Genomic DNA, 56,682 nt, shown 5'->3' with positions numbered 1-56,682 from the left:
CGGCTCGTCGGCATCGCGCCGCGCCAGGACGCAGTAGAAGCGGCCCGCTTCGCCAGCGAAATCGGACAGTGGCGCGACCGCGAGCTGAAACTCGTCATCCTGGCCGGGAGCGACCGCTGGGGTCGTTTGCCGGCGCGGCTGTTTGTGCCCGCCGAGGCCCCCGGTTCAGAACCGACAAACCTTGCCGCCACCCTGTTGCGCAGCGGCGCCGTGCAGCGATTGCCGGAGGCGGCCTTTCCCGATTGCGGCGCAGCACCCGCTGCGCGCCCCTCAGCCGCGCGCAGCCCGGCGCAAGCGGCGCCCGATCTGGTTGGGGATGCCATCGATGGTCACGATATTGCCGCCTTGAAGGCGCAAGCGGGGCGCTTCGTGGTGGTAGAGGGACGGGTGGCTTCCGTGGGCGAGCGGGCGCAACGCACCTATCTGAATTTTTCAAGGCGACGCGCCGAGGCCGGCGCGGTCATGCTGTCGCGCACGCAATGGCGCGAACTCCAGGCTTCCGGCTGGACCGCGAGCGGTCTGACCGGTAAACGCGTGCGGGCACGCGGTGTGCTATCGGGACAGGACGGCACCCTGCTCGAGGCGTCTTCGGCCGCCGCCCTGGAGCTGATCGACTGACGGCATGCTGGCGTTCTGGCGACACGGATACCGCGCTCTTCCCAAGCGGCTCATTGCGCTGGCCTTGCCGGCCGCCCTGCTCGTGGCGGCCTTTCTCGTGGCTTGCACCAACGACCAGAGCGCCCTGCTGCCGCAGCAGACGACCGGCGGCGAGCTGGCGCCGCGCGTCAACGCCATCCAGCGCGCCTCGGACAGCGAGCATCAGCGGCTGCTGACGGCCTTCGGCGGCGAGTACCGCTCGCCCAACGCCCGCGCCGCGCTCGACGAGGTGGTCCAGCGGCTGGCCAAGGCGAGCGAGGGCCAGATCGGGGCTTATGAGATCACCATCCTGAATTCGCCGGTGGTCAACGCCTTCGCGCTGCCCAATGGCCGGCTCTATGTCACGCGCGGCTTGCTGGCGCTTGCCAACGACACCGCCGAGATCGCCTCGGTGCTCGCCCATGAAATCGCCCATGTCACGGCGCAGCACGCGGTCGAGCGCGCCGAGAAGGAGCTTGAATCCGCCCTGGTCAGCCAGGTCGTCTCGCAGGTGCTGAAGGATCCCGCCGCGGGCGCGGCGGTGCAGGCGGGCTCGAAGCTCTCGCTCGCGCGCTTCTCGCGCCAGCAGGAGCTGACCGCCGACCAGATCAGCGTGCGCAACATCTCGCGCGCCGGCTACGACCCCTATGGCGCCGGCCGCTTCCTCCAAGCGCTCGGCCGCAACACCGCCTTCCGCAATGCCGGCCAGGGCCAGAGCGCCGAGGATAAGCGGCTCGACATTCTCTCCAGCCATCCCTCGACGCCCGAGCGCGTGGCCGCCGTTACCGCCGGCGCCCGCCAGATCGGCGCACCGGGCATCGGCGAGCGCGACGCCGGCCGCTGGCTCGCCGCGATCGACGGCATCGCCTATGGCGACGACCCGCGCGACGGCGTGGTGCGCGGCAAGCGCTATCTCAACAGCGCATTGCGCATCGCCTTCACCGCCCCGGACGGCTTCAGCCTGGAGTCGGCGCGCGACATGGTGATCGGCGTCAGCGCCAACGGCAACCAGGCGCTGCGCTTCGATTCCGTCACCCTGAAAGCGGGCCAGACGCTGGAGGCCTATGTCGCCTCCGGCTGGATCGACGGCGTCGAGACCGGTGCTGTCGAGCATCTTGACGTCGCAGGCCAGCCGGCCGTCATCGCCACCGGCAGGGGCACCGACTGGACGTTCAGGCTCGCGGCGATCCAGGCCGGCGGGCGGGTCTATCGCTTCATCCTGGCGGCAAAGGGCGCAAACGACCCGGAGAGGCCGATGCGCGCCGTGATCGAAAGCTTCCGCGCCCTGACGGCGCCGGAAGCGCAGGCCGCCAGGCCGATGCAGATCCGCATCGTCACCGCCTCGGCCGGCGACACCGCTGCCACCATGGCAGAGCGCATGCCCAGCCTGGACCGCGCGCAGGAACTCTTCCTGGTCCTGAACGGGCTGGATCGCAGCGGCCCGCTGACACCCGGGCAGCGCTACAAGATCGTCGCGGAATAGCGACCGGCCGCCGCGCCCTTGGATACAATCCGAAACGAAAAAACCCGCCAAAACGAAAAAACCCGGCGGTCGCCCGCCGGGTTTCTCTTGATCTCACTGGGAAAGGAGCCTCAGGCGGCTTCTTCCTGGATGTCGTCATTGTCGCCTTCGATCTCGGCTTCAGCCTCGGCCGCCTCGCCCTTGGTGGCGCGGCGCGGCGATTTGGCAAGCTGGCCCTCGATCTTCTTCAGGGCCTCGGTCTCGGTGATGTCGTCGACGACGGCGATCTCGCGGGTCATGCGATCGACGGCCGCCTCATAGAGCTGGCGCTCGGAGTAGGACTGCTCGGGCTGCGCCTCGGAGCGATAGAGATCGCGCACGACCTCGGCGATCGCGACGAGGTCGCCCGAATTGATCTTGGCCTCGTATTCCTGCGCCCGGCGCGACCACATGGTGCGCTTGATGCGCGCGCGGCCGGTCAGCGTGGTCAGGGCCTTGGTGACGCTCTCCGCATCGGCGAGCTTGCGCAGGCCGACGCTGGCGGCCTTGGCGGTGGGAACGCGCAGGGTCATCTTGTCCTTGGCGAAGCTGACGACGAAGAGCTCGAGCTTGAAACCCGCGACTTCCTGCTCCTCGATCGCCGTGATCTGGCCGACGCCATGAGACGGGTAGACGACGAACTCGCCCGTCTTGAAACCTAGGCGCACAACAGCTTTCTTCACCATGGACATGCCGTTACGACTCCTGACCGGACCGCTTGACGCGGGCTTGACGTTGTCCGCCTCCGGACGGGATGACCGGAGGCGCTTTGCCTGATGCGAACGGACCGATCATCAGGATCGGACCAAATGCTTCACGCGTCCCTCAGCCGACCGTTTCATACGCACCCAAAGACAACGGACGACTTCGCTCCGGCAACGCACCGGGAGCTGGGATCGTTCGTATCGAAGGGAGCGCCCCGTTCGTGAAACCTCGCAGGGGCATGCGGAACGAATTCGACTATGCTGATATGCATAGCACAAAAAACACGCCGAATCAAAGGTAAACGCGTTTTGGCCTCGGCTCGGCGCGCAATGCAGCCAAGCAAGTCAGCCCTCAGCCCTGTTCACGTAGCGGCAGATTCAGTCGCCCTCGCCGGGTTCCGGCGAGAAATGCTCATCGAGCTTGCCGGCCACCCCGTCGAAGGCTTTCGCATCCGGCGGCGCGTCCTTCTTCTGGGTGATATTGGGCCAGGACGAGGCATATTTCGAGTTGAGCTGCAGCCAGCTTTCGAGGCCCGGCTCGGTGTCGGGCTTGATCGCCTCGGCCGGGCATTCCGGCTCGCAGACACCGCAATCGATGCACTCGTCGGGATGAATGACGAGCATGTTCTCGCCTTCATAGAAGCAGTCGACCGGACAGACCTCGACGCAATCCATGTACTTGCACTTGATGCAGTTCTCGGTGACCACATAGGTCATGTCGTCCGTCCTTCTTCGTCCGCGCGCGGCCGCCTCATAAAGCGCCGAAGGGCGCGGGTTTCAAGGCCGTTTTCAGCCCATTCGGCAGCAGGAACTTCTTTCCGAAGCACCATCCGGAGATGGAAATTCCCAATGCCGGCTCAACCGCATTCATATGTACACAAATGAATATTCAGCTTAACCGTCCGACTTCCCCTCGGCAAGCGACGGATCGTCGCGCGCCGCGCCGTTCAACGGCTCGTAGAGCAGCCGCGCCTCCTCGTAAGGACCGCGCCGCATGCCCAGCTCCAGCACCCGCACGACGAGCGTGGCATGCGGCAGGGCCAGGGTCAGCACGTCGCCAAGCTTGAGCCCATGCGCGGCGTTCTCGATCCTGCGCCCCTCGACCCTGACATGCCCATCCTCGACCAGACGCACCGCGACGGGGCGCGTCCTGGCGAAACGCGCGAACCAGAGCCATTTGTCGAGGCGTTGCCGATCCTGCCGCAAGGGCCGCCTTTCCGTTCAGCGTCGTGATCTCAGAGTATGTCCGCGTTTCTCCGAACCGCGGACATACTCTACCTCCTTGTTTTATCGCATTGTCTCCGCGCAAACGCTTCGCATTTGTCGCGAGGGAACCGGTGTCCACTTCGCGCGAAAATGCTCAGCATCGCCCGCTCAGGTCTTGCGCCCCTCGAGCTGGGCCTTGAGCGCGGCAAGCTTGGCGAAGGGCGAATCCGGATCCGGCTCGCGCTCGGCCGGCCGCGGGCGCTGCGGCTGCTGGAAACGCTCGCCACCGCGATCCTCGCGGCGCGGCCCGCCCGGCCGCTGATCGCGCTTGAACTCGGGCCGCGGACCGCGCCCCTGCTCGGGACGCCCGCCGCGTGGCGGCTGCCCCTGGCGCGGCGCATCGTCGCGCCGTGGTCCCCGCTCCGGGCGCGGCGCAGCAGGTGCGGCTTCCGCACCTGCGGCCGTTGCCGCTGCCGGGCGATCCTGCCCACCCTCGCGCCGCCTGTCGTCGGGCCGCCCGCCGCGGTTGGGCCTGTCGCCGCGACGACCGCCCGGCTGGCGTTCGCCGGGGGCGCCGTCGCGCGGGGCGCCACGGCCAGCCTGCTCGGGCCTGCGCCCGCCCTGATGACGATGCGGCCGCCAGACCTCGATCAGTTCCGGCTCGGCTGGCGCGGGCGTTGCAGTCGCAGCCACCTCGGTCGCCTCGACAGCCTCGCTGGCCTCGGCAGCAGCGTCCACCAGGGCCGGCGCAGCCGTCTCCTCGGCAGTAGCGTCCACCGGTGCCGGCGCGGCCGGCTCCTCGGCGGCAGCCGGCAAGGCCGACATCAGATCGGCGGGAACGGCGACGGGCTCCGGCTCGGGAGCGACAGCCGCCTCGAGTTCCGCCGGGACCGGCGCAACGGCCTCCGTCACCTCGGATACGGACGCCACCTTTCCGGCGACAGAAGCGGGCTCGTCGGAGACCACGCCCTCCGCCGGTTGCTCGGCGGCCTCAGTGGCAACGACAGCCTCATCGACCTTGACCGGCTCCACTTTCGCCGGGGGCGCAGCCAACGGCACGGTGATGGCTGGGCCTGGACGCTTGACCGAGACATAGCCAAGCGAGCGCAGGATCGAGGCGAAATCCTCGCCGGCGCAGCCGACGAGCGAGGTCATCGCGCCGGTGGCGACGAAACCGTCCTGATCGGCGGCGCCAGTCGGCGGCGTGCCTTGGGTAAGGCCCGGACGATAGGCGATCGCCGGCCGGATCAGATCGGCCAGGCGCTCCAGGATATCGACGCGCACGGCGCGCTCGCCGCAGACGCGATAGCCGGCAGCGCGATAGAGCCCCTTGGGAACCGCCTTGTCGACCGCAAACGAGGTCCGGCCCGAGGCCGCCAGATGAGCGATGTCGTCGAGCCCGCTCATCTCCGGCGAGCCGTGCTTCAGGGCCCAGAGCTGGGCCGCGAGCGCCCGCGGTGCCGGCTTCAGCAGCGCCGGCACATAGAGATGGAACGCGCCGAAACGGATGCCGAGCTGGCGCAGGGCGGCACGGCCCTCCTGGTCGAGCGCCTTCATCTCCTCGCCGACCTTGGTGCGCTCGAGCACGCCGAGCGATTCGGCGACCTGGTAAGCGATGCCGCGCGCGATGCCGGTCAGCGTCGTCGCCTCCTCCAGCAGCAGCAGCGCACCGAGCAGGCGGGTGACGTGATTCTTCAGCCAGAGCGTCAGGCGCGTCTCGACCTGCTGGCGCGCCGGCCCCGTCAGATGTTCCTCGACCAACAGGCGCAGGCGCGGCTCGATCGCCTTCTCGCCCGCGACCAGGCGCGCCACCGGCTCACCGACCCAGCGCAGCAAACCGTCATGCGACAACACGAAAGCATCGTCGCCGGCCAGAACGACGCGCGCGGCGCGCGCTTCGATCTCGCTGGCAAGCGCCTTCATCGCAGCCATATTCAGGGCTTTCGCCTCCGGCCCGCCGGCCTTCGGGTCCGCCGTGAAGCGAAACCCCTGCAGCATTCCGACGTGCTGGCCCTCGACGAGCACATCGCCCGCCGTGGTGACCTCAGCCTCCAACATGGTATTCTCCCGCAAACGACGCATCAGCACACTCGTGCGCCGATCCACAAAACGGCTGGCAAGCCTCTCGTGCAAAGCGTCCGACAGCTTGTCCTCTACAAGACGCGCCACCCCCTGCCAATGCTCAGGATCAGGCAACCAGTCGGGACGGTTGGCGACGAAGGTCCAGGTTCGCACCTGCGCGATGCGGGCCGACAGCGTGTCGATCTCGCCATCCGTGCGATCAAGCGCCGAAAGCTGGGCGTGATACCAGTCGATATCAAGCCGGCCATGGCGCATCAGGCGCAGATAAAGCGTCGTCGCGAGGTCCGCGTGCTGCATCGGCGCGATCTTGCGATAATCGGGCAGGCCGCAAACCTCCCAGAGCCGCTCGACCGCAGGACGCCCCTGCGCCAGCGCCTTGACGTCGGGGTCTTTCGCCAGGATTTCCAGCGTCGTCATGTCCTCCGCGATCAGCGCCCGCGTCAGCCCCGGCTCGGAAGGCTGCATGTTGAGGCTGTCGAGCAAACTCTCGATCGAACGCTGGTCGAGATCGGTGTTGCGCCATTGCAACTGCCGAACCGGTTCGAAGCGATGGTTCTCGATCGCATCGACGAGATCGGCCTCGAAGGGCGGGCAACGTCCGCTGGTGCCGAAGGTGCCGTCGCGCAGATGCCGCCCCGCCCGCCCCGCGATCTGGCCGAACTCGGCCGGGTTGAGCTTGCGGAAATGATGGCCGTCGAACTTCTTGTCCGCCGCGAAGGCGATATGGTCGACATCGAGATTGAGCCCCATGCCGATCGCGTCGGTCGCGACGAGATAGTCGACATCGCCGGACTGGTAGATCTCGACCTGCGCATTGCGTGTCCGCGGCGACAAGGCGCCCAGCACCACCGCCGCCCCGCCCTTCTGCCGGCGGATCAGCTCGGCGATGGCGTAGACCTCCTCGACCGAGAAGGCGACGATGGCCGAGCGCGGCGGCAGCCTTGTGATCTTGCGATCGCCGGCGAAGAGCAATTGCGACAGGCGCGGGCGCGTGACGACGTTGACGCCGGGGATGAGCTGCTCGATCAGCGGCTTCATCGTGCCGGCCCCGATCAGCATGGTCTCGGCCCGGCCGCGCCGGTTCATCAGCCGGTCGGTGAAGACATGGCCGCGATCGAGATCGGCGGCGAGCTGGATCTCGTCGATCGCGACGAAATCGACCGCGAGATCGCGCGGCATCGCTTCAACCGTGCAGACCCAGAAGCGCGGCCGCTCCGGCTTGATCTTCTCCTCGCCGGTGACGAGCGCGACAGCGTCAGCGCCGACCTTCTCGACCACGCGGCTATAGACCTCGCGCGCCAACAGCCGGAGCGGCAGGCCGATCATGCCTGTCGGATGCGCCACCATCCGCTCGATCGCGAGATGCGTCTTGCCGGTGTTGGTGGGGCCGAGAACCGCCGTGACGCCGTTTGCACGGACGGAGCGAGGCAAGGGACGAGCTGAAATCAAAACGCGACCGATCGTGACCGCCCGCCCTAGCCGCCCGGCACGCGACTGCGCCGGGTAGCCTCAGGGCGACGACGAGGCATCAGGGGATAGAACAAGTCCTGAACGAAGCAAGCCCGAATCGCTGACTCGGCCTGAATCCGGTTTCGTTCCCGGCAAGATATCGCGGCTCTGGTAAACGCGACCACCCAATCTGGAATCGAACCACCGGCATCATCCATCCTCTCGCGCGCCCGATGCGGCCCAGGGCCGCATCGCGCCTTCGCCTATTTAAGGCTTTCCCGCGCCGAAACGAGAGGGCGCCTCCACGATGGTCTAGATCGCCGGCGCATTCAGCATGTCGTGATCAGCCGAAGACGTCGACGAACACCTGCGCCGCCTCGTCGGGCGCCTCGACATGCACGAAATGCCCGGCGCTCTCGCAGAAGGTGACCTTGGCCTCGTCGAAATGCTCCGGCACGAAAGCCGCCCATTCCGATTTCAGGATCGGGTCATGCCGGCCCCAATGCACCCGCGTCGGCTGGTGGATCCGCACGGATGGCGGCGCGTGGCCGTCGATCGCCGCCAGCCGCAGCGCGTTCTGGCTGCGATACCAGTCGAACCCGCCGCGCAGATTGCCGGGCTTCATGAAATTATCGACCCAGAGCTCGAAGGCCGGCTCGAAGGCATCCTTGCGATGGCACCAATGCGTCAGGAAATGCCCGAGATAGAGCGAGCAGGCCTTGCGGCTCGAACCCACCAGCGCCTCGGCCAGGTTGAGCTGCTGGAACGCCTGGTACCAGACCTCGTTGACGTGCCCGTCATGGACCCAGCGCCCACCGACGCTCGCTGTCGGGCAATTGAAGAACAGCAGCCGCTCGACCGCCTGTGGATGCCGGCGCGCCAGCGCCTGCGCTGCATAGGCCCCGACATCATGGCCGACGACGCCGACCGAATCGAGATCCAGCGCATGCAGCAGCGCAGCCATGTCGTCGGCATGGCAGTTGGCGCCGACATCGCTACGCGGCCCCACCGTCTTAGCGCTATCGCCAAAACCGCGCAGGTCGGGCGCGATCAATCGAAATTCGCCATGCAGGCGATTGATCAGCGGCAACCAGGTCGCCCAGAACTCCGGCCAACCATGCAGCAGCAGGACAGGCGGGCCATCGCCGATCTCGGCGATATGCAGCATGGTATCGCGAACGGCGAGCTGGCGATGGCGCAGGCCCGGCGGAGCGGTGAAGTCGCTGGTCATGGCGTCTTTCTGGCGCAGGCAGTGGCGTCAGGGTAATGCCGGCTCCGTCGCCGCCGCAATCGGCTGCGGAGCATGACGCCCTTGCGGCGGCGGTTCTCCACAGGCGGCTGGAGCGCGTTCGCCCGAACGCAGCGCGCCTCGATCCGTATTCAAAAAGTTACAGCAGGATCGACGCGAAAAACCGGTTCCCGCTTTTTCGCATCCCGCTCTGGCGTCAATTTCCGGCAGTGCTTGCCGTCACGCCCGGATCGACCCTGAAGCTCGAGGCTTCGACCACGGCGGTGCCGATCATCGTCTTCACCGAAATGCGCACCGGGACCATCACATTCGTCCCCGCCACCGGCGCAAGCCAGACGCTGATGTCCTTGTTCTCGGCCATGAACTTGGTGCTGGGCCGCAGCGCCCTATGGCCGGCGATCGGCACATAGCGCACCTGGCAGACCGCGACCGGGCCGCCATAACCGTCCAGCTTGACCTCCCGGGAGCCGGCATAGCTCATCTTGATGTCATAGCGGGCCGCACCGTCGAAGATCGGCAGCGTGCGATTGCAGGCACTCGCGCTGCCGCCCTTGCCGTCGACAGGCATCAGGAAAGCGCTGAGCGGATCCAGGATATTGCGCTTGTGGCTGTCCGCCAGGGGTACGCGGTCCGGCTTGAAGTCGATCGGCGGAACGATCTCGATCGCCTGGACATTGCCACCCCCGAGCGCCATGCGCACAGTCCGGCTCTCGCTGGAGCTGGCGGAGCTGATCGCGAAGGTCGCTGCCATCGGCTTGCCGGCGCTCATATTGCCGGTCGCCGCGCCCGAGCCGCGCCCGCCGGTGAAGCCGCCGACCAATCCGGTCAGCTTCGCCACGATGTCGAGCTTGTAGCCGCCGGAATCGACGCCGCCGCTGAGATTCGCCGTACCGAGCGTCAGCCCCAGCAGCGAGACCTGGTATTTCGCGTCGAGTGAAGCGGCCTGCGCCGGCAGGCTGGTCGCCGCCAGCATCGCGACAAAAGACAACCTGGCGACGAAGGATAACCCGGCCAGGGACGGCGCGATGGCGGGTTTCATCCGTTTCCTCCGAAGCTTGGGGTATGATTTGCAATGCACTGCGAATCGGTCTGAATCGTGACCTGTTTCGCGGCATTTGGCGAGCCGCGCGCCAGTCCGGTGTCTCGCTAGCGCTGATATCGGCAACAGCGCACTGACGCCGACGAGTTCTCCTTGACGCCGCCGCCCACCTTGGCTATGGAACCGCGACTTCAATTTGACTTCCGGTGCTCATGTCCGGCACGTCGCGTGTCGGCATTTTTATTTGAGCGAACCGGTTGCAGCAAGGAACGATGACATGGCCCGCCGTTGCGAACTGACCGGGAAAGGTACCCTGACCGGGCACCTCGTCAGCCACTCGAACCGCAAGACCAAGACGGTTTTCCGTCCCAACCTCGTGCAGGTCACGCTGCAGTCGGATGCGCTGGGCCGTTCGGTTCGCCTGCGCGTCTCGGCCAATGCCCTGCGCACGGTCGACCATCGCGGCGGCCTCGACGCCTTCCTGGTCAAGGCTCCGGCCGCCGACCTTTCGGCTGGCGCCCTGACCCTGAAGCGCGACATCGAGAAGAAGCTCGCCACCGCCTGAGCGATCGAGTTCTTCACGATTGAATGAAGCGGCCGCGAGGCCGCTTTTTTCGTTTGGGCCGGGCCCCACCGTCATGGTCGACCTTGTGTCGACCATCCACGTCTTCGCTGTTCGAGGGCCGTGTCCAAGACGTGGATGCTCGCCACAAGGGCGAGCATGACGGCCTGTGCATCCCCCCTCAAACCAACTCGAATTCCAGCAGGATCGTCCGCTGCAGGAACGAGAAATTATCGTCCGAGATCAGGGTCAGGATCGTCCGCCCTTGCTCCAGATGGACGGACAATCCCTCCATATTATCGATCTCCTGGCCGAGATCGGCCTCGATCAGATAGGGTCCATCGAGCAGCGCACCTGGCTTGATGCCTGCCCCCGCGATCCGGCGGATGCGCATGCCGACGCCGCGCAGCGGCCGATACCAGCGCTCCAGCACCAGCATGTCGCCGCCGGGCAGGAAGGCGAGATCGGTAATGTCGAAACCGTCATGGCGCGCGAGCTGGAACAGGCCCGGCTGCCGGCCACTGAGGATGATGCCGAGCGTCGGGTCGTTCTCGCCGCCCGAGCGCTCGGCGATGGCGACGAGCGCGCCCGCGAGCGGATGGCCGGCTGGCGCGACGCCGATCGCCTCCAGCCCACGATTGCTCGACAGGCGCTTGACCTCGCGCGGCACCGGCACGATACGGGCGCGCGCCGCGACGCCTTCTTTCGCCCAGTCGAAGCGCAGGATGTCATGCGTCCGCTCGACGCCGATATAGGCGACGCCGTCCGCGATCGTCAGGCTCTCCGTATCATAATAGCGCGAGCGGTGCAGCGGCTTGCCGGACGCCCCCAGGATGGGCGCAAGCTCCGCCCCGTCGAGCGCGACGATACGGCCGCCTTGCGAGCGCGGCTTCGCCGTCAGCCAGAAGCCGTTATCTGTGATGGAAACGAGCTCGGCCCCGTCGGGAGAGCGCCACAATCCGGAAAAACCGCCGAAGCGCGGATGGTTTGCGGTCAGGACAAGCCCGCCACGAAAGCTCAACTGGCCGAAGCGCGTCTTCTCGGGGCTGCGAGGCTCGAACGCCTTGATCGGACGCGCCGAGATCGTGATCGGTATGCGGGTCTGTTCGAGACCCTGCGCCCGCGCAATTGGCGCGATGGCCGCCGAAGCCAGCCCGGCCAACGCGCCCCGCCGCGTCAGCCTCACTGCAGGCGCCGCGATCCGCGCGATTTCGTCGCCAGCCCGGCATCCTCCTCGAAGAGCTCCGCCAGCTTCTCGGTCATGACGCCGCCAAGCTCCTCGGCATCGACGATGGTGACGGCGCGGCGGTAATAGCGTGTGACGTCATGGCCAATGCCGATGGCGATCAGCTCGACCGGCGAACGCGTCTCGACCTCGGCGATGACATGGCGCAGATGCCGCTCGAGATAATTGCCGGCATTGACCGAAAGCGTGGAGTCGTCGACCGGCGCGCCGTCAGAGATCACCATCAGGATCTTGCGCTGCTCCGGGCGCGCCAGCAGGCGCTTATGCGCCCAATCCAGCGCCTCGCCGTCGATATTCTCCTTCAGCAAACCCTCGCGCATCATCAGCCCGAGATTCTTGCGCGCCCGACGCCAGGGCGCGTCCGCGGCCTTGTAGATGATGTGGCGCAGGTCGTTGAGACGGCCGGGAGCCGCCGGCTTGCCCGATTGCAGCCAGGCTTCGCGCGAAAGCCCGCCCTTCCAGGCTCGCGTGGTGAAACCCAAAAGCTCGACCTTGACGCCACAGCGCTCCAGCGTGCGCGCCAGGATATCGGCGCAGGTCGCCGCGACCGTGATCGGCCGGCCGCGCATCGAGCCGGAATTGTCGATCAGCAGCGTCACCACCGTATCGCGGAAATTCACGTCCGATTCCTGCCGGAAAGAGAGCGGCTGGTAGGGATCGATGATGATGCGTGGCAGACGGGCGGGGTCGAGCGCGCCCTCCTCCAGGTCGAACTGCCAGGAGCGGTTCTGCTGCGCCATCAGCCGGCGCTGCAAGCGGTTGGCAAGCCGAGCCACCACGCCCTGGAGATGGGCGAGCTGCTTGTCGAGATAAGCCCGCAGCCGCGTCAGCTCTTCGGCGTCGCAGAGCTCCTCGGCCGTGACGACCTCGTCGAATTTCTGCGTATAGGCCTTGTAGTCCGTCACCGGGCGGTCGTTCTGCTTGCCCTCGCGCGGACGCGGCGCTTCGCCGGCTTCCTCGGACTCGGAATTCTCGTCCTCGTCCTCCCAGTCACCGGCCGGCGCGTCGGTCGCCTCCGAGGCGCCCTCCTGCAATTCCTCAGTCGCGTCGTCGCTGACCTCGACCTCGGAACGCTCGCCCTGGCTCTCCTGCTCGGCCTCGCCGTCCTGCTGCTGCTGATCGTCGGAGGATTGGTCCTGGTTGTCCTCGTCCTGCTCGTCGTCCTGGCCCTGGCTGGTTTGCTCGGCCATGTCGAGCGAGGCCAGCATGTCGCGCACGGTCCGGGCGAAGGCGCGCTGATCCTCGACGGATTTCGCCAGACGGTCGAGATCGGCCCCGGCCTTAGCCTCGATCTGCTCGCGCCAGAGATCGACCAGCTTCTCGGCAGCCTTGGGCGGCCTCAGCCCCGTCAGGCGCTCACGCACCATCAAGGCGAGCGCATCCTCCAGCGGCGCGTCGGCGCGGTCAGTGATCTCCTCATAGCGCCCGCCGCGATGGTAGCGGTCCTCCAGCATGGCGGTGATGTTGCCGGCCATGCCGCTCATCCGGCGCGAACCGACGCATTCGACGCGCGACTGCTCGACGGCGTCGAACACGGCGCGCGCCGCATCGCCCTCGGGCGCGGCGCGGCGATGCACGGTCGCGTCATGGCAGGCGAGCCTGAGCGCCATCGAATCGGCATGACCGCGCAGGATCGCGACATCCTGGACAGTGAGCTTGCGCGGCGGCTCGGGCAGGCGGGCGCGCTCGCCGACGAGCGAGGGTTTGTCGGCCGCGAAGACGATCTCCATCTCGGGCTTGCGCGCGATCGCCTTCATCGCGCCCGAAATCGCGCGCTTCAGCGGCTCCGCTGGCGCTTCCTTGGTCTGGCCGGGCTTGCGATTGGAGATGCTCATAGCGCCTTCGTGAAGTGATGAATGCGATGACCGGCTACGGGATAGTCCTCCATCCGGCCGCATTCGCGATAGCCCAGCCGAGGATAGAAATCCGGCGCCTGCAGACTCATCGTGCTCAGATAGACGCCGCGCGCACCATGATCCCGCGCGGCCTGTTCGGCTTGCACCACCAGTGCCTCGCCAAAGCCAGCACCGCGATGACCTCCGTCGACCCAGAGCAGGTCGACATGGAGCCACTCCCATTTCAGCTCGCCGACGAGGCCGCCGACGATCGCACCGCTCTCGTCGCGCAAGCTGATCGCGAGCGGTTTCGTATTGCGCGAACCGATCTGCGCCTCGTTATAAGCGGCCAGGCCGCGCAGAACCGCAGCGCGCGTCTCGTCCTGGTTCGGTTCGACGACGATCGCGACCATCTCCACTCCTAGCGCGAACGCCCATCATACGGTGCCGACTGCAACTCGGCCGGCTCGACGCCGCTCAGGCAGCGCGCATTAATCGCGACCATCGGCGTGCCATCCGGCAAACTGGCGCGCGCAAAGGATTCGATGCCGCAACTCTCGCAGAACAGATGCTGGATCTTCTGCGTGTTGAAGCGGTACTCGGTCAGCGCATCCTCGCCCTTCAGCAGGGTGAAGTTCTGCGCCGGACTGAAGGCCAGCACCGAGCCGCGGCGCTGGCAATAGGAGCAGTTGCAGGTGATCGTCTGGTCGAGATCGACTTCGACCTCATAGGCGACGCGGCCGCAATGGCAGCTTCCCTCGTAGCGCGCGCTCGCCATGACCGGCCGCTCCTGTCAGCTGAGGACCACGTTCACCGCGCTCTCCGGCAGCTCCTTGCCGAAGGAGCGCTGGAAGAACTCGGCCACCAGCGCGCGCTCCATCTCGTCGCATTTGTTCAGGAACGTCACCCGGAAGGCGAAGCCGACATCGCCGAAGATCGCGGCATTTTCGGCCCAGGTGATCACGGTACGCGGGCTCATCACGGTCGAGAGATCGCCGTTCATGAAGGCGTTGCGGGTGAGATCGGCGACACGGACCATCTTGTTGACGATGTCCTTGCCCTCCGGCGAGGCCTGATAGTGCTTCGACTTGGCGAGCACGATCGCGACTTCGTTGTCGTGGGGCAGGTAGTTCAGCGTGGTCACGATCGACCAGCGGTCCATCTGGCCCTGGTTGATCTGCTGCGTGCCGTGATAGAGGCCCGACGTGTCGCCCAGGCCGACCGTATTGGCGGTGGCGAAGAGGCGGAAGCAAGGGTGCGGGCGGATGACGCGCTTCTGATCGAGCAGCGTCAGCTTGCCGGACTGCTCGAGCACGCGCTGGATCACGAACATCACATCGGGACGGCCGGCGTCATATTCGTCGAAGACCAGCGCGATGTTGTTCTGCAAGGCCCAGGGCAGGATGCCGTCCTGGAACTCGGTGATCTGCTTGCCTTCCTTCAGCACGATCGCGTCCTTGCCGACGAGATCAAGCCGGGAGACGTGGCTGTCGAGGTTGACGCGCACGCAGGGCCAGTTCAGGCGAGCAGCAACCTGCTCGATATGGGTCGATTTGCCGGTGCCATGATAGCCCGAGATCATCACACGGCGGTTATGCGCAAAACCGGCCAGGATCGCGATCGTGGTGTCGCGGTCGAAGCGGTAATCCGGATCGAAATCGGGAACATGCGCCTCCGCCTTGGAATAGGCCGGCACTTCGAGGTCTGAATCAATCCCGAAGGTCTGACGCACCGACAACTTCATGTCGGGAAGGCCTTGGGCGGTCGTCGTCGTCATCTGGCTTGTCTCCGGGCATGGGACAGGTCCGGGAGAGGACCGGTTGTCCCAAGAGCCGACCGAAAAAGGGAGGCGTACGTTGTCTAACTAAAGCGAAAGACCGGCAGCGGCAATTCGCAAACCGCCGGGACGGGAATTCCCGGCAGACATGCCGGCTTCGCAACAGACATGCCAGCAGGCCTGCTTATGCGAAGAAAACGCCGAGAGCATTGCGCGAAAAAGTGGGTACCAGTTTTTCGCGAGAGCAAAGCTCTCAACTTTTAGTATCGATCACCGCTGCTCGAGCAGCCGCGCCACGATGCCGCAAACCGCTTCCCCACCACTGCGGTCGATCGTCACGCCCCGCTCGGGAGCGTCGTTCAGCATCGATTCGACGGCCTGCGTCAGCAGCATTGGCGTGAGCAGAGTTTCACCATCGAGGCGCAGGCAACGCGCCAACCCCGCCCGTTCCATCGCCTCCGCTCGTATCGCCTGCTCGGTCTCGTTGCCGGCATCGAACGGCACGACGATCGCCGACCGGCCGGCCGCCACCAGATCAAGCACCGTATTGTAGCCAGCCTGGCTGATCGACAGCGCGCAGCCCGCGAGCAGCGCCGGAAAATCCGGCCGCGCCCATTCCACGGTCACATGGGCGGGTGCTGAATCCCGCAGACCCGCGAACGCCGCCTCGGATACGCCTCGCCCGACGAGGATGCGCCAGCCTCGCGCCGGGCCAAGCAAGCCGGCGGCAGCCACGCAAAGCTCAAACAGCGGCAGCGCGGCCGCCGAGCCGCCGCCGGAGACGATGATTTCGCCACTCTCGATCGGGGCCGCTTTCGCCACCGCATCCGCCAGATAACCCGTGTAGTGCAGCCGCCCGGTCAATTCCGGCGACGCCGGCCAGGATGCCTCCAGCGGCAGGAAGGCGGCATCGCCATGCACCAGCACGCCGTCGAAATGGTTCGCGATGCGCTGCTCCGCCTCCGCAACCCGGTCGGTACGCGGGGCGACCAGCACGTCACGGATCGAGGACAGCACCAGAACCTGCGGATTCGCCGCCTTCGCGGCGGCAATCAGCCCCATGAACTCGCCGGCGAGTTGCCGCCGCCCGAATGGGAAATGCTCGGTGACGACGACATCAGGCAGCAAGGACATCGCAAGATCGCTCAGCATCGCCTGCCGCATCGCGCGGCGTTCTGAATCGATCGGCTGCCCGGCCTCGTCGAGCAAATTGCGGAAATCGACGCCCTCGACCTTGACCGGAGGAAGCTGCACGAAAGCGAAGGGTTCGTCCTGCCGCGCAGCCGCAGGCATGCCGCCGCTCGCCAGCGTCACCTCATGTCCCGCCCCGGACAGCGCCCGCGCCAGATGCCGCGCCCGCACGAGATGGCCACTGCCCAGGAGATGCGTCACGGCGATCAGGATGCGTGGCATCAATCACGCCCGCCTGATCGAACCGCACTCACGAGCTTCCGATGAATGCGGTCGAGCCCGGCTGCAGCCGAAAAATCCTGCGTCAGCCTTGCATGCGCCGCAGCGCCCAACGCCGCTCGCCGTTCCGGTGCCATCGCAAGCTCAGCCACGGCCTGTGCCAGCGCAGCGACGTCGCCGGGTGCAACCAGCAGACCCTCGACACCATCGCGGACGAATTCGGGAATGCCGGCGAAATCCGTCGCGACGATCGGCAGCGCCTGGCTTGCTGCTTCCATCACCACATTGGGCAGGCCGTCGCGGTCACCATTATCGGCCTGCTTCGAAGGCAGCACGAAAAGATCGGCCTCGCGCAAGGCGGTGACGACCGCAGCCTGCGCCTGCGGCCCGGCCCAGATGACGCGCTCCGACAACCCGAGCACTTCGGCCAGTATCTTCAGCGTCTTCAGTTTCTCGCCGCCGCCGATATGGGTCAAACGCCAATGCAGCGTGGCTGGCAAACGCGCCAGCGCCGCCAGCAGATCGTCGAAGCCCTTCTTCTCGACCGCACGGCCAATGGTGACGAAGCGCACCGGATCGGCCGGATCGCTGCCATCGCGCAGCGGGCGTAAAGGCGGGCTCGGAAAGCGGGCGAGGTCGAGCCCATGATAGACCAGCGCGACCTTGTCGGCCCGGTCGCCGAGGCGCGCCAGCTCGGCATGGCCATCGCGCGTGCAGGTCACGCCCCAGGCCGCAGCCGCGATCTTCTCGCGCTTCTCCCAGTCCGGCGTCGTCCAGATATCTTTGGCATGGGCCGAGAACGACCAGCTCAGCCGGCGCAGCAACGCCACATAACGGATCACCGAGGCCGGCGTGTGCAGATAATGGACATGCAGATGCACGATGCCCGCCGGCAGTTCATGCGCCATCACACAGGCCTGGCCGAGCCGGCGCAAGCGGTTGCGCGTCGGATCGCGAACGAGGTCGCGCAGGAAGACGGCGGCGAGCCTGAACGCTCCCAGCCGTCGCAGCGCGCTCAAGGCGCCGCGCAGAACGCGGCGGGGATCGTCATGCAGATATTCCGGCAGATAGGTCACCGGCGCAGTGATCTGCTTGTGCATCAGATGGCGATCGGCGTCGGTGGGATGACGCAGCGACCAGATCGCGAAGGGCAGGCCGCGCTGCTGCAGCCCGAGCAGCTCCTGGGCGATGAAGGTCTCCGACAGGCGCGGATAGCCCTTCATCGCAATCGCGACGAGCGGCTCGGGCCCGGCGCTCATCGCGCGCCGATCAGCATGAAGCGCGTATAGTTCTTCGTCGGCAGCGCTCCAGCGAACCAGGTCTCGGACAGGTTCGCCTGCTCCTGGAACGCACCGAGCGAGGCGACGCAGCTGCGGTGATCGGGCTCGCGGAAATAATCGTTCGATTGCAGCAGCAGGGGCAGGCCTGCCGGCAGGGTCGCAAGCCAGCCCGGCACATCGTCGAGATGCTCGCAGCTCGTATTGATGACGAGGCCGGGTCGCCTGTCTTGCGCCGCGAAATCGAGGCCTGTCATGTCGGCGGTGATTGCGCGAAAACGCTTGGCCGCGACATGGCGATGGTTCAGCGTCTCGGCGACAATGGCGCAACCCGGATCGATATCGAGGCTCACGACCTCGCTGATCGCCAAGCGCGGCTCTTCCAGCAGCAGCGCGCCGAGCACGCCATACCAGGCGCCAAGCACCCAGACGGGGCCGTCAGGACGCGGCAAGGTCGCAGCCAACGTCTCGACCAGCCATTGCTTCGAGGCGATCTGCTTGTGGTTGACGGCGATCGAGAGATCGACTGGGGCGCCCTTGCCGTAGAGCCGCGCGATGTCGGCGGCCACGGGATTGCGCGTCAGCGCCGCGACACCGCGCAGGATGTCGTGAAAGGCCTCCGAGGGCTCCTGGGTCATGCCGTCTCTGTCAAAGCGGGACAAAATCGGCGGGACCATAGGCAAGCCCGAGCGCAAAGGCCAGCCACCCGCCGCGGGCTCAGATCGGTGTCTTCCTGGTGTTTTCCGCTGCGCTCGACTTGCCGGCCCTGGACCTGCGGCCTCGCTTCGCGGGAGGCTGCGGCGCGGGCGCGGCTTCCTCCTGCAGTGTACCCGCCCCGGACAAGGGCTCGTGCTCGTGCTCGCTGGTGGCCTCCATGGCCGATGCATCGGGGGCAGCGGCCGGCTCCGGCAATCCTGTCGAATCTGTCTCGCTGGCAGGAGCGAGCTCCTGATCATCGCCGTCGCGTTCGGCCAGTTCCGGCGCGCTGGCGAAACCATAGGCGGTCAGCGGCTTCTCGCGCCCCTTGATCGAGATCTTCAACGGCGTCGTGCCGCGATAGCCCCGGCCGGTAACGCGTATCGTCTCTTCCGACACGACGAGATCCGACAGCACGCGCCGCGTCGCCGATTCAAGTTGGCTTGCGATCATCACCGTCTCTCCGACCGTGATCTCGCGCCGGCCGAGGCTCTCGCTCTCGACGGAGCCGACGATCGCCTGACCGGTATGGATGCCGATGCCGATCCGCAGCGGCAAGGGCAATGCCGCTCCGAATTCGCGGTTCAGCGCCTCGACGGCGCGCACGATGTCTCCGGCCGCGCTGATCGCAGCCTGGGCGGCGCGCGCCGGCGTGCCCTCCAACCCGAATACCGCCATGAAGCCATCGCCATAGAAGGCATCGATCCGCCCGCCATGCGCGGCGATGGCCTGCGCCATCTCGTCGAAGAAGCGGTTGAGCAGGCCGATCAGCTCCTGCGGCAATTGCCGCTCAGACAGGGCCGAGAATGCGCGCAGATCCGCAACGATCACGGTCAGCCCGCGCTTGCCGGCCGTCGCCTCGGGTTCGGTCGCGCGCGTGGCGGCGCCCAGTCGCGAGGCCAGGAGGATCTGGACCTGCAAATCGTCGCGCGGCCTGATCTGGCAGGCGAGGCGAACGCGGTCCGGCGCCGAGATCCGGCGCAGCAGCCTGGCCTCGTTCGGTCCGGGTGCCGGCAGCTTGTCGCCACCGTCGAGCACCAGCACGCGGCAGGTCGCGCAGCGGGCCCTGCCGCCGCAGAGCGCCGCATGCGGGATGCCGAAGCGCCGGAACATCTCCAGCACAGTCAGCCCCGGCGTGAGCTTGCGCACGCCATGGCCGACGAAGCGCACGGTGATGTGTCGGGTGGTGCGAACCCTGATCTCGCGGATCGCGACGAAGCCGACGAAACAGCCGACGAGGCCGTAGAACGCCGTCTTCGCCCAGATCACGTTCTGGTTGAACATGGTGACCGCCGAGTCCGAATAGGTCTCCGGCGGCAGTTGCATGTGCCCGGCCTCACGCGCCGCTACGGCAAAACCGATCAGCGCCAGGATTGGCAGCAGGATCGCGGCAAGCATGAACGGGTCGCGCCAATGCTGATAGCTCTCGCGCGAGCGCAGTGAGAAATGCAGGCCGATGATGCCATGCGTCCAGACCAGCAGCAGCAGGATGGTCTGCGAAAACGCCAGGTTCGGCCAGAGCCGGCGCAGCACCGCGTGATAGCTCTCGTCGAGATTGAAGAACGTGCCCATCACCCGCGTCCCGACGATATGATCGACGAGAAAGAGCGGGATCATGACGCCGAGGCCGATCTGCAGTATCTCGCGCGCCGGCATTTTGAAGGTGCGGCGCTGCGCCACCCGCAGCAGCGCAAACAGCGGATGCACGATCAGCGCGGCGTAAAGCGCAACCGTACCCGGCCAGGAATGCCAGAACCCGTAGCGCCAGTTCTGCACGGCCTCCATCGCCTCGAGCCCTGCGATGCCGGCGGCATGGTTGAGGAAATGCGTCGTCGCGAAAGCGAGCAGCACCATGCCCGAGGCGAAGCGGATGTCGCGGCTCCAGGACGAGACCTGGTCCATACCCGCCCCGAAACCCGCACCCTGCCTGTTGCTGCCGACCGTCTGGGGCAGACTCATGCCACTACCCGCCTCATCAATGGACCTTTTCGTCGTGCAGCACGAAATCCGCCAGGCGATATAGCCGCGCGGCAAGATCGCGCGACAGGGCTATGCTGAAATCGGGAATCGTTTCCAGCAGTTCGAAGAACAGATCCTTCGGCAGCCGCAGCGTGCTGACATCGCTCTTGGCGGTGACCTCGCCGACATAGGACTGGCCGCAGAGGATGGGCACGTCGCCGATGATGCTGCCCGACGCCAGCAGGAAGCGCTTGCTGCGCCCGTCGCTCCGCTCATGCGAGATCTCAACCTCGCCTTCCAGGACGACATAGACGCCTTCCGGCATTTCTCCTTCGGCAATGATCCGTGCGCCCGCGTCGAAATGCAGGCGCTCGCCCATCAGCGCGACGAGCTTCAGCCGGGGCCCGGGGAGCGAGCGAAACAGCGGCACCCTTCGCAGGCATGTGATGTCGGTTTCGAGCGTCATGGTCGCGCCTCCAGCCGTTCGGCATCCTGACGCAGCGGCAGATCTGCCGCGACTTCGTCCTCGCCGTCCCGGTCGTCGTCCTCAATCACGCCAGACGGTCCGCTGAACACGACCCGCGGCGAGATCCCCGCTGAAAGACTAGCATCCCCAAGAAGAAGGAACAGTGTCATGCCGGCGCAATGTTCGCGCAGCCGGGCGATCAGCGCCTCGGGCTCCGGGCTGGTCGCGATCAGCGCCGCCACATCGAGCACTGCGATTTGCGGCGCCTTGATCAGGGCCTGCGCCAGAGGTACCGCAAGCTTGAGACGCCCGGGCAGGAAGCGCCCGCGAATGCCGCAATCGGTGTTGAGGCCGATCCGGTAGAGATCGCCATCGAGACCCGCCCGCGCCAATGCGGCCCGCACGATTCCCGCGACCTTCTTGCGCGCATCGGCTATGCCATAGCCGATGCGGCCGAACATCAGGTTGTCGCGCAGGCTCGCGCCCAGCATCACCTTGCCGGGATCGTAGAAGTCGACGTCATGGACGGCATCCGCCGGCAGATGAGCCTTGAAGCTCGCCCTCGCCCGCATGATCCGCCGCCGCAGCCGGTCGTCGAGCAGATTCAGCCGGTGCTTCGGCTCGATATAGCCGAGCGCGAGCGCAAGCAGATCGCGCTCCGTCTCGGAATCGAGCGGCGCGCGCATGTCCTGCTTGCTCAAAGTCGCGGACAGTTCGGTCAATCGCTCCATGCCGAAGCCCGCGCCGAAGGAGTAGCGCTCGAACAGGGCGTGGCCCTGCGGCAGGCCTTCAAAGATCTCGACCACCGTCGCCACGATGCGCGAGCCGACCTCGATCAGCGGCGCGACCAGCGCCTCCGCCGCCAGGATGGCATGGGCATAAGGCTCGAACAGCAGCGTCTCGTTGGCGAAGCGCGGCGTCCGCCGCGCGCCGAAGATCAGGTTCTCAGCGACAGTCGCATTGGCGTTGTAGCGCTGCGGATCGAAGGTCTCGATCAGCCCGGCGAGCTTGCTGCGGCCGAGCTCTTCCGCAACGGCGCCCCGCGCTAGGACGATCTGCTCCTTGGCGTTCTCGTTCAGAGAGGCCAGCACCTTGCCGTCGAGGCCAAGCTCATAAACGTCCTCGGCGCAGCCCAGCACCTTGAGCACATCCTTGATATGCTCCTCCAGTGAAGCGGCATCGGTCACCCCCGCGCCCTCGTAATCGGTCCAGTCGGCGGTGAAGGAGAACGGCGTGTTGCCGGAGCGGATCGACTCCATGAAGACCCGGTGATCCTCTTGGCTGACCTTGCCGGTCGGCTTCATGCTCGGCCGGCGTCGCTTCAGCGGCAGCAGGATGTTGTCGCGCAGCGTGCCGGCGATGATCTCGGCTTCGTTGCCGGCATAGCCGATCATGTGGCTCGCGCGCTCGACCGACATCCGGCCGAGATTGTTCGCATCGATCATGACGCGCCCGGAATAGGCCATGGCCTGACGCCCGAGGATGCGGCCCAGGACCTCGCGCGCCCCGCCATTGGGGCCGATGATCGCGACCGCGCCCGGCCGCTGCAAGCGCAGCGTCAAGGGCGACAGCAAGGGCTGGCCGCGATTGTCGAGCATCTGCACGGCCTCGAGCCGGAGCTGCCCCAGCTCGGGCAGAGGCTTCACCCCGTCGGCCTCCTCCAGCACGACCGCCTCGTCGGTGTTGAACTGGGCGATGACCTGTTCGTATTTGATCGTGACGTCGTTGCGCTGCTGGTCCCAGTCGATCAGTTCCTTGATCGGGGGCGGCAGGTCGCGATAGGCGGCGATGACGGCCACGAGCTGACCGATGTCGAGCCGGCCCTGCAGCGCGAAGAAGCCGCCCACCGCGTAGAAGAAGAACGGCGTGATCTGGGCCAGGAGGTTGTTCAGGAACTTGACTGCGAATTTGCGCTTGTAGAGCGCGTAGCGGATGTCGAAGAGCTTCCCCAGCCGGCCGGCGATGTCCGACTGCACATAATTCGTCGCGCCATGGCCCTGGATCGTCGGCCCGGCGTCGACGATCTCGCCGATGCGCCCGGCGAGCTGGCGCGACTCGATCTGGCGCTGGCGGCCGAGCCTGAGCTGCTCCTTGCGCAGGATCGGGATGATGATCGCCTGCAGCAACACGATCACGAGCGCAATCGAGCCGAGCCACATGCTCTGCGCCATGATGAAGACCAGTGCCGTCAGCGCCTGGCTCAGCAGGAAGACAGGCTGGATGAAGGCCTCGCCGACGAAGCCGCCGATCGGCTCGACCTCGTCCTTGATCATGCTGGCGACCTCGGCGGGCTTGACCGCGCGGATCTCCTCTGGCCGAAAGCGCATGAGCTGGCTGAACAAATCGTAGCGCATGCGCCTGAGCATGCGCTCGCCGAGAATACCCTTGCGCAGGTTGATGACGTATTTGAACGCGCCATTGATCAGCACCAGCACCAGGAAACACCCGCTCAGCCCGAACAGCAGTCCGAGCTGGCCGACCTGGAAGCCCTCGAACAGCTTGTAGCTGGCGCCGCCGAGCCAACCCGGCATGTGCAGGGTGAACTCCAGCAGCGTCGCGGTGGTCTTGCCGTTCTTGAAGGCGCCGCCCTGGATCGCATCGTTGACGATGCGCTTGGGCACATCGAACGACGCCCAGTAGAAGGCGATCGAGACGAGGATGATGAGCAGGACGATGATCTGATCGCCGCGGCTCTTCTGCCAGACATAACGGAAGAGGTTGGTCTCCAACGGCGATCCTGTCCGGCGGGCCGCGCCCGTCTTCTCATCTTCTGCTCCCCATATGTGGTCAGCCTCGGCCGCAGTGCAATGTGGGTGCGCCGTGCGGGCAGCGCTTGCCCCGGCAATGCGGCCATGTTTCGATCACGATCTAGTGGAGGAGTTCGATGAGGCTGGGTTCGATCGACCGGGCGTGCCGGCTGCTGTGCCTCGCGCTCGCGCTTGGCGGCGTGGGCTGGACAGTGCGCGCCGAGACTGCGGGCGACCCTGCGCGGCTCCTCCTGAAGGACGATTTCGAGGCCGGCCGGTTCGCGCCGGAAGGCGGCCTGTATTACAAGGACAACCCTGAACAGCGCGACGGCAGTGTCACCTTCCAGAGCCGCAACGTCATGACCGGCCTCAGCGCGCTGACGCTCTCGGTCAAGCCTGCCTGTCCGCCGCAGCAGAGGCGCTGCAGCGAACGCGCCGAGATTTGGGAAACGCCTGAGGTGCTCGCCCGCTACGATCAGACGCTTTGGTATGGTTTTTCGGTTTTCCTCGACGATCCTGTCCCTCAGGACGACGGTCGCCATGTACTGGCGCAGTGGAAGCGCGAGATCGTTCCAGGAGCCAAGGGCGACTACTCCCCCTTCCTGGCGCTCAGACTCTTTGAGGGGCATCTCGGCGTCACCATCGAAACCGACATGATCGAGACCTTTCCGATCGGCAGCGCGGCCCGACCGAAGGGCTGCCTGCCCGGCGAAGCCCTGGCCGTGAACCGTCAGGCGGCGCGCCAGACGCGGGCCCTCGTCGCGATCGAAAGCGGCACGACGCGCAAGAGCTATCCAGCCTATTTCGATTCCTGCGCGCCAGGCATCATGGTGACGCGCCATGCCGACCTGCCTTCCGCCCGGAAGGGCTGGATCGACTTCGTGTTTCGCTCGAGCCCGGGACCAGCCGGCAACGGGCATGTCGAAATCATCGCCGATGGCGTGCACGTTGCCACCGTCAAGGGCCATATCGGCCATAGCGGACCCGGCCTCGACAAGAACCAGTACTTCAAGTTCGGCCCCTACCGCGCCCCCAACCCGCAGAGCTGGAGCCTGACCTTCGACGACTTTCGGCGCGGGCCGCGTTGCGCGGACGTCATCCGTTCCGGGCAATGTCCCGCCGAATGAGTTTATGTCGAAAGCCATTGGCAATGCGGCTCTTTCAACGTCTAGTGATCGCACTTGGACGTAAGGCAACATCGGAAGCCAATCGGCGTTAGTGACGTATGGATATCCTGCGGATCAGCGATCTACGCATCGGCTTCACGATTCACGGGCTTGCTCGCGATGTCGTGAAGGGCGTCAGCCTGCGCGTGCCGCCCGGCAAGACGGTCGCGCTCGTCGGCGAGTCCGGTTCCGGCAAATCGGTGATCTCGCAGGCGATCATGGGGTTGCTGCCGCGCGCCGGGGCGATCACGGGCGGCGAGATCCTGTTCCGCGATCCGCTGACGCCAGGCGCCTCGATCGACATCGCCGGACTGCCCTCGGAAGGGCGCGAGATCCGGGCGCTGCGCGGCGGGCGCATCGGCATGATCTTCCAGGAGCCGATGTCCTCGCTCTCGCCGGTGCACACCATCGGCAACCAGATCGAGGAAGCGCTGCAGCTGCACCGCCCGACGCCCAAGGCGCAGGCGCGCGAGCTGATCGAGGTCATGCTGAAGCGCGTCGGCTTCAAGGACCCGCATCGCGCCTTCGGCTTCTACCCGTTCGAGCTTTCGGGCGGCCTGCGCCAGCGCGCCATGCTCGCCATGGCGCTGATCTGCCAGCCGGCCTTGCTCATCGCCGACGAACCGACGACGGCGCTCGACGTCACCATCCAGGCCCAGGTGCTCGACCTGATGCGCGATCTCCAGGCCGAGATGGGCATGGCGATCCTGCTGATCACCCATGATCTCGGCGTCGTCGCCAACATGGCCGACGAGGTGGTGGTGATCTACCATGGCGAGATCATGGAAAGCGGCCCGGTCGAGGACATCTTCCGCCGGCCGCGCCACCCCTATCTCAAGGCCCTGCTCAAGGCCTCGCCGCATTTCGACATGCGGGAGGGCGAGCGCCTCGTCGCCTTGCGCGAGGCAAGGACCCGCCCCGTCGTCGCAGCAAGGCCCGCCGCGCCGAAGAATGCGGCCCCCCTGCTCAGCGTGAGCAATCTGCGCAAGACCTACACGACCGGCTCGCGGAAGTTCTTCGGCAAGGGCACGCTCTCGACCGTCGTCGCGGTCGACGATGTGAGCTTCGAGATCAGGCGCGGCGAATGCCTTGGCCTCGTCGGCGAGAGCGGCTGCGGCAAGACCACCGTCAGCAAGATCATCATGCGGGCGGTGACGCCCGACGAGGGCAGGATCGTCTTCGATGACGGCCAGACCTGCACGGATGTGCTGGGGCTGCAGGACGAGGCGCTGCGCGCCTTCAGGCCGAGGGTCCAGATGATCTTCCAGGATCCGGTCTCGTCGCTGTCGCCGCGCATGACCGTGATGAACATCCTGCGCGAGCCGCTGGTCGTCCACGACCGTGGTGAAGGGGGCGAGCAGACCGCCCGCGTCAAGGCGCTGATGGAGGATGTCGGGCTCGACCCACGCTTCCTCAACCGGTATCCGCATTCCTTTTCCGGTGGCCAGCGCCAGCGCATCGGCATTGCGCGAGCGCTTGCGCTCGATCCTGACCTGATCATCTGCGACGAGCCCGTCTCGGCGCTCGATGTTTCGGTCCAGGCCCAGATCCTCAACCTGCTCAAGGATCTGCAGGCTGAGCGTGGCCTGACATTCCTGTTCATCTCGCACAATCTCGCGGTCGTGAACTACATGGCCGACCGCATCGCCGTGATGGCCAATGGCCGTATCGTCGAGATCGCCCCACGCCACGCGCTGTTCAACAATCCGGTGCACCCCTACACCAAGGCGCTGCTCAAATCGGTGCCTTTCGCCGATCTCGATCGCAAGCTCAACTTCAAGTTGGTCGCGCCCGGCGGCGCCTCCGACTCCACGCATTGGGCATCAGCCTTCAGGCAGGAAGAGAACGGCCCGGCGCTGGCGCATCTGCCGCTCGGCGACGGGCATTTCGTTCTCGCGCAGGCCGGCGCATCCGTCAGGGAGGTGGCCTGATGAACGGCTTTCCGCGCAAGCCTTCGCGCCGAGCGGCCCTCGCGCTCGGCTCCGCCGCCATCGCAGCAGTGGGCCTGCCGCGCCTGGCGCTCAGCCAGCCACAAACGCCGCTGAGGCTGGTCGACAGCCCCTTCTTCGCCAAGCAGGTCGCGGACGGCACGCTGCCGCCCGTCGCTCAGCGCGCGCCAAGCTCTCCCCGCATCATCACGGTGTCTGGAGACGGGCGAGAAGCAGGCCGCCATGGCGGTACTATGCGCATGCTGATGGGCGACCAGCGCGACATCCGCATGATGACGATCTACGGCTATGCCCGCCTCATCGTCTATGACGACAATCTCGAGCTCGCCTCCGATATCCTCGAGAGTTTCGATGTCGAGGATGGGCGCATCTTCACACTGAAACTGCGCCCCGGCCATCGCTGGTCGGACGGCTCGCCCTTCACCACCGAGGATTTTCGCTACTGGTGGGAGGATGTCGCCAACAACAAGCGGCTTTCGCCCGGCGGGCCGTCCCAGGCGCTGATTGCGGCCGGCAAGACGCCGACCGTCGAGGTGCTGTCGCCGACCGAGATCCGCTATAGCTGGGAGGCGCCGAACCCGGTCTTCCTGCCTTCGCTCGCCGGGGCGCAGCCGGCCTATATCTACATGCCCTCGGCCTATCTGAAGCAGTTCCACGAGCGCTATGCCGACAAGGCCACGCTCTCCTCGCGCGTCAAGAGCGCGCGCGTAAAGGACTGGGGTTCGCTGCATGAGCGCATGTCGCGGATGTACCGGCCGGAGAACCCCGAGCTGCCGACACTCGATCCCTGGCGCAACACCACGCCGCTGCCGGCCGAGCAGTTCACCTTCCTGCGCAACGCCTATTTCCACCGCATCGACCAGAACGGTTTGCAACTGCCCTATGTCGACCAGGTCACGCTGACGATCGGCACCAACTCGCTGATCCCCGCCAAGACCGCCGCCGGCGAGAGCGATCTGCAGGCCCGTTATATCCGCTTCGACAACTACACCTTCCTCAAGGACGCCTCGAAGCGGATGAACATCGACGTCAAGCTGTGGAAGCGGGCGGAAGGCGCCTGGTTCGCCTTGATGCCGAACCTCAACGCCATCGACCCGGTCTGGCGCGACCTCAACCGCGATGTCCGCTATCGGCGCGCGCTCTCGGTGGCGATCAACCGAAAGGACGTCAACAAGGTCATCTTCTTCGGCCTTGCCAAGGAGAGCGGCAACACCGCCCTGCCCGAAAGCCCGCTCTACGACGCCAAGCAGGCTGGGTTGTGGATGGAGCAGGACAAGGCACTGGCCAACCGCCTGCTCGACGAGATCGGGCTGGTGAAGCGCGATCTCGAAGGCATCCGCCTGCTGCCGGACGGGCGCCGCCTCGAATTCACCATCGAGACCTCCGGCGAAAGCACCGAGGAGACCGACATCCTCGACTTGATCAAGCAGGATCTGGTCGCAGTCGGGGTCAAGATCTATCCCCGCTCGACGCAGCGCGACGTCTTCCGCCGCCGCATCCTGGCCGGCCAGACCATCATGTCCGCCTGGGTCGGCATGGATAATGCCCTGGTCGCTCCCGAGATGGAGCCCGATGCGCTGGCGCCCACATCTGCCTCGCAGTTCAACTGGCCGCGCTGGGGCCAGTTCCTGGAGAGCAGCGGTCGCGAGGGCGAGGAACCCGACATGCCCGAGGTCAAGGAACTCGTCAGGCTCTATCACGCCTGGCGCCGCAGCGCGACGCATGAGCAGCGCCGGCAGATCTGGCGTGACATGCTCAGGATCAATGCCGAACAGCTCTTCACCATTGGCATCGTCAACGGCACGCTGCAGCCGGTCGTGGTCTCGCGCACCTTGCGCAACGTGCCCGACAAGGGGCTCTACAGCTTCGAGCCCGGCGCCTTCTTCGGCCGCTACATGCCCGACACCTTCTGGTTCGACCCGAGCAAGGCACAGGTCTGAGCATGCTGCTGCAATACATCCTCAAGCGCATCCTGGTGATGATCCCGACGCTGCTCGTCACCAGTGCGCTGATCTTCACCGTCATCAACCTGCCCGAAGGCGATTATTTCGAGACGCTCGCCGCCGAGATGCAGGCGCAGGGGGAAAAGGCCGATCTCAGCCGCATCGAGTTCCTGAAGAAGGAATACGGCTTCGACAAGCCGCCGGTCGAACGCTATTTCTGGTGGGTTACTGGCCTTCTCCAGGGCGATATGGGCTACTCCTTCGAGTATCAGCGCCCGGTCCGCGAGATCGTCGGCGACCGCCTGATGCTGACGATGGTGGTCTCCTTCGTCACCATCATCGTCACCTGGCTGATCGCCTTCCCGATCGGGATCTATTCGGCGACGCATCAATATAGCTGGGGCGATTACGGGCTGACCTTCCTGGGGCTGATCGGCCTGGCGATCCCGCATTTCCTGCTGGCGCTGGTGTTCATGTACGCGGCGAATGTCTGGTTCGGGACCTCGATCGGCGGCCTCGTCGACCCGCAATACCTCAATCAGCCGATGAGCTGGGCCAAGCTCTGGTCGATCCTCGAACATCTCTGGATTCCGGTGATCATCATCGGGGCCGGCGGCACCGCCGGCATGATCCGCGCCGTCAGGGCCAACCTGCTCGATGAATTGCAGAAGCAGTATTTCGTCACCGCCCGCGCCAAGGGGCTGCCACCGGGCAAGGCGTTGCGCAAATACCCGCTGCGCATGTCGCTCAACTTCTTCGTCTCCGATATCGGCGACATCCTGCCCTCGATCGTCTCGGGCGCCGAGATTGTCGCGATCGTGCTCTCGCTCCAGACCACAGGACCGCTCCTGATCCGGGCCTTGCAGAGCCAGGACATGTATCTCGCCGGCTCCTTCCTGATGTTCCTGTCCTTCCTGACCGTGATCGGCGTGCTGATCTCCGACATCTCGCTCGCGATCCTCGATCCACGGATCAGGCTGCAAGGCACGGCGACCAAGTGAGAGCTCTTCCCGCAGACGGCGCGCCCCTGCCGCATACCGCCTCGACCGCCCCCTTCGAGCCCCATGCGGTCGAGAAGATGACGCCCGAGCAGGAGCGGGTCTATCTCGCTTCGCAATGGCAATTGATGTGGTGGAAGTTTCGCAAGCACAAGCTCGCGGTGATCTCCGGCGTCGTCATCCTGACGATCTACGCCATGGTCGCGATCTGCGAGTTCCTCGCGCCTTACGACTACACCACGCGCAACACCGACTTCATCCGCGCGCCGCGCCAGGAGGTGCACCTGTTCCATCAGGGCAGCCTCATCGGCCCGTTCGTCTACCCCTACAAGCAGCGCCTCAACATGGAGAACCTGAAGCGCGAATATGATGTCGACACCACCCGCCCCGAGAAGCTGCGCTTCTTCTGCCGGGGCGACGCCTATGATTTCTGGGGGGTGATCCCGGGCAACCTGCATCTGGTCTGCCCTCCCGAAGGCGGCACGCTCTTCCTGCTCGGCTCGGACCGGCTCGGCCGCGATATGCTCTCGCGCATTCTCTATGGCGGGCGCATTTCGCTCTCGATCGGCCTGCTCGGTGTCTTCGTCTCCTTCGTGCTCGGCGTCATCATCGGCGGCATCGCCGGCTATTACGGCGGCAAGGTCGATCTCATCGTCCAGCGCATCATCGAGATCGTGCAGTCGCTGCCACATATCCCGCTCTGGCTGGCGCTGGCCTCGATCATGCCGCCCTCCTGGAGCCCGCTGCTGGTCTATTTCGGCATCACCGTCATCCTCGGCCTGATGGATTGGACGGGTCTGGCCCGCGCCGTGCGCTCGAAGCTGCTTTCGCTGCGCGAGGAGGATTATGTCGTCGCGGCCCAGTTGATGGGCGCCAAGCCAGCCCGCATCATCGGCCTGCATCTCGTGCCCGGCTTCATGAGCCATCTCATCGCCTCGGCGACGATCACCATTCCCAGGACGATCCTGGGCGAGACGGCGCTGAGCTTCCTGGGTCTGGGCCTGCGCCCACCCATCACCAGCTGGGGTGTGATGCTGAACGAGGCGCAGAACATCAATGTGGTGGCGCTGTATCCCTGGTTGCTCTATCCGGTCGTCCCGGTGATCCTGATCATCCTGGCCTTCAACTTCCTCGGCGATGGCCTGCGCGACGCGGCCGATCCCTATCGCTGAGCGCAAGCCCGCAGAGCAGCACGCGGAGCACCACGCGGTGCGCATCGCCCTCCATACACCGCTCAACGCCTTCGAGGACGGCCGCATCTCCGGCGACAGGCGCATGGCGCGGCAGATCGCAACCGCCCTGGAACGGCTCGGCCATGTCGTCGAGCCCGTGCGCGATGCGCGCTCCTACATGAAGACGCCGGATCCCGGCCTGCTGGAACGCCACCGCACCGAGGCCGCGGCGAAGATCGAGACCTTGGCCGCCGGCTGGCGCGCGGGAGCAGCGCCCCCCGACCTCTGGTTCACCTATCACAGCTACTACAAGGCACCCGACCTGCTCGGGCCCGCCATCTCGGAGCATCTCTCGATCCCCTATGTCGTCGCGGAGGCGAGTGGCTCGGAGCGACGCGCCAAGGGGGAATGGGCGCGGCATGTCGCGCTGGCGCGCGCCAGCTTCGGGGCCGCCGATCTGCATCTCTGCTTCACCGAGCGCGACCGGATGGGCGTCGAGTTCTGGTGCGGAGCGCGCACGCAGTTCCTCGCCTTCCCGCCCTTCATCGCGCTCGACGCCAGTGCGCCACGGCCAAGGCCGCAACCCGGCCCGCCGCGCCTCGTCACCGTCGCGATGATGCGCGACGGCGTGAAACATGAGAGCTACCTCGCTTTGGCGCGCACATTGCTGCAGCTCGTCGACAAGCCCTGGACATTGACCGTGATCGGCGACGGGCCGTTGCGCGGCGAGGTCGAGCAGGCCTTCGCCGCTTTGCCGCCGGGCCGCATCACCTGGCTGGGCGCACTCGCCCATGACCAGGTCGCGGCCGAGCTCGCAAGCCATGACGTCTTCATCTGGCCCGGCCTCGGCGAGGCCTATGGGCTGGTCTATCTGGAGGCGCAAGCCGCCGGCCTCCCCGTCATCGCCTTCGCCAGCGGCGGCGTGCCCGACACCGTCAAGCCGGATGAAACCGCCTTCCTCGCACCCGAGAATGATGAGGCGGCGCTGGCCATGGCGCTCTCCCGACTGCTCACCGACCCGGCCCTGCGCGCCCGGATGGGCCGCGCCGCCGCCGCTTTCGTCAGGAGCGAGCGCACCTTGGAGACGGCCAGCGCCATCCTGGCGCAAGGCTTTGCGCGCATCGCCTCGGCCCGTGCGGGGGCGACCCCGTGAACAGCACGTCCCTGGACGAACTTCTCGCCGAGCTCGATTGCTGGAGCGAGACCGGCAGGCGCCTCCGGCTCTGGCTGCGCGACGACGACGCCGTCGCCCCAAGCCCCGCGCTCGACCGTCTCGCCGGCTTGAGCGAGCGCTTCGCCTTGCCCGTGCTCCTGGCCGTCATCCCGATGCTGGCCGAACCGGCGCTGGCCGCGGCGCTGCGCGCGGCTCCCTCGCTCTTGCCCTGCCAGCATGGCTGCAGGCACCAGAACCACGCCGCCGCGGGCATGAAGAAAGCCGAGTTCGGCGCTGGCCGCCCGCGCGCCGAGGCTGCGGCCGATATCGCAGCCGGGCGGCAGCGGCTCGGCGATCTGCTCGGAACCTCCGTGCTGCCCGTCTTCGTGCCGCCCTGGAACCGCATCGACCCCGACCTGGCCCGGGCCCTGCCGGAATTCGGCTTCGCCGGCCTGTCCTGCTTTCGCGGCTTCGGGCTCGGCGGCGACGGCCCCGCCCTGGTCAACAGCGACATCGACGTGATGGATTGGCATGGCGGGCGGATCGGCCGCTCCTTGCAGGCCCTGGCCCTGGAGATCCGCGACCAGCTCGCGGCGCGGCGCCAGCAACCGGAGGGCGCAGACACGCTCGGCCTGCTGCTGCACCACCGCGACCATGACGAGACCGCCTGGGCCGCCTTGCAAACCCTGCTTGCGACGCTCACGGCCCATCCCGTTATCGTGACCTCCGATCCGAGGCGGTTGTTTTCGGACCGGAGCGCTGCATAAATGCGGCACTCACGCTTGGGGCGTTCGTTGCCCTGAAGAGCGGACTTGGATCGAAGCCTACGCCGCGCTATGATCCCGTCTTGCATTCCCGGGTGCGTTCGTCCTCTCCACGGGGGTCGTCTGGCCTTTCTGCGGAGGACGACGCAGTCATGTCTTTCAACGTCGTCGACCTCCCCGGCGTCGAGCGCACGCCGCGCGACCCCCATGCGCCGCGCGTCCTGATCTACAGCCACGACACCTTCGGCCTCGGCCATATCCGGCGCTGCCGGGCAATCGCCAATTCGCTCGTGGCCAACTACCCTCATATATCAGTGATCATCATCTCGGGCTCGTCGGTGATCTCGAGCTTCCAGTTCGGTGACGGCGTCGACTATGTCCGCATCCCCGGCGTCGAGAAGCAGAGCGATGGCCGCTATGGGCCCCATCATCTCAATCTCGACCTCACCGATACGATCCGTCTGCGCACCGACATCATCAAGCAGGTCGTGCTCTCCTTCGATCCCGACGTGGTCATCGTCGACAAGGAGCCGGTCGGCCTGCGCGGCGAATTGATCCCGGCGCTCGAAGTCCTGCGCCGGCGCGGTGCGCGCATCGTGCTCGGCCTGCGCGACGTGCTCGACGAGCCGACGAAGCTCTATGAGGAATGGCGCCATACCGGAGCGATCGAGGCGCTGGAGCAGGTCTATGACGACATCTTCGTCTATGGGCTGGAGAGCATCTACCAGCCGCTTGCCGGCCTGCCGAACCAGCACCTCTTCGCCGACAAGATCCGCTATACCGGCTATCTCAAGCGCGCCGTGCCGAGCCCAATGCCACCTAACCGCTATCCGCGCATCACCAAGGGGCCGTTCATCCTGGTGACACCCGGCGGCGGCGGCGACGGGGCCGGCGTGATCGACTGGGTGATCTCCGCCTATGAGGCCGATCCGACCATCGCCTTGCCGGCGCTGATCGTGTTCGGCCCCTTCATGTCGCGCGAGCGCCGCAAGGAGTTCGCCGAGCGCATCGCCCGGATTCCGAAGCTGGAAAGCCTCGGTTTCGAGCCGCGCCTCGAATTGCTGATGAACCGCGCCCACTGCGTCGTCGCGATGGGCGGTTACAACACCTTCTGCGAGATCCTCTCCTTCGACAAACCGGCGCTGATCGTGCCGCGCGTCAAGCCGCGGCTCGAACAGGCGATCCGCGCCGAGCGCGCCGACCATCTGAAGCTGATCGATGTCCTGCATGATCCCGCGCAGAACGGCGAGGGCGCGCGCGACCCGCTGGTGATGGCTGCCGCACTGCATGCCTTGCCCAAACGCGTGCCGCCTTCCCAGGCCTTCGTCCCGAGCCTGCTCGACGGCCTGCCGGCCGTCGCCCGCGCACTCGCCGACGACCTCTCGATGCCGGTCCGCGGCAGAATCCTGGCGCAAAACGCCGCCGTGGTGAGCTGACAGGCCGATCCTGCTCTCACTTTTTTGATGAGAGCCCTCCCCCTTAAGGCGCTGCTTTCGAGCCCACTCCGATCGCGAAAGCGAGCTGAAGGCGCTCGGCAGGGTCCGCCTGCCAGCAGCCATGGCGGGCCGCCGACCCGTCCTGCAAAAACCGCGGTCACGACTCATCGCAAGTGCGTAGACAGGCCGGAGTAAACTTCGCAATATATCAGCTATCGGAGGAGGACGGCGCTCCGCGCGCGCTGTCCCAGAGCAGGATGCGAAAAAGTGGGAACCGGTTTTTCGCATTGATCCTGCTCTGAACTCTTTGGCGAGAGACGGATTCAGATTTCAGATGGGGTCACTCGGTGATCCCATCAGACATCAGCCGGCTCTAGGGAAGGATTTTGCGATGGCGCTGCACTTCAAGAATTTCGCCCTGCTCGAACCCGATCATGGCGAACTGCGCCGGGGCTACGAACTCCTGGTCGATGGCGAGACGATCCGCGACCTCTCGGACAAGCCGATCAAGGCCGCCAATGCCGATGTGATCGATTGCGGCGGCCGCACGCTGATGCCGGGCCTGATCGACAGCCATGTCCATGTCTTCCTCTCCGAAGTCTATATCCGCGCCATGGAGAGCATGCCGCTGACGCTGATGACGGCGCGCGCCGTCCGCCTGATGAAGGGCATGATCGACCGCGGCTTCACCACGGTGCGCGACACCGGCGGCGCCGATTGGGGCATCAAGGAAGCGGTCGACAAGGGCGATGTCGCGGCTCCGCGCCTGTTCATCGCCGGTGCGGCGATCGGCCCGACCGGTGGCCATAGCGACCCGCGCCGGCGCACCGATTTCGGCGCACGCTGCCACTGCTGCAACGCCATGGCTTACACCATGAACGTCTCGGACGGCGTCTCCTCGGTGAAGAAGTCGGTGCGCGAGCAGATGCGGCTCGGCGCCGACCACATCAAGATCATGATGTCGGGCGGCGTCGCCTCACCCTACGACCCGCTCGATTCCATGCAGTTCAGCGTCGATGAGGTGAAGACGGCGGTCGAGGAAGCCAAGGCCTTCGGCCGCTATGTCTGCGCCCATGCCTATACGCCCGAGGCGATCACGCGCGCAGCCCAATGCGGCGTCCGCGCCATCGAGCACGGTAATCTGATCGACGACGCCTCGGCCAAGCTGATGGCCGAGAATGGCATGTTCCTGACCGCGAACCTCGTCGCCTATTACGCGATGAAGGAACGAGCCGCCGAATTCGGCATGAACAGTGACATGCTCGCCAAGAACGATCTCGTCATCGATGGCGGCCTGCGCTCGCTCGAGATCTGCAAGCGCGCCGGCGTGCCTGTCGCCTATGGCAGCGACCTGCTCGGCCAGCTCCAGGTCGAGCAGTCCAGGGAGTTCCTGCTGCGCAGCGAGGTGCTCTCACCCATCGAGATCATTCGCTCGGCAACCACGATCGGCGCGCAGCTTCTGCGCATGGAGGGCAAGCTTGGCACGCTCCGTGCTGGAGCCTTCGCCGACATGATCCTCGTCGATGGCGACCCGCTGAAGAACCTCGGCCTCTTCCAGGAACAAGGCAAACACCTGGCGATGATCATGAAGGGCGGCGCGTTCCACAAGAACACGCTGCATTAGAGCGTTTTCGAGCGAAGTGGACACCGGTTCGCGTGAAGAAAACGCGTTAAAACAAGGAGCTAGAGCAGGATACGAAAAAGTGGGAACCGGTTTTTCGTATCCTGCTCTAGCTCTTGGATGAGAGACGGATTCAGATTTCAGATGGGATCAGTCTGTGATCCCATCTGAAATCATCCGGCTCTAAGGCCGGGAGGCGTGATGTCGCGCCCGCTACGAATAGGGACAAACGATGCGACGGATAGAGAAAGACAATCTTGACTGTTTGTAAGTGGAGCCGCAGCTTGCGGCCGGTTTGGATCGGGAGGCGGGACAACGTGGTGGTCGCAGGCCAAGCACGCATGCAAGAGAGACAGCTTGCGGCAGACTCCGCGCAGCAAGCTCCCGTAGCAGCTCGGCCTCGCCGCGGAGCGCCGGCTTGAGCGCCGCCGCCCGCCCGAGCTTCGGCCGCGTCGCGCTCAACGGAGCCGCCTGCCTCTCGCTCGGCTTCATCCTGCTGCCGCTGATCTTCGTCACCTGGCTCGCCTTCTTCCGGCAGGAAATCCCCTCCTTCCCGCCCGAGGGCTATTCGCTGAAATGGTTCTCCGCCGCAGCCAATAACAAGCCTTTCATCGATGGCTTCATCCTCAGCCTCCAGGTTGGCGTGCTGGCGACATTGATCGGGCTGGCGCTGGGCGTGCCCGCCAGCCTGGCGCTGGTGCGCCACCGCATCACGCTCGGCCCCGCCGTCAACACGCTCCTGCTGCTGCCGCTGGTGATGCCCGGCATCGTGCTCGGCACTGCGCTTTATGTCTTCCAGATCGAGACCGAGATCGCCACGGGCCTGCCGGTGCTGGGCTCGCTCGGCGGCCTGATCGCCGCCCATACGCTCGTGGTCATTCCCTGGGTCGTCCGGCTCGTCACGGCGAGCCTCGCCGGCTTCGATCGCACCATCGAGGAGGCCGCGCAGAATCTCGGCGCCGGCCCACTCACCACCTTCTGGCGGGTCACCTTGCCCAGCATCAGGCCCGGCATCGTCGCGGCCGGGCTGTTCGGCTTCGTCACCTCTTTCGGTAATCTTGAAATGAGCCTGTTTCTCGTTGGACCGGGGCGCACCACGCTGCCGATCGCGATCCTGCAATATTTGGAATGGAAGATCGATCCGACCGTGGCCGCGGCCTCGCTGATCCAGATCGTCCTGATCGCCGTGGCGATGGTCGTCACGGATCGTTACGTCAAGCTGAGCCGGGTGGTCTGAATCAATGGAGCCGCTATCGATCCAGCACCTCCACAAATCCTATGGCGACCTCAACGTCGTCGACGACGTCACCATCGACATCGCCAGCGGCGAATTCCTCGTCCTGCTCGGCCCCTCCGGCTGCGGCAAGACCACGACCTTGCGCATGATCGCCGGCTTCGTGCCGCCCAGCTCAGGCAAGATCACCATCGGCAAGCGCGAGGTCACGACGCTGCCGCCCTGGAAACGCAATTGCGGCCTGGTTTTCCAGAGCTACGCGCTGTTTCCGCATATGACGGTGGCGGAGAACGTCGCCTTCGGGCTGGAGATGCGCAAGGTCGCACAGGCCGAGCGCGGCACCCGCGTCACCGAGGCGCTGCGGCTCGTCCAGCTCACCGGCTTCGACGGGCGCTATCCGCGCCAGCTCTCCGGCGGTCAGCAGCAGCGCGTCGCCCTGGCGCGCGCACTCGCCATGGAGCCCGACGTGCTCCTGCTCGACGAACCGCTCTCCAATCTCGATGCCAAGCTCCGGCAGGAGGTCCGCGTCGAGATCCGCGACCTGCAGCGCAAGCTCGGCCTGACCACCATCATGGTCACGCATGACCAGGAGGAGGCGCTGACCATGGCCGACCGGCTGGTCGTCATGGAAAAGGGTCAGGTCCGCCAGATCGGCACCCAGCGCGAGCTCTACGAGAAGCCCGCGGATCGTTTCGTCGCAGGTTTCATTGGTCGCAGCGCCTTCCTCGACGGCGAAATTGCCGGCAATGGCCGCTTCCGCACCAAGGGCGGGCTCGACATCGCCTGCGCTGCCGCGACCGGCATGGGATCCGCCACGCTCGCCTTGCGGCCCGAGCGGATCGCCGTCGGCGGCGAGGCGCAGGGTTGCCCCAATCATTACGAGGCCAAGGTCGAGCACGCTTCCTATCTCGGCGCACTGCTCGACATCCATGTCAGCCTGTCGGAGCATGACCGCATGCTGCTGCAGATCCCGAACCGGGCCGGCCTGGCCGAGCCGAAGCCGGGCGAGACCATCACGATCGGCTGGGCGCAGGACGCCGGGCTGGTCTATCCGCGCGAAGCCTGACCAAACAGGCGAAAACAGGGGACTTCAACCATGACCAAGATCGATAGGCGGACCGTTATCAAAGGCCTGGCCGGCGCAGTCGCACTGGCCCCGGCCATGAGCCACCATGCCTTTGCGCAAGCCGGCGGCAAGGTCGTGATCGGCACCTGGGGCGGCGACTATGCCCGCCTCCTGACCAAGAACATCGACGAGCCGATCCTGAAGCCCAAGGGCATCGAGATCGTGCAGGACCAGGCAGGCGACGCCCCGCGCCGCGCCAAGATGACCGCTGAGAAGCGCCTGCCGCGCGGCACCGTCGATGTGCAGGGCCTCTCGGCCGCCAACATGTTCGAGATGAACGAGGCCGGCGTCGTGGAGCAGCTCGACTACTCCAAGATTCCCAACGCCAAGAACCTGCTGCCGACGATGAAATACCCCTATGGCATCGGGCACATCTATTCGGGCAACGTCGTCATCTACAATCCCAAGCTGATCACGCCCGCGCCGACCGGCTTCAAGGATTGGCTCGATCCGAAATGGGGCGACAAGATCGGCTTCATCGACATCCAGTACCAGTCGATCTTCATCGCGGCCTCGATGGCCGCGACCGGCGGCAAGGACATGAACAACCTCGACAAGGCCAAGGAGGTTCTCCTCGCCGTGAAGAAGGCGGGCGCACGCGTCTACCCGACCAACGAGGCCTTCGCCGCCGCGATGAAGAACGAAGAGATCGGCATCAGCGCGATCTGGAAGGCGCGCGTCGTGCAGTGGCAGAACGCCGGCATCCCCTGCGAGGCGGTCTCGCCCGTCGAGGGCATCCCGGCCTATGTCTCGGGCTTCGTCATCCAGAAGAACGCGCCCAACAAGGACAACGCCTACGCCTATTTGAACGCAATGCTGGAGAAGGCGCCCCAGGAGGCCTTCGCCGTCGACATGGGCTATAACGGCACCGTCACCGGCCTGAATGTCGCGCCCGATCTGCAGAAGCGCATCGGCTTCACCCCGGAGGAAGAGAAGCGCCTCAAGGATCTCGACTACGCCTTCCTCGCCAAGAACGATTCCGCCATGAAGGAGTGGTGGGATAAGGTCTTCAAGGCGTGAGCACTGCTGCTCCCGAAGCCGTCGCGGGCGCCCGCACCGGCCTTGCCGGCGCGCTCGTCGTGCCGGCGACCATCTTCGTTGCGATCGGGCTCCTGGGCCCGATCGCGATCCTGTTCCGCTATTCGCTGAACCAGTTCATCCCCGGCCAGTTCATGGTCGATGGGCTGACGATCGAGAACTACATCAAGTTCTTCACCGACAGCTATTACCTCAACGTGCTGCTGCGCACGGTGCGCGTCGCGGTGATCTGCACGGTCGCCTGCCTGATCATGGGCTTCCCGCTGGCCTATGTGCTGGCGCGCATGGAAAGCCGCTTCAAGAACCTGCTGATCATGCTCGTCGTGCTGCCGCTCTTCGTCGGCAATGCGGTGCGTGCGGCCGGCTGGATGACCGCCTTCGGCAGCAAGGGCGCACTCAACGCCTCGCTGATGGGGCTCGGTCTGATCAACCATCCACTCGAGATCATGTTCACCGAAAACGCCGTGCTGATCGGCATCGTCGCGGTCAATCTGCCCTTCATGGTGCTGACGCTGCAGAGCGTGATCGAGGGCATTCCCCGCAATGTCGAGGAAGCCGCCTTCAGTCTCGGCGCCGGCCCCGCCGCGATGTTTCGCCGTGTGCTCTGGCCGCTCGCCCTGCCCGGCATCCTGGCCGGCACGATCCTGACCTTCATCCTGGCGATGAACGCCTATGCCACGCCGGTGCTGCTCGGCGGGCCGAAATTCCAGATGATGGGCCCGCTGGTCTATGGCCAGTTCGCGCAGCAGAACAACTGGCCCTTCGGCGGCGCGATCTCCTTCATCCTGATGACCGCCACGATCGTGCTGACGGTCGCAGCCCATCTCATCGTGCAGCGGCGCTATCGCTGAGGCGGCCGGCCAAGCGATCAGCGGCGCAAGAGCCGGGTCTATGCGAAAAGCCGGTTTCCACTTTTTCGCATCCTGCTCTAAATGTCGCCCATGAACCTGTCCGCCTCTCTCGTTCCCGTCGCGGTCGGCGCTGTTGCGATCGTCCTGTTGCTCGGGCTGGCCAACATGCTGCGCGGCGGCAACCCCAGCACGTCGCAGAACCTGATGCGGCTCAGGGTGGTCCTGCAGTTCATTGCGATCCTCGTCATCCTCGGCATCATGTGGTGGCGCAGCGGCTGATACAGCCGTCGCGACCGAAGCTATCCCCGCTTCGTTTGCCTTTTTCTAAGCATTTGATTTTGCAGAGCTTCGCCTCGGCCGGCATCGCCCCAACACGGTAGTTGCCGCAATCCCGCCATATTCCCGACACGAGTCTCTGCGCTTCACTAACGTCGTTCCGCCGACAACAAGAAAAGTCCCCCATGGTTCGCGTTGCATTGCTGGTCCTCGCCGGAATGATGGCCGCCGCCCCCGCTTGGGCGCAGTCGCAGCCTCTCCCGGCCGGCGTTTCCAGCTACGCACCGGCAACCGAGACACCCCCGCTCTCATGGGAAGCGCGCATCGGCGCCGCCGCCGCCAATCCGGGCGGGCGCGAAAGCGGCCTGCTCAACTTCAGCGGCGAGGTGGTCACGCCGCGCGTCGCGACCTTGAACGACCGCTTCTCGGCAGCCTTCGTACCGCGCTTCCATCTCGGTTCGAGCGTCAATTTCAATGGCACGCGCTACGCCTATGCCGGCGCGACCTGGACCGTCGACCTGACCAAGGCGGTCTTCGTCGAGGCCAGCCTGGGCGCCGCCCTCAATGACGGCAAGACCGGCGCTGTCGTTCCCGAGAACCGCCTCAATGTCGGCTGCAACAGCGGCTCGCGCGAAGCCGCCGCGCTCGGCTTCAGGCTCAACGACCGCTGGAGCCTTGTCGCGACGCTGGAGCACTTCAGCACCGCTGGCTGCTCCGACCGCGACAAGCCGCGCGGCCCGGCCAATTTCGGTGCCAAGCTCGGCTATACCTTCTGAGAACAGGCCTGCGGCGCGCAAGCTCTTTCGCTCGGTCGGCGCCGCGCTATAACGCGTCGATGGTCAAGCTCAACCGCATCTACACCCGCACCGGCGACGACGGCACGACGGGGCTCACCACCGGGCCGCGCCGGCTGAAATTCGACCTGCGGGTCGCAGCCTATGGCACGGTGGACGAGACCAATGCCTGCATCGGCATGGCCCGGCTGCATGCGGCAACCGAGAACGCCGATGTCGACGCCATGCTCGGCCGCATCAGCAACGACCTGTTCGATCTCGGAGCCGACCTCTCGACGCCCGACACCGGCGCGAAACTGGCCTTCGAGCCGCTGCGCATCGCGCAGGTGCAGGTCGACCGGGTCGAGGCCGAGATCGACCAGCTCAACGCCACCCTGGAGCCGCTGCGCTCCTTCGTCCTGCCTGGCGGCACACCAGCCGCCACTCATCTCCACCTCGCGCGCACGGTGAGCCGCCGCGCCGAGCGATTGATGGTCGAACTCGCCCAGACCGAGGGCGAAGCCGTCTCTGGCTCCGCCCTGAAATACATCAACCGCCTCTCCGATTTCCTCTTCGTCGCCTCCCGCTTCCTCAATGCCAAGGCGCAGGGCGACGTGCTCTGGGTGCCGGGCCAGAATCGCTAGAGGCACGATGCGAAAAAGTGGAAGCCGGTTCTTCACAAGAATCCCGCTGCAGCATTTGACAGGACGCATCGATGTTCGTGCCGTTGCATGATGGCGTCCCGCTGCGCTTCATGCGCGCGCCCTACGTTACTTATGGCCTGGTCGGGACCTGCATGGGCTTCTTCCTGCTGATGTGGCTACGCGAAAGCGAGTCCGGCCAGATCGCGGTCGCAGCCGGCTTCGGGCTGATCCCATCCGTGTTGTTCGGTACGGCGCAACTGCCCGCGGATCTGCTGCAGGCACCGGTCTGGCTGACTTTGTTCAGCAACATCCTGCTGCATGCGAGCTTCGCCCATCTCGGCGGCAATATGCTGTTCCTCTGGGTCTTCGGCGACAATGTCGAGGATGCAATGGGGCATCTGCGCTTCCTGCTGTTCTTCTTCATCTGCGGGCTCGCCGGCTCGCTGACTCACGCCCTGATGAACCCCGCCTCGGACCAGCCGCTGATTGGCGCATCCGGTGCGATCTCGGGCGTGATCGCCTCCTATCTGATGCTCTATCCGCGCGTCCGGATCTGGGGCCTGGCTTTCAACTGGATCCCGCTGCACATCACGGCGCTCTATGCGCTCAGCGGCTGGATCCTGTTTCAGATCGTCTCGGCAGTTCTCGATCCGCAAGGCCATATCGGCTGGTGGGCCCATCTCGGCGGGCTTGGCGCTGGCGCGGCACTGACGCCGATCTTCATCCATCGCGGCGTGACGCTGTTCGGCCGCCCGGTACGCAAGTGAAGACGGCTCTCGCGCGCCCTGCCTGCGGCGTTGACAAGCGCAAACGGGCGTCGTTACGGTCCCTCCGCATTCCAGCCGAGAGCCGCGATGCCGCCTTCCCGCCGATTGACGCGGCGCGGCCCCGCAACTGACCTCTCCCGAACGGTGATTTGACGATGAAGATCCTTGTGCCCGTGAAGCGGGTGGTTGACTACAACGTGAAGATCCGCGTGAAGGCGGACGGCTCGGGCGTCGAGCTTGCCAATGTGAAAATGTCGATGAATCCCTTCGACGAAATCGCGGTCGAAGAGGCGCTGCGGCTGCGCGAAGCCGGCAAGGCGACCGAGGTCGTCGTGGTCTCGATCGGTCCGGCGCAAGCCGCCGAGACGATCCGCACGGGCTTAGCCATGGGTGCCGATCGCGGCATCCTGGTGAAGGTCGACGGCGTGGTCGAGCCGCTGGCGGTGGCCAAGCTCCTGAAGAAGCTGGTCGAGCAGGAGAGCCCGCAGCTCGTCATCCTCGGCAAGCAGGCGATCGACGATGATTGCAACCAGACCGGCCAGATGCTGGCGGCCCTGCTGGGCTGGCCGCAGGGCACCTTCGCCTCGAAGGTCGCGCTGTCGGACAGCTCGGTCGATGTCACCCGCGAGGTCGATGGCGGCCTGCAGACGGTTTCGCTCAAGCTGCCGGCGATCGTCACCACCGACCTTCGTCTGAACGAGCCGCGCTACGCCTCGCTGCCCAACATCATGAAGGCCAAGAAGAAGCCGCTCGACGAGACCTCGGCCGAGGCGCTGGGCGTTGATGTGAGCCCCCGTCTCAAGGTGCTGAACACGCGTGAACCGGCGGGCCGCTCGGCCGGCGTCAAGGTCGGCTCCGTCGCCGAACTGGTTTCCAAGCTCAAGAACGAAGCGGGAGTGCTGTGATGGCCACGCTGCTGATTGCAGAACACGACAACGCCACCATCAAGGACGCCACCGCCAAGGCGCTGACCGCGGCCAAGGCGCTGGGCGCCCCCGTCCATATCCTGGTCGCCGGTGAAGGCGCCAAGGGCGCGGCCGATGCGGCAGCCAAGCTCGACGGCGTCGAGAAGGTGCTCCTGGCCGATGCCGCGATCTACGGCCACGGCCTTGCCGAGCCGCTCGCCGCTCTCGTCGCCAAGCTCGCCGAGGGCTATGACGCCGTCGTCGCGCCTTCGACAACCGGTGGTAAGAACGTGCTGCCCCGCGTCGCCGCCTTGCTCGACGTGATGCAGATCTCGGATGTGATGAAGATCGTCTCGCCCGACACGTTCGAGCGCCCGGTCTATGCCGGCAACGCCATCCAGACGGTGCAGTCGGCCGAGGCCAAGAAGCTGATGACGATCCGCACCGCCTCCTTCCAGGCGACGGGCGAAGGCGGCTCGGCCAGCGTCGAGACCATCTCCGCCGTGGGCGATCCCGGCGTTTCCAGCTTCAAGGGCGAGGAGGTCGCCAAATCCGACCGTCCCGAGCTCGCCTCGGCCAAGATCATCGTCTCCGGCGGGCGCGCGCTCGCCTCGGCGGAGAACTTCACCAAGGTGATCGAGCCCGTCGCCGACAGGCTGGGCGCGGCCATGGGCGCCTCGCGCGCCGCGGTCGATGCCGGCTACGCCCCCAATGACTGGCAGGTCGGCCAGACCGGCAAGGTCGTGGCTCCCGACCTCTATGTCGCGGTCGGCATCTCCGGCGCGATCCAGCATCTCGCCGGCATGAAGGACTCGAAGGTCATCGTCGCCATCAACAAGGACGAGGAAGCGCCGATCTTCCAGATCGCCGATTACGGCCTCGTTGGCGATCTCTTCACGATCATGCCAGAGCTTGAAGCCGAGCTCGCCAAGATCGGCAAATAGCAAGCGCGCCAAGTCGATTGACCGAGTAGATTGACAAGGAAGCCGGCGACCAGGCTGGCGCCGGCCAACACATGACAACCGGGCTGCCGCGCAAGGCGGCCCGCACCGGCTTCCGAAGTGGAAGCGGTGCCACCAAAGATGGATCAGACCATGTCGGACAGGGCGATCAAGACGATCGGCATCATCGGCGCAGGCCAGATGGGGAACGGCATCGCCCATGTCGCGGCCGTGGCCGGATTCGAGGTCAGGCTGCACGATCTCGCCGAGGACCGGATCAAGGCGGCGCTCGCCACCATCGACGGCAACATGGCGCGCCAGGTCGCCAAGGGTGCGATCGGTGACGAGATTCGCCGCGACGCCATGGCCAAGATCCTCGCCGCGCCGCAACTGTCGGGGCTCGGCGATTGCGACCTCATCATCGAGGCCGCGACCGAGAGCGAGGAAACCAAGCGCAAGATCTTCACCGCCGTCTGCCAGCATATCAAGCCGGAGACGATGCTGGCCTCCAACACCTCCTCGATCTCGATCACGCGGCTGGCGGCGGCGACGGACCGGCCCGAGCGCTTCATCGGCATCCATTTCATGAATCCCGTGCCATTGATGCAGCTCGTCGAGCTGATTCGCGGCATCGCCACCGACGACCAGACCTTCGAGCTCGCCAAGGAATTCGTCGGCAAGCTGCACAAGACCGTCTCGGTCTCGGAGGATTTCCCGGCCTTCATCGTCAACCGCATCCTGCTGCCGATGATCAACGAGGCCGTCTACACGCTCTATGAGGGTGTCGGCTCGGTCGAGGCGATCGACACCGCGATGAAGCTCGGTGCGAATCACCCGATGGGTCCGCTCCAGCTCGCCGACTTCATCGGCCTCGACACCTGCCTGTCGGTGATGCAGGTGCTGCATGACGGGCTCGCCGACTCGAAATACCGCCCCTGCCCGCTCCTGGTGAAATATGTCGAGGCCGGCTGGCTCGGCCGCAAGACCAAGCGCGGTTTCTACGATTATCGCGGCGAGAAGCCGGTTCCGACGCGCTGAACCGCGCCATCCTGCTCGGGCTTGCCCCGGGCGCCTCTTCGAAACCCTCCTTCAAGAGATGGTCGGCTCAAGGCCGACCATGACGGCTGATGCTGCCTTGACGCCGCATCCTCTTCACATTCCTGTCGTCTCGCGCTTACATTGATCTAGTGACGGGATTCGTCCCGTTCCGATTAGCGGAGGTGCGGCGGGTTTGACGGCGCATGTGATGCATCCAATGGCGTCGCCGGACGGTTGTCCGGCACTCGTGCTCAATGCCGATTTCCGGCCTCTGAGCTACTATCCCCTATCGCTGTGGAGCTGGCAGGACGCGATCAAGGCGGTCTTCATGGACCGCGTCAACATCGTCTCCGAATACGATACGGTGGTGCGCAGCCCGAGCTTCAACATGAAGCTGCCCTCGGTCGTCTCGCTGAAGACCTATATCAAGCCGTCGCGGACACCGGCCTTCACGCGCTTCAACGTATTCCTGCGCGACCGCTTCTCCTGCCAGTACTGCACCTCGCGCGAGGATCTGACCTTCGACCACGTCGTGCCGCGCTCCAGAGGCGGCCTCACCACCTGGGAGAACGTCGTCGCGGCCTGCTCGCCCTGCAATCTGCGCAAGGGTGACAAGATGCCAGCGGCGATCGAGATGTTCCCGACGCAGAAGCCCTACGCACCGACGGTCAATGATTTGCACCGCAACGGCAAGCTCTTCCCGCCGAATTACCTGCATGAGAGCTGGCTGGATTATCTCTACTGGGACTCCGAGCTGGAGCCGTGAGCCGGCTTGACGGCTGGCCGGGCAACGTCTTGTATCTACGGCACAATCAGGCGCGCGGACGCCGCTGATCAAGCCGAGGATGACGATGACCAAGACCGCTCTGGACCAGTGGCTCGATCAGCACCATGCGGAACTGACCGCGATCAGGCGCGATATCCATGCCCATCCGGAGCTTGGCTTGGAGGAGCATCGCACCGCCGCCCTGGTCGCAGCCAAGCTGCGCGAATGGGGCGTGGAGGTCACCGAGGGCATCGGCGGCACCGGTGTCGTCGGCGTCATCCGGGGCCGCAGGGCCGGCCAGCGAGCCGTCGGCCTGCGCGCCGACATGGATTGCCTCGCGCTGAACGAGGAGACCGGCCTCCCCTACGCTTCGCAATATCCCGGCAAGATGCATGCTTGCGGCCATGACGGCCACACCACGATGCTGCTGGGCGCGGCCGGCTATCTCGCCGCCCATCCCGATTTCGGCGGCACGCTGCATCTCATCTTCCAGCCGGCAGAGGAAGGCCGTGGCGGGGCGGTCGCGATGCTGAAGGACGGGCTGTTCGAGCGCTTTCCCTGCGACGCGATCTACGGCCTGCACAACACGCCGGGCATGCCCGTCGCGCATTTCGGCACCTGCAATGGCCCGATGCTGGCCGCGGCTGATAGCTGGGCCGTGACCTTCCGCGGCGTCGGCGGCCATGGCGGCTCGCAGCCGCATCTCTCCACTGACATCACCTATGCCCAGGCCCATTTCGTGCTTGGCCTGCAGGGCATCGTCGGCCGCAACGTCCCGCCGCTCGACACCGCCGTGATCAGCGTCGGCTATATCCATTCCGGTTCGACGGAGGCGCCCAATGTGGTGCCCTCGGAATTGTCGATCGGCGGCACGGCCCGCAGCTATTCGCCCGAGATCCGCGCCTTGATCGAACGCCGCATCGCCGAGATCGCCGAGGCCACCGCGCAGGCCTGGGGCTGCACCGCCGAGGCCTCCTATCATCGGGGGCCACGCGCCCTGCTCAACCAGCCCGATCAGGTCGCGGTTGCGGTCGCGGCGGCGACCAGCTCTGTCGGAGCAGCCAATGTGAATGGCGCGATCAGGCCCGGCACCGGCGGCGAGGACTTCGCCGAGATGATGGAGGTCAAGCCCGGCGCCTTCATGCGGATCGGCAATGGCGTCGCGGCGGACGGCTCCTTCGCCGGATTGCATACCCCGCGCTATGATTTCAACGACGCCATCATCCCCGACGGGGTTCGCTACTGGGTCAACGTCGTCGGCGAAGAGCTCGGTCAGGGCTGGCAGGCCGCAGCCGCCTGAGAGAAGCCCCTTCCACGGGGCGCCTCAGGCGCTCCGTGCCCGTGCCAGCCCGAACAGGGCCGCAACCAGCAGCACGAGCGAGGCCAGCGCGTTCCAGCCGGCAAGCGACAGGCCCAGGAAGCGCCAGGCGGCTTCAGTGCAGGAGACGACTTTCACCGTCTGCAGCTGCTTCATGAAGTCCTGCACGCCGGCAACGGTCGGCGCAGCGCCAGCGCAATCGGTGGGACCGGGAAACCAGCCCCATTCGACCCCGGCGTGGTGGAAACCGAGCCAGCTGCTCCACGCCATCAAGCCGGCGAGCCCGAGCAGCACCAGCCATTGCAGCCGAAGCGAACGCGCCAGCGCCAATCCGGCGGCGGCAAGCCCGATCGCAGCGTAATGCGGCAGGCGCTGCTCGAGGCAGAGCTTGCAGGGCTGCAGGCCCAGGACCAGCTCGAAGAACCAGGCGCCCGCGATCAAAGCGAGGCAGCCGAGCCCGATCAGGAGAATCACGCGGGCCGGAGAGACCGAGCTGCCGACGCTGGGTCGGTCGAGGGTCGAACTTGTCATGGCATGGCGCTCAGCAGGAGAGGAATTGTCCCGAACCTGCAACCAGCTTGAGGCCGAAATAAAGCGCAATCAGCAAAGCAGCCGCAACGACAGCGATCACTTTCAAGCGACGTTCGATGAAATGGCGGATCGTCTCGCCGAAACGGCGCAGCAGGAAGGCGAGCGCGAAGAAGCGCGCGCCGCGCGCCAGCACGCAGGACAGGATGAAGAAGCCAAGGCCGATATGCACCGCTCCAGCCAGGATCGTCACCACCTTGATCGGCGGCAGATGTGCCAGCCCAGAGGTCGTCAGCAGGATCAGCGTGGTGTCGGGCCCGGCACAGGCGCGCAGGGCCTCGAAAGCGCCGAGCTTGCCGTAGAAGGCGAGCACCGGCCGCGCCAGCGCTTCAAAGGCGTAGTAGCCGAGAGCATAGCCCGCAATGCCGCCGAGCACGGAGAAAACCGTCGCAACTAAGGCCAATCGATAGGCCCGGGCCGGCCGCGCCAGCGCCATCGGCACGAACAGCACGTCGGCGGGGATCAGAAAGAACGAACTCTCGATGAAGGCGACGACGGCGAGCCAGCGCTCGGCGCGCGGCCGGGCGGCGAGGGACATGGTCCATTCGTAGAGGCGCTTGATCATGGCGGTTCTACTAGAGCATCGGCCCGAAAAGTGGAATGCGGTTTTCGGAAGAAGCCGATGCAGAATCAAAGAGCTACAGCATCGGGTCGAATACGGTATTCGGTCCGATGCTGTAGCGGTGGAGCTCCTCGCTCGCCCATGCCTTTGCGCAAGCTGATGTACAATTTCACGCAGTGCGGCAGACGCATTGACCGCGCGCGTTCGATCGCTATAGTCCCGCCCGCCTGCAAGGGCCCCTGTGGCGGAATTGGTAGACGCGCTCGACTCAAAATCGAGTTCCGCAAGGAGTGCTGGTTCGATTCCGGCCAGGGGCACCACAGCCGGCTTTCCATGCCGGAGCGACCTTGCGCATCCTTCTGATCAATCCGAACACGATGCCGGAGATGACCGATCTGGTCGTGCGCGTCGTCACGCCGCATCTGCCGGCAGGCGTCTCCCTGAAAGCCGCCACCGGGCGGTTTGGAGCGCAGTACATCGCCAGCCGCAGCGCCGGCGCGATCGCCGCCCATGCCGCGCTCGAGGCCTATGCCGAACATGGCGAGGGCTGCGACGCAGTCTATCTCGCCTGCTTCGGCGATCCCGGCCTGTTCGCGCTGAAGGAGCTGGCGCCCATACCCGTCATCGGCATGGCGGAGGCAAGCTGCAAGGCCGCCGCGCAAAAGGCTGGTCGCTTCTCCATCGTCACCGGCGGTGAGCGTTGGGGTCCGATCCTGCACGAATTCGTCGCGATGCTTGGGCTCGGCGAGCACCTCGCCGCCGTCGAGACAGTCGCCCCGACAGGTGCCGATATCGCGCGCGATCCGGAAGGCTCGATCGCGCTCCTAGCAGCGGCCTGCCGCAAGACTGCACAGCGCGACGGCGCCGGCGCGGTCATTCTCGGAGGAGCGGGGCTCGCGGGGTTGGCGGCGCGCGTCCAGCCCCTCGTCGACATCCCCGTGCTCTGCTCGGTCGAGGCCGGCATCGCCGCCGTGCTCGCGGCGATGCGCACGCCTCTGGCCAAGCCTGAGAGCGGCGATCTGGCGTTCCCGCCGCCGGTCGGCAGCAAGGGGCTGTCGGAGCGCCTTGCGGCCCTTCTCGCGAAGCCCTGACAGGTTTCTTCGGAAACACTGCATCATCCCGGGCAAGCGGCAAAGCCGCGCTGACCCGGGATCCATCGTAGAGCGCAGTTCCCTACGATGGATCCCGGATCTCCGCTTCGCCGCGTCCGGGATGACGGCGCTTATGAAGCAAGCCTGGCGGGTTAACCCCAATGCTGCTCAGCCCTTCCCAGCCAGCGAGATGCCGTTCTGCGAGGCTATCCAGTCCGACAGCATCGGCACGTAATCCTCGCCCTTCCCGGCCGCGACGGCCGAGGCAAACGCGTTCTTCACCGCATTGCCGACCGGGTTGGGCACGCCCGCCGCATTCGCGACGCTCTCCAGATAGCGGACATCCTTCAGCGCATTGACCAGCGTGAACTTGTGGGCGTCGCGGTCGCGCTCCAGCACATATTGCATGAAGGTCTGGTAGAAGCCGCAATCCATCCGGCTGCCGCGCAAAACGCTGTCGAAGGTCTGCGGCGTGATGCCGATCTTCTGCGCCAGCGTCAGCGCCTCGGAATAGATCGCGGCATAGCCCATCGAGAGGAAGTTGTTGAGCAGCTTCATCTTGTGACCGTCGCCGACCGGGCCGAGATGCACGACCTTTTGCGCCCAGGCCTCGCAGGCCGGCTTGATCCGTGCGAACACCTCAGGCGCGGCGCCCACCATCGCCGAGAGCTGTCCGAGCGCCGCTTGGGCCGGCGTGCCGCCGAGCGGCGCATCCGCGAGATGCAGGCCCTTCGCTTCGAGCTCGGCCGCGAGCCGGACCGTGACACCCGGATCGGATGTCGAGCAATCGACGATCACGGTCCCGGGCCTTGCCCCGGCCGCGATGCCGTCGGGGCCGTTCACCACGGCCTCGACCTGGGCCGAGCCCGTGACGCACAGGAAGATGATCGTCGCGTTCTCGGCCAGTTCCTTCGGCGTCCCCGCCTCCTTCGCGCCGGCCGCGACCAGCGCCTCCACCGGCTTGCGGTTGCGGTGGCCCATCACGGTCAGCGGGAAGCCCTTATCCACCAGATTGCGGGCCATGCCCTGACCCATCAGGCCGACACCGATGAAACCGATGGACTCTTTGCTTGCGCTCATCTTCAATTTCTCCTGTTTCTATGAGAGTGACATGATCGAGTGACGGAATGGCCGGGCCCGGGACAGGCTGTTAGGTCTTGATTCCGCTTCCGGAGAAGCGCGCATGACCGGCAAAGGCCCCCCGCCCGAGACGACGCCCCCCGGCAGGACCGCGAACCCGTCGGCCATCCCCAACGGCCGCGGGCGCGTCACCTTGCAGATCATCGCCGACCATCTCTCGGTCTCGACCGCGACGGTCTCGCTGGCGCTGCGCGGCTCGCCGCTGGTCGCGGAGGCGACGCGCACGCGCGTCCAGCAGATCGCCCGCGAGATGGGCTATAGCTACAACCGCAGCGCCGCCTCCTTGCGGACCGACCGCACCAATATCCTGGGCGTCGGTTTCCACGACATCACCAACCCGTATTTCGCCGAATTGCTGGCCGCGATCGAGGAGACGGCCACCGCCCATGGCCGCTCGATCCTGCTCGGCACCTATGCCGAGAGCCTGGAGCGCCAGGACCGTGTGCTCTCCACGCTGAAGGAATACCGCCCCGACGGCATGATCATCTGCGCGGCCGGCGGCAGCACGCCCGAGGCTTTCGACCATCTGATCGCGGCCGGCGTGCCGATCGTCCAGCTCTCGCGCGAGATCATCGGGCTCGATCTCGATTTCGTCGGCTCCGACGACCGCCAGGGCACGGTCCTGGCCGTGGAGCATCTGATCGCGCTCGGCCACCGCCGCATCGCCTTTCTCGGCGAGAGCCAGAGCATCTCGACCGGCCGCAACCGTTATGCCGGCTATTGCGGGACGCTGGCGCGGCACGACATGCCGCTCGACCCGGCCATCGTCTATTCCGCCTATGGCACGCGCGAGAACGGTCTCAAGGGCATCCAGGCGGTCCTGGACGTCGACGACCCGCCGACCGCCGCCGTCTGCTTCAACGACCTGACCGCATTTGGCGCCATGATGGGCTTGCGTCATCGCGGGCTGGAGGCGGGCGTCGATTTCTCGCTGATCGGCTGCGACGACGTTCAGGAGGCGGCGCAGTGGTATCCGGCCCTGACGACGATCAAGAATTTTCAGGACGAGATGGGCCACAAATCCGCGGAGTTCCTGATCAAGCGTATCGCCGAGCCCGACGCCCCGACGCGGCGCTTGCTGCTGACGCCGGAGCTCGTGCTGCGCGCCACGACCGCGCCGCCCAGGCGTTGAGCCTGCTCTCACGGGTCATTCGCGGGCTTGGCGTTGAGCGCGCGATAGGCCCGCACCACCTGCGAATCGTCGCGTGAGCCATGGCCCAGCCCCGAGGTCGCCAGGAACATCTGGTGGGCGGCGGCCGCCAGCGGCAGCGCCGTCTTGGCGGCGCGCCCGGCATCGAGCACGATGCCGAGATCCTTGACGAAGATGTCGACGGCGCTGGCGACAGTCGGATCGGGCTCATGCATGCGCGGGCCGCGATCCCTGAGCATCCAGGAGGATGCCGCTGAACCGCCCATGATCTCGAACAGCACGCGCCCGTCGATTCCGGCCTTTTCCGCGAGCGACAGCGCCTCGGCGGCTACAGCGATATGCACGCCGCAGAGCAGTTGGTTGACCGTCTTCACCGTCGCGCCTTGCCCCGGCCTTTCACCGACATGGAAGACCTTGTCGCCCATCGCGTCGAGCACGGGCCTGGCCTTGTCGAAGCTCTCCTGGGGAGCGCCGACCATGATCGAGAGCGTCGCGGCCCTTGCCCCGACCACGCCGCCCGAGACCGGCGAATCGACGAAATGCCGGCCGGATCTGACGACCTCGGCCGCAATCGCCTCGACTTCGCCGGGCGGGCAGGTCGCCATCAGCATCACGACCGCACCGTCGCTGAGCGCGGCCAGTGCGCCGGCCTCGAACAGGACCGCACGCGCCTGGGCGGCGTTCACGACCATCAGCACCAGCGCATCGGCGCCGGATGCGGCAGCCTTGGCGCTGTCGGCGGCGTGCCCGCCGGCGACGACCAGCGCATCGCGCGCGCTTTCGCGCATATCGAAGCCGGTGACGCGGAACTGCCGTTTGATGAGATTCTCGGCCATCGGCGCGCCCATGGCGCCGAGCCCGATGAAGGCGATGGAAAGGGGAGTGGTCGGCATCTGCTCGCTATGTCCTATGCTGGCATCTTCCCGAACGGAGCCCTCGGGTCCGATCTTCGATCGGCCCAAGGATAAACTCCGCGCAGAGCCTGTCCTTGGGCCGGCCAGAGACCGGACCCGAGGGCCGCTTCGGCCGGGATGACGGCGCGGCGATCATGTAAAGACCACCCTCGCCGAGGGCTATTCCTTCACCGCTCCGGTCATCGCCGACACGTAATGTTCGACGAAGAAGGCGTAGAGAATGACCAGAGGCAAGGAGCCTGCCAGTGCGCCTGCCATCAGCGAGCCCCAGCGATAAATGTCGCCATCGACGAACTCGTTGACGATCGCCACCGGCACCGTCTTGTTCTGCGTCGAGGACAGGAAGGTCAGCGCGTAGATGAACTCGTTCCAGCACAGCGTGAACGAGAAGATGAAGGCCGAGATCAGGCCCGGCACCGCCAGCGGCAGGATGATCTTGGTCAGGATCTGCCAGCGATTGGCGCCGTCGATCAGGGCGCATTCCTCGAGCTCGAAGGGGATGGTCTTGAAATAGCCCATCAGGAGCCAGGTCGAGAACGGGATCAGGATCGTCGGATAGACCAGGATCAGCGCCAGCGGCGTGTCGAACAGGCCGACATTGTAGATCACCGTCGCCAGCGGGATGAACAGGATCGAGGGTGGCACGAGATAGGCCAGGAAGATCAGCGCACCGACCGTCTGGGCCCCCTTGAAGCGCAGGCGCACGATCGCATAGGCCGCGAGCACGCTGGCCACCAGCGAGATGAACGTCGCGCAGCTGGCGATGAACATCGTGTTCCAGAGCCAGCGCGGATAGTCGCTTTCGAACAGCAGCTTGTGGATGTGCTTGAAGGTCGGCGTCCAGGTCCAGAACGGGCTGACCCTGTCCATGTCGATGAGCTGGTTGTCGGGCTTCACCGCCGTCAACGCCATCCAGTAGAACGGGAACAGCAGCACGACGAGGATCAGGAACAGCGGGATATAGGTCGTGACGATGCGGCTCGGCACCGTCTCGAGATAGGCCATCCCCTCGCTATGGTCCTGGGTGGCGGCGCGGTGGCCGGCGTCGATGCTAGTCATTGCTGCCGCCCTGCTGCCATTTGCGTGTCTGGAGCCCGTACCAGGCGATGCCGATGGCAGCGAGCAGGAAGGGGATCATCGCCGTCGAGATCGCTGCGCCCTCGCCGAGCTGCCCGGCGATGATCGCACGCTGATAGGACAAGGTCGCCATCAGATGGGTCGCGTTGACCGGGCCGCCGCGCGTCAACGCCCAGATCAGCTGGAAATCGGTGAAGGTGAACAGGACGGAGAAGGTCATCACGACCGCGATGATCGGCGTCAGCAACGGATAGGTGATGTGCCGGAAGCGCTGCCAGTTCGTGGCGCCGTCGAGCGTCGCCGCCTCATAGAGCGAGGGCGAGACGGTCTGCAGGCCCGCCAGCAGTGTGATCGCAATGAAGGGCACGCCGCGCCAGACATTGGCGAAGATCGTCGACCAGCGCGCATTCCAGGGATCGCCGAGGAAGTTGATGTTGTGGTCGATCCAGCCGAGCTGCCGCAGCGACCATGAGATGATCGAGAACTGCGAATCGTAGATCCACCAGAAGGCGATGGCCGAGAGCACTGTCGGCACGATGAAGGGGATCAGCACCAGCGCGCGGATCAAGGCCTTGAACGGCAGGTGCTTGTTGAGCAGCAAGGCGAGATAAAGCCCGATCGCGAACTTCGCGACGCTGGCGACCACCGTATAGAGCAGCGTGTTGAACACCGACATCCAGAAGACGCTGTCGCCCCCGAGCCACTCATAGTTCTCCAGGCCGATGAACTCGCCGGCGCGGCCAATCTTGGTGTCGGTGAAGGAGAGCCAGACGCCGAGGAAAAGCGGGTAGCCCAGGAACAGGATCAGGATGCCGGCAGCTGGCAGCATGTACCAGAATCCGAGCCAGTTGCGGCTGCTGCACAGCCTCTGCCAGGCCGAGCGCCCGCTCCTGCTCTTGGTCAGTCCGGCCGGCATCTCGATTGCTGAATTGGCCATCGCTATTCCGGTGTCAGGATTAAAAACGGGTCCGGCCAGGCGGGCCGGATTGTGATGCGAAAGCATGCGCCGGGAGAGGCCTGCCACAGCCCGCCGGAGCGGGCGGTGGCAGGCAATTATCCAGGCTCAGCGATAGATGCGCTTGGCCTGTCGCTCGGCGCCGGCCATGGCGCCCTTGATGTCTTCGCGGCCCGTGGCGTAGTTCGCGAACATATCGACCACGATGAAGTCGGCGATCGCCGAGGCCGCCTTCTCGCCCAGGGTGCCCAGGCCCGCCGGCGTCAGCGTGCGCTTGGCGACATCGCGATAGGGCGTGGTCTTCGGATCGGCGGTCCAGACCGGGTTCTTGTCGTATTCGCCGAGGAAGTGCGACAGGTAGCCCTGCGCCGCGCCGATCCACGGATTGTACTGCGGCGCATCCAGCATGAAGGCGATGAAGGCCTTGCAGGCGTTCGGCACCTTGGTGAACTGGAAGGCCAGCATCGTGAAGGGCAGATGCAATTCGGTCGGCTTACCCACCGGCCCGATCGGCATATAGGCGTGGTCCATGTCGGCCGCCATTTCGGGCTTTTCCTTCTTGGCCGCGACATAGACCGAGATGCCGTTGACGGTGGTGTGCAATTCGCCGGCGAGGAAGGCCTTGTTGTTCGAGGAATCGTTCCACGAGGCCGTGCCGGGAATGAAGGTGTCGTAGAGCGCCTTGCTGTATTCGAGCGCCTTGGCGGTTTCCGGCGAGTTGATGACGACCTTGTCGTTCTTGTCGACGAGGTAACCGCCATGCGACCAGAGCAGCCAATGCAGCCAGGTGTTGGCGTCGCCCGAGGCATGGCCGAACGCCATGCCCGCCGGAGTGTTGTTCGCCTTCAGCGCCTTGCAGAGCTCGAGGAAACCGGCCGTGTCCTTGGGGAATTCCTTGAATCCGGCTTTGTTGATCGAGGAGATGCGGTAATTCACCAGGCCGCCGCTGGCGGCGATCGGAATGCCGATCCATTTGTTGCCGAGCTTGCCGTAGGCCTCCGCCGAGGGGAACCAGCCGCCATGCTTCTCGCCGAGATATTTCGAGACGTCCGAGAGATCGAGGCACTTCTGCGGGAAGAGATGCGGCAGCGAGTAAAGACCCCAGACCAGATCGAGCCCTTGCCCGGTATTGGCCACGACTGAGGCTTTGGGCTGCAGGTCGTCATAGGATTCGTTGGTGACGGTGATCTTGGCGCCGGTTGCCGCCTCGAAAGCCGCTACGAGCTTCATGAACTCGACGTCTTCGGCCTCGACGAAGCGCTTCCAGCGCATCAGGTTGATCTTGGCGTTCGGCTCCACCTTGAACGGCGAGGCCTGCGCCCAGGCCTTGGCATAGTCGAGCAGGTTCGTGCCGGCGCCGAGGCCCAGCGCAGCACCGCCTTTGATCAGCGATCTACGATCGAAATTCATCTTCATCCTCCCTGGGGATATGGGTCCGGCAGCTCTTTTTCGGCCACCTTGAACCGGATCATCCGGTTTGCCTGT

At 65.8% G+C, this 56,682-nt stretch carries 51 protein-coding genes and 1 tRNA gene (1 of these 52 running past the window's edge); 28 read left to right on the top strand and 24 right to left on the bottom strand.

Annotated features, from left to right (window positions below; all coding sequences use genetic code 11):
- Positions 1-618, top strand: partial view of a hypothetical protein gene (locus tag ACSQ3P_RS19140; RefSeq protein WP_436167080.1) — the 3' portion only. Its footprint begins 126 nt before the window's first position; the window shows 618 of its 744 coding nt (coding positions 127-744); the start codon falls outside the window, past its left edge; its stop codon occupies positions 616-618.
- Between the two features lie 4 nt (positions 619-622).
- A complete protein-coding gene (locus ACSQ3P_RS19135) occupies positions 623-2,119 on the top strand; it encodes a M48 family metalloprotease (RefSeq protein ID WP_436167079.1) in 1,497 nt (498 codons plus the stop codon).
- A gap of 110 nt (positions 2,120-2,229) precedes the next feature.
- Here ACSQ3P_RS19135 and ACSQ3P_RS19130 read toward each other — a convergent pair whose 3' ends face one another.
- The 6 genes from ACSQ3P_RS19130 to ACSQ3P_RS19105 all read right to left on the bottom strand — a co-directional run bounded on the left by ACSQ3P_RS19130 (position 2,230) and on the right by ACSQ3P_RS19105 (position 9,866).
- Positions 2,230-2,829: a CarD family transcriptional regulator gene (locus ACSQ3P_RS19130; protein ID WP_436167078.1), complete on the bottom strand. Its 600-nt coding sequence runs from the start codon at positions 2,827-2,829 to the stop codon at positions 2,230-2,232.
- A gap of 390 nt (positions 2,830-3,219) precedes the next feature.
- Positions 3,220-3,558: a ferredoxin FdxA gene (gene fdxA / locus ACSQ3P_RS19125; protein ID WP_069688712.1), complete on the bottom strand. Its 339-nt coding sequence runs from the start codon at positions 3,556-3,558 to the stop codon at positions 3,220-3,222.
- A 177-nt stretch (positions 3,559-3,735) separates the two neighbouring features.
- Positions 3,736-4,047 (bottom strand): RNA-binding S4 domain-containing protein, encoded by a 312-nt coding sequence (locus tag ACSQ3P_RS19120; RefSeq protein ID WP_436167077.1) that lies wholly within the window; start codon positions 4,045-4,047, stop codon positions 3,736-3,738.
- A 168-nt stretch (positions 4,048-4,215) separates the two neighbouring features.
- Entirely contained in the window at positions 4,216-7,575 is a 3,360-nt protein-coding gene (locus ACSQ3P_RS19115; protein ID WP_436167190.1) for a helicase-related protein, read from the bottom strand.
- A gap of 346 nt (positions 7,576-7,921) precedes the next feature.
- Positions 7,922-8,809 (bottom strand): alpha/beta fold hydrolase, encoded by an 888-nt coding sequence (locus ACSQ3P_RS19110; protein ID WP_436167076.1) that lies wholly within the window; start codon positions 8,807-8,809, stop codon positions 7,922-7,924.
- Positions 8,810-9,023: 214 nt separating this feature from the next.
- A complete protein-coding gene (locus tag ACSQ3P_RS19105) occupies positions 9,024-9,866 on the bottom strand; it encodes a DUF3108 domain-containing protein (protein WP_436167075.1) in 843 nt (280 codons plus the stop codon).
- 277 nt (positions 9,867-10,143) lie between these two features.
- On the opposite strand from ACSQ3P_RS19105, the gene rpmB reads away from it, so the two are divergent.
- Positions 10,144-10,431 (top strand): 50S ribosomal protein L28, encoded by a 288-nt coding sequence (gene rpmB / locus ACSQ3P_RS19100; RefSeq protein WP_103718345.1) that lies wholly within the window; start codon positions 10,144-10,146, stop codon positions 10,429-10,431.
- Between the two features lie 178 nt (positions 10,432-10,609).
- On the opposite strand, the gene ACSQ3P_RS19095 is transcribed toward rpmB, so the two are convergent.
- From ACSQ3P_RS19095 to ACSQ3P_RS19045, 11 genes are all read right to left on the bottom strand, one after another.
- On the bottom strand, positions 10,610-11,614 hold the full coding sequence (locus ACSQ3P_RS19095; RefSeq protein ID WP_436167074.1) for an esterase-like activity of phytase family protein: 1,005 nt from the start codon (positions 11,612-11,614) through the stop codon (positions 10,610-10,612).
- A complete protein-coding gene (gene cobT / locus ACSQ3P_RS19090; RefSeq protein ID WP_436167073.1) occupies positions 11,611-13,509 on the bottom strand; it encodes a cobaltochelatase subunit CobT in 1,899 nt (632 codons plus the stop codon). Before cobT ends, ACSQ3P_RS19095 begins: the two co-directional genes overlap by 4 nt.
- Entirely contained in the window at positions 13,506-13,922 is a 417-nt protein-coding gene (locus ACSQ3P_RS19085) for a GNAT family N-acetyltransferase (RefSeq protein ID WP_436167072.1), read from the bottom strand. Before ACSQ3P_RS19085 ends, cobT begins: the two co-directional genes overlap by 4 nt.
- Positions 13,923-13,930: 8 nt before the next feature.
- A complete protein-coding gene (locus ACSQ3P_RS19080) occupies positions 13,931-14,287 on the bottom strand; it encodes a GFA family protein (protein WP_436167071.1) in 357 nt (118 codons plus the stop codon).
- Between the two features lie 15 nt (positions 14,288-14,302).
- Positions 14,303-15,286 carry a cobaltochelatase subunit CobS gene (gene cobS / locus ACSQ3P_RS19075; protein WP_436167070.1) on the bottom strand — a complete coding sequence of 328 codons (984 nt, stop codon included), beginning with the start codon at positions 15,284-15,286 and terminating at the stop codon, positions 14,303-14,305.
- 270 nt (positions 15,287-15,556) lie between these two features.
- Entirely contained in the window at positions 15,557-16,699 is a 1,143-nt protein-coding gene (locus ACSQ3P_RS19070; protein ID WP_436167069.1) for a glycosyltransferase family protein, read from the bottom strand.
- Positions 16,699-17,955 carry a glycosyltransferase gene (locus tag ACSQ3P_RS19065; RefSeq protein WP_436167068.1) on the bottom strand — a complete coding sequence of 419 codons (1,257 nt, stop codon included), beginning with the start codon at positions 17,953-17,955 and terminating at the stop codon, positions 16,699-16,701. Before ACSQ3P_RS19065 ends, ACSQ3P_RS19070 begins: the two co-directional genes overlap by 1 nt.
- A complete protein-coding gene (locus ACSQ3P_RS19060; RefSeq protein ID WP_436167067.1) occupies positions 17,952-18,611 on the bottom strand; it encodes a class I SAM-dependent methyltransferase in 660 nt (219 codons plus the stop codon). The genes ACSQ3P_RS19065 and ACSQ3P_RS19060 overlap by 4 nt, the downstream gene beginning before the upstream one ends.
- A 79-nt stretch (positions 18,612-18,690) precedes the next feature.
- Positions 18,691-20,628, bottom strand: a complete 1,938-nt coding sequence (locus ACSQ3P_RS19055; protein ID WP_436167066.1) for an adenylate/guanylate cyclase domain-containing protein — start codon at positions 20,626-20,628, stop codon at positions 18,691-18,693.
- Positions 20,629-20,644: 16 nt separating this feature from the next.
- Positions 20,645-21,094, bottom strand: a complete 450-nt coding sequence (locus ACSQ3P_RS19050) for a cyclic nucleotide-binding domain-containing protein (RefSeq protein ID WP_069688726.1) — start codon at positions 21,092-21,094, stop codon at positions 20,645-20,647.
- Positions 21,091-23,823 carry an ABC transporter transmembrane domain-containing protein gene (locus tag ACSQ3P_RS19045; RefSeq protein ID WP_436167065.1) on the bottom strand — a complete coding sequence of 911 codons (2,733 nt, stop codon included), beginning with the start codon at positions 23,821-23,823 and terminating at the stop codon, positions 21,091-21,093. The genes ACSQ3P_RS19050 and ACSQ3P_RS19045 overlap by 4 nt, the downstream gene beginning before the upstream one ends.
- Positions 23,824-23,978: 155 nt before the next feature.
- On the opposite strand from ACSQ3P_RS19045, the gene ACSQ3P_RS19040 reads away from it, so the two are divergent.
- From ACSQ3P_RS19040 to ACSQ3P_RS18935, 22 genes are all read left to right on the top strand, one after another.
- A complete protein-coding gene (locus ACSQ3P_RS19040; protein WP_436167064.1) occupies positions 23,979-24,968 on the top strand; it encodes a heparin lyase I family protein in 990 nt (329 codons plus the stop codon).
- A 98-nt stretch (positions 24,969-25,066) separates the two neighbouring features.
- Complete coding sequence (locus ACSQ3P_RS19035) at positions 25,067-26,938, top strand: ABC transporter ATP-binding protein (RefSeq protein WP_436167063.1); 1,872 nt, start codon at positions 25,067-25,069, stop codon at positions 26,936-26,938.
- Entirely contained in the window at positions 26,938-28,896 is a 1,959-nt protein-coding gene (locus ACSQ3P_RS19030; protein WP_436167062.1) for an ABC transporter substrate-binding protein, read from the top strand. The genes ACSQ3P_RS19035 and ACSQ3P_RS19030 overlap by 1 nt, the downstream gene beginning before the upstream one ends.
- A gap of 5 nt (positions 28,897-28,901) precedes the next feature.
- Positions 28,902-29,900 carry an ABC transporter permease gene (locus ACSQ3P_RS19025; RefSeq protein WP_069693309.1) on the top strand — a complete coding sequence of 333 codons (999 nt, stop codon included), beginning with the start codon at positions 28,902-28,904 and terminating at the stop codon, positions 29,898-29,900.
- On the top strand, positions 29,897-31,069 hold the full coding sequence (locus ACSQ3P_RS19020; RefSeq protein WP_436167061.1) for an ABC transporter permease: 1,173 nt from the start codon (positions 29,897-29,899) through the stop codon (positions 31,067-31,069). The genes ACSQ3P_RS19025 and ACSQ3P_RS19020 overlap by 4 nt, the downstream gene beginning before the upstream one ends.
- 37 nt (positions 31,070-31,106) lie before the next feature.
- Positions 31,107-32,222, top strand: coding sequence for a glycosyltransferase family 4 protein (locus ACSQ3P_RS19015; RefSeq protein ID WP_436167060.1), 1,116 nt, complete (start codon positions 31,107-31,109; stop codon positions 32,220-32,222).
- Entirely contained in the window at positions 32,219-32,989 is a 771-nt protein-coding gene (locus ACSQ3P_RS19010) for a polysaccharide deacetylase family protein (RefSeq protein ID WP_436167059.1), read from the top strand. The genes ACSQ3P_RS19015 and ACSQ3P_RS19010 overlap by 4 nt, the downstream gene beginning before the upstream one ends.
- 149 nt (positions 32,990-33,138) lie before the next feature.
- On the top strand, positions 33,139-34,422 hold the full coding sequence (locus ACSQ3P_RS19005) for a glycosyltransferase family protein (RefSeq protein ID WP_436167058.1): 1,284 nt from the start codon (positions 33,139-33,141) through the stop codon (positions 34,420-34,422).
- A 391-nt stretch (positions 34,423-34,813) separates the two neighbouring features.
- On the top strand, positions 34,814-36,046 hold the full coding sequence (locus tag ACSQ3P_RS19000; RefSeq protein WP_310159604.1) for a metal-dependent hydrolase family protein: 1,233 nt from the start codon (positions 34,814-34,816) through the stop codon (positions 36,044-36,046).
- 415 nt (positions 36,047-36,461) lie between these two features.
- Positions 36,462-37,280, top strand: a complete 819-nt coding sequence (locus ACSQ3P_RS18995; RefSeq protein ID WP_436167057.1) for an ABC transporter permease — start codon at positions 36,462-36,464, stop codon at positions 37,278-37,280.
- Between the two features lie 4 nt (positions 37,281-37,284).
- Positions 37,285-38,343 carry an ABC transporter ATP-binding protein gene (locus ACSQ3P_RS18990; RefSeq protein WP_436167056.1) on the top strand — a complete coding sequence of 353 codons (1,059 nt, stop codon included), beginning with the start codon at positions 37,285-37,287 and terminating at the stop codon, positions 38,341-38,343.
- Between the two features lie 30 nt (positions 38,344-38,373).
- The gene (locus tag ACSQ3P_RS18985; RefSeq protein WP_436167055.1) at positions 38,374-39,423 is read left to right on the top strand and encodes an ABC transporter substrate-binding protein; all 1,050 of its coding nucleotides are present in this window, start codon (positions 38,374-38,376) and stop codon (positions 39,421-39,423) included.
- Positions 39,420-40,292: an ABC transporter permease gene (locus tag ACSQ3P_RS18980; RefSeq protein WP_310159598.1), complete on the top strand. Its 873-nt coding sequence runs from the start codon at positions 39,420-39,422 to the stop codon at positions 40,290-40,292. The genes ACSQ3P_RS18985 and ACSQ3P_RS18980 overlap by 4 nt, the downstream gene beginning before the upstream one ends.
- A 90-nt stretch (positions 40,293-40,382) precedes the next feature.
- On the top strand, positions 40,383-40,571 hold the full coding sequence (locus ACSQ3P_RS18975; RefSeq protein ID WP_436167054.1) for a twin transmembrane helix small protein: 189 nt from the start codon (positions 40,383-40,385) through the stop codon (positions 40,569-40,571).
- 182 nt (positions 40,572-40,753) lie between these two features.
- On the top strand, positions 40,754-41,344 hold the full coding sequence (locus ACSQ3P_RS18970) for an acyloxyacyl hydrolase (RefSeq protein ID WP_436167053.1): 591 nt from the start codon (positions 40,754-40,756) through the stop codon (positions 41,342-41,344).
- 59 nt (positions 41,345-41,403) lie between these two features.
- Positions 41,404-41,985 (top strand): cob(I)yrinic acid a,c-diamide adenosyltransferase, encoded by a 582-nt coding sequence (locus tag ACSQ3P_RS18965; protein WP_436167052.1) that lies wholly within the window; start codon positions 41,404-41,406, stop codon positions 41,983-41,985.
- 71 nt (positions 41,986-42,056) lie between these two features.
- Positions 42,057-42,752 carry a rhomboid family intramembrane serine protease gene (locus ACSQ3P_RS18960; protein ID WP_436167051.1) on the top strand — a complete coding sequence of 232 codons (696 nt, stop codon included), beginning with the start codon at positions 42,057-42,059 and terminating at the stop codon, positions 42,750-42,752.
- A gap of 155 nt (positions 42,753-42,907) precedes the next feature.
- Positions 42,908-43,657, top strand: coding sequence for an electron transfer flavoprotein subunit beta/FixA family protein (locus tag ACSQ3P_RS18955; protein WP_436167050.1), 750 nt, complete (start codon positions 42,908-42,910; stop codon positions 43,655-43,657).
- Positions 43,657-44,601: an electron transfer flavoprotein subunit alpha/FixB family protein gene (locus tag ACSQ3P_RS18950; RefSeq protein WP_436167049.1), complete on the top strand. Its 945-nt coding sequence runs from the start codon at positions 43,657-43,659 to the stop codon at positions 44,599-44,601. Before ACSQ3P_RS18955 ends, ACSQ3P_RS18950 begins: the two co-directional genes overlap by 1 nt.
- Before the next feature lie 150 nt (positions 44,602-44,751).
- Complete coding sequence (locus ACSQ3P_RS18945; protein WP_436167048.1) at positions 44,752-45,636, top strand: 3-hydroxybutyryl-CoA dehydrogenase; 885 nt, start codon at positions 44,752-44,754, stop codon at positions 45,634-45,636.
- A 208-nt stretch (positions 45,637-45,844) separates the two neighbouring features.
- Complete coding sequence (locus tag ACSQ3P_RS18940; RefSeq protein ID WP_069693314.1) at positions 45,845-46,402, top strand: HNH endonuclease; 558 nt, start codon at positions 45,845-45,847, stop codon at positions 46,400-46,402.
- Between the two features lie 85 nt (positions 46,403-46,487).
- The gene (locus tag ACSQ3P_RS18935; protein WP_436167047.1) at positions 46,488-47,702 is read left to right on the top strand and encodes an amidohydrolase; all 1,215 of its coding nucleotides are present in this window, start codon (positions 46,488-46,490) and stop codon (positions 47,700-47,702) included.
- 24 nt (positions 47,703-47,726) lie between these two features.
- Here the strand turns inward: ACSQ3P_RS18935 and ACSQ3P_RS18930 are convergent, their stop codons facing one another.
- Both ACSQ3P_RS18930 and ACSQ3P_RS18925 read right to left on the bottom strand, forming a co-directional pair.
- Entirely contained in the window at positions 47,727-48,251 is a 525-nt protein-coding gene (locus tag ACSQ3P_RS18930) for a disulfide bond formation protein B (RefSeq protein WP_436167046.1), read from the bottom strand.
- A 10-nt stretch (positions 48,252-48,261) separates the two neighbouring features.
- Complete coding sequence (locus ACSQ3P_RS18925) at positions 48,262-48,873, bottom strand: YqaA family protein (protein ID WP_436167045.1); 612 nt, start codon at positions 48,871-48,873, stop codon at positions 48,262-48,264.
- Positions 48,874-49,105: 232 nt separating this feature from the next.
- Here ACSQ3P_RS18925 and ACSQ3P_RS18920 point away from each other — a divergent pair.
- A tRNA-Leu gene (locus ACSQ3P_RS18920) sits at positions 49,106-49,190 on the top strand.
- Positions 49,191-49,217: 27 nt separating this feature from the next.
- Complete coding sequence (locus ACSQ3P_RS18915) at positions 49,218-49,961, top strand: aspartate/glutamate racemase family protein (protein WP_436167044.1); 744 nt, start codon at positions 49,218-49,220, stop codon at positions 49,959-49,961.
- A gap of 168 nt (positions 49,962-50,129) precedes the next feature.
- Here ACSQ3P_RS18915 and ACSQ3P_RS18910 read toward each other — a convergent pair whose 3' ends face one another.
- Positions 50,130-51,041: an NAD(P)-dependent oxidoreductase gene (locus ACSQ3P_RS18910; RefSeq protein ID WP_436167043.1), complete on the bottom strand. Its 912-nt coding sequence runs from the start codon at positions 51,039-51,041 to the stop codon at positions 50,130-50,132.
- A 103-nt stretch (positions 51,042-51,144) separates the two neighbouring features.
- On the opposite strand from ACSQ3P_RS18910, the gene ACSQ3P_RS18905 reads away from it, so the two are divergent.
- Complete coding sequence (locus tag ACSQ3P_RS18905; RefSeq protein ID WP_436167042.1) at positions 51,145-52,233, top strand: LacI family DNA-binding transcriptional regulator; 1,089 nt, start codon at positions 51,145-51,147, stop codon at positions 52,231-52,233.
- 8 nt (positions 52,234-52,241) lie between these two features.
- On the opposite strand, the gene ACSQ3P_RS18900 is transcribed toward ACSQ3P_RS18905, so the two are convergent.
- From ACSQ3P_RS18900 to ACSQ3P_RS18885, 4 genes are all read right to left on the bottom strand, one after another.
- Positions 52,242-53,144: an NAD(P)-dependent oxidoreductase gene (locus ACSQ3P_RS18900; RefSeq protein WP_436167041.1), complete on the bottom strand. Its 903-nt coding sequence runs from the start codon at positions 53,142-53,144 to the stop codon at positions 52,242-52,244.
- 180 nt (positions 53,145-53,324) lie between these two features.
- On the bottom strand, positions 53,325-54,224 hold the full coding sequence (locus ACSQ3P_RS18895) for a carbohydrate ABC transporter permease (protein WP_069688751.1): 900 nt from the start codon (positions 54,222-54,224) through the stop codon (positions 53,325-53,327).
- A complete protein-coding gene (locus ACSQ3P_RS18890) occupies positions 54,217-55,179 on the bottom strand; it encodes a carbohydrate ABC transporter permease (protein WP_436167040.1) in 963 nt (320 codons plus the stop codon). Before ACSQ3P_RS18890 ends, ACSQ3P_RS18895 begins: the two co-directional genes overlap by 8 nt.
- Positions 55,180-55,305: 126 nt before the next feature.
- The gene (locus ACSQ3P_RS18885; RefSeq protein ID WP_436167039.1) at positions 55,306-56,607 is read right to left on the bottom strand and encodes an ABC transporter substrate-binding protein; all 1,302 of its coding nucleotides are present in this window, start codon (positions 56,605-56,607) and stop codon (positions 55,306-55,308) included.
- Between the last annotated feature and the right edge of the window lie 75 nt (positions 56,608-56,682).

It is taken from the genome of Allobosea sp. LjRoot9, from assembly GCF_964252745.1.
Lineage (GTDB): Bacteria > Pseudomonadota > Alphaproteobacteria > Rhizobiales > Beijerinckiaceae > Allobosea.
Note: the sequence above shows the minus strand (reverse complement) of the source record. Positions and strands in the feature narration are given on the sequence as shown.

What these genes read in the sequence shown, in the direction of transcription:
- ACSQ3P_RS19135 (WP_436167079.1), top strand. Translation starts at nt 623, where the DNA reads ATGCTGGCGTTCTGGCGACACGGATACCGCGCTCTTCCCAAGCGGCTC.
- ACSQ3P_RS19130 (WP_436167078.1), bottom strand. Translation starts at nt 2,829, where the DNA reads ATGTCCATGGTGAAGAAAGCTGTTGTGCGCCTAGGTTTCAAGACGGGC.
- fdxA (WP_069688712.1), bottom strand. Translation starts at nt 3,558, where the DNA reads ATGACCTATGTGGTCACCGAGAACTGCATCAAGTGCAAGTACATGGAT.
- ACSQ3P_RS19110 (WP_436167076.1), bottom strand. Translation starts at nt 8,809, where the DNA reads ATGACCAGCGACTTCACCGCTCCGCCGGGCCTGCGCCATCGCCAGCTC.
- ACSQ3P_RS19105 (WP_436167075.1), bottom strand. Translation starts at nt 9,866, where the DNA reads ATGAAACCCGCCATCGCGCCGTCCCTGGCCGGGTTATCCTTCGTCGCC.
- rpmB (WP_103718345.1), top strand. Translation starts at nt 10,144, where the DNA reads ATGGCCCGCCGTTGCGAACTGACCGGGAAAGGTACCCTGACCGGGCAC.
- cobT (WP_436167073.1), bottom strand. Translation starts at nt 13,509, where the DNA reads ATGAGCATCTCCAATCGCAAGCCCGGCCAGACCAAGGAAGCGCCAGCG.
- ACSQ3P_RS19085 (WP_436167072.1), bottom strand. Translation starts at nt 13,922, where the DNA reads ATGGTCGCGATCGTCGTCGAACCGAACCAGGACGAGACGCGCGCTGCG.
- ACSQ3P_RS19080 (WP_436167071.1), bottom strand. Translation starts at nt 14,287, where the DNA reads ATGGCGAGCGCGCGCTACGAGGGAAGCTGCCATTGCGGCCGCGTCGCC.
- cobS (WP_436167070.1), bottom strand. Translation starts at nt 15,286, where the DNA reads ATGACGACGACGACCGCCCAAGGCCTTCCCGACATGAAGTTGTCGGTG.
- ACSQ3P_RS19070 (WP_436167069.1), bottom strand. Translation starts at nt 16,699, where the DNA reads ATGCCACGCATCCTGATCGCCGTGACGCATCTCCTGGGCAGTGGCCAT.
- ACSQ3P_RS19065 (WP_436167068.1), bottom strand. Translation starts at nt 17,955, where the DNA reads ATGAGCGCCGGGCCCGAGCCGCTCGTCGCGATTGCGATGAAGGGCTAT.
- ACSQ3P_RS19060 (WP_436167067.1), bottom strand. Translation starts at nt 18,611, where the DNA reads ATGACCCAGGAGCCCTCGGAGGCCTTTCACGACATCCTGCGCGGTGTC.
- ACSQ3P_RS19055 (WP_436167066.1), bottom strand. Translation starts at nt 20,628, where the DNA reads ATGAGTCTGCCCCAGACGGTCGGCAGCAACAGGCAGGGTGCGGGTTTC.
- ACSQ3P_RS19050 (WP_069688726.1), bottom strand. Translation starts at nt 21,094, where the DNA reads ATGACGCTCGAAACCGACATCACATGCCTGCGAAGGGTGCCGCTGTTT.
- ACSQ3P_RS19040 (WP_436167064.1), top strand. Translation starts at nt 23,979, where the DNA reads ATGAGGCTGGGTTCGATCGACCGGGCGTGCCGGCTGCTGTGCCTCGCG.
- ACSQ3P_RS19035 (WP_436167063.1), top strand. Translation starts at nt 25,067, where the DNA reads ATGGATATCCTGCGGATCAGCGATCTACGCATCGGCTTCACGATTCAC.
- ACSQ3P_RS19030 (WP_436167062.1), top strand. Translation starts at nt 26,938, where the DNA reads ATGAACGGCTTTCCGCGCAAGCCTTCGCGCCGAGCGGCCCTCGCGCTC.
- ACSQ3P_RS19005 (WP_436167058.1), top strand. Translation starts at nt 33,139, where the DNA reads ATGTCTTTCAACGTCGTCGACCTCCCCGGCGTCGAGCGCACGCCGCGC.
- ACSQ3P_RS19000 (WP_310159604.1), top strand. Translation starts at nt 34,814, where the DNA reads ATGGCGCTGCACTTCAAGAATTTCGCCCTGCTCGAACCCGATCATGGC.
- ACSQ3P_RS18990 (WP_436167056.1), top strand. Translation starts at nt 37,285, where the DNA reads ATGGAGCCGCTATCGATCCAGCACCTCCACAAATCCTATGGCGACCTC.
- ACSQ3P_RS18985 (WP_436167055.1), top strand. Translation starts at nt 38,374, where the DNA reads ATGACCAAGATCGATAGGCGGACCGTTATCAAAGGCCTGGCCGGCGCA.
- ACSQ3P_RS18975 (WP_436167054.1), top strand. Translation starts at nt 40,383, where the DNA reads ATGAACCTGTCCGCCTCTCTCGTTCCCGTCGCGGTCGGCGCTGTTGCG.
- ACSQ3P_RS18970 (WP_436167053.1), top strand. Translation starts at nt 40,754, where the DNA reads ATGGTTCGCGTTGCATTGCTGGTCCTCGCCGGAATGATGGCCGCCGCC.
- ACSQ3P_RS18965 (WP_436167052.1), top strand. Translation starts at nt 41,404, where the DNA reads ATGGTCAAGCTCAACCGCATCTACACCCGCACCGGCGACGACGGCACG.
- ACSQ3P_RS18960 (WP_436167051.1), top strand. Translation starts at nt 42,057, where the DNA reads ATGTTCGTGCCGTTGCATGATGGCGTCCCGCTGCGCTTCATGCGCGCG.
- ACSQ3P_RS18955 (WP_436167050.1), top strand. Translation starts at nt 42,908, where the DNA reads ATGAAGATCCTTGTGCCCGTGAAGCGGGTGGTTGACTACAACGTGAAG.
- ACSQ3P_RS18950 (WP_436167049.1), top strand. Translation starts at nt 43,657, where the DNA reads ATGGCCACGCTGCTGATTGCAGAACACGACAACGCCACCATCAAGGAC.
- ACSQ3P_RS18945 (WP_436167048.1), top strand. Translation starts at nt 44,752, where the DNA reads ATGTCGGACAGGGCGATCAAGACGATCGGCATCATCGGCGCAGGCCAG.
- ACSQ3P_RS18940 (WP_069693314.1), top strand. Translation starts at nt 45,845, where the DNA reads ATGCATCCAATGGCGTCGCCGGACGGTTGTCCGGCACTCGTGCTCAAT.
- ACSQ3P_RS18935 (WP_436167047.1), top strand. Translation starts at nt 46,488, where the DNA reads ATGACCAAGACCGCTCTGGACCAGTGGCTCGATCAGCACCATGCGGAA.
- ACSQ3P_RS18930 (WP_436167046.1), bottom strand. Translation starts at nt 48,251, where the DNA reads ATGACAAGTTCGACCCTCGACCGACCCAGCGTCGGCAGCTCGGTCTCT.
- ACSQ3P_RS18925 (WP_436167045.1), bottom strand. Translation starts at nt 48,873, where the DNA reads ATGATCAAGCGCCTCTACGAATGGACCATGTCCCTCGCCGCCCGGCCG.
- ACSQ3P_RS18910 (WP_436167043.1), bottom strand. Translation starts at nt 51,041, where the DNA reads ATGAGCGCAAGCAAAGAGTCCATCGGTTTCATCGGTGTCGGCCTGATG.
- ACSQ3P_RS18905 (WP_436167042.1), top strand. Translation starts at nt 51,145, where the DNA reads ATGACCGGCAAAGGCCCCCCGCCCGAGACGACGCCCCCCGGCAGGACC.
- ACSQ3P_RS18900 (WP_436167041.1), bottom strand. Translation starts at nt 53,144, where the DNA reads ATGCCGACCACTCCCCTTTCCATCGCCTTCATCGGGCTCGGCGCCATG.
- ACSQ3P_RS18895 (WP_069688751.1), bottom strand. Translation starts at nt 54,224, where the DNA reads ATGACTAGCATCGACGCCGGCCACCGCGCCGCCACCCAGGACCATAGC.
- ACSQ3P_RS18890 (WP_436167040.1), bottom strand. Translation starts at nt 55,179, where the DNA reads ATGGCCAATTCAGCAATCGAGATGCCGGCCGGACTGACCAAGAGCAGG.
- ACSQ3P_RS18885 (WP_436167039.1), bottom strand. Translation starts at nt 56,607, where the DNA reads ATGAATTTCGATCGTAGATCGCTGATCAAAGGCGGTGCTGCGCTGGGC.